This is a genomic window from Enterobacter sp. WCHEn090032, from assembly GCF_003986875.1.
GTDB classification, from domain to species: Bacteria; Pseudomonadota; Gammaproteobacteria; order Enterobacterales; family Enterobacteriaceae; genus Enterobacter; species Enterobacter sichuanensis.
On record NZ_RXRN01000018.1, the window covers coordinates 1 to 56,702 of the forward strand.

At 55.5% G+C, this 56,702-nt stretch carries 55 protein-coding genes, 1 tRNA gene, 1 other RNA gene and 1 pseudogene (1 of these 58 running past the window's edge); 22 read left to right on the forward strand and 36 right to left on the reverse strand.

Annotated elements, in window-relative coordinates:
• Positions 1-79: 79 nt before the first annotated feature.
• A complete protein-coding gene (gene lplT, locus EKN83_RS15555; RefSeq protein WP_126801250.1) occupies positions 80-1,273 on the reverse strand; it encodes a lysophospholipid transporter LplT in 1,194 nt (397 codons plus the stop codon).
• Positions 1,266-3,425, reverse strand: a complete 2,160-nt coding sequence (aas, locus tag EKN83_RS15560; RefSeq protein WP_126801251.1) for a bifunctional acyl-ACP--phospholipid O-acyltransferase/long-chain-fatty-acid--ACP ligase — start codon at positions 3,423-3,425, stop codon at positions 1,266-1,268. Before aas ends, lplT begins: the two co-directional genes overlap by 8 nt.
• A gap of 425 nt (positions 3,426-3,850) precedes the next feature.
• Between aas and galR the strand changes: the two genes are divergently transcribed.
• Positions 3,851-4,867, forward strand: a complete 1,017-nt coding sequence (gene galR, locus EKN83_RS15565; protein ID WP_025757800.1) for an HTH-type transcriptional regulator GalR — start codon at positions 3,851-3,853, stop codon at positions 4,865-4,867.
• Here the strand turns inward: galR and EKN83_RS15570 are convergent.
• Positions 4,828-5,313, reverse strand: a complete 486-nt coding sequence (locus EKN83_RS15570) for a GNAT family N-acetyltransferase (RefSeq protein WP_095450510.1) — start codon at positions 5,311-5,313, stop codon at positions 4,828-4,830. The two genes, galR and EKN83_RS15570, sit on opposite strands and share 40 nt — an antisense overlap.
• Before the next feature lie 222 nt (positions 5,314-5,535).
• Here EKN83_RS15570 and EKN83_RS15575 point away from each other — a divergent pair, with 222 nt between their 5' ends.
• On the forward strand, positions 5,536-6,573 hold the full coding sequence (locus tag EKN83_RS15575; RefSeq protein ID WP_126801252.1) for a LacI family DNA-binding transcriptional regulator: 1,038 nt from the start codon (positions 5,536-5,538) through the stop codon (positions 6,571-6,573).
• Here the strand turns inward: EKN83_RS15575 and lysA are convergent.
• Positions 6,543-7,805, reverse strand: coding sequence for a diaminopimelate decarboxylase (lysA, locus tag EKN83_RS15580; protein ID WP_126801253.1), 1,263 nt, complete (start codon positions 7,803-7,805; stop codon positions 6,543-6,545). The two genes, EKN83_RS15575 and lysA, sit on opposite strands and share 31 nt — an antisense overlap.
• Before the next feature lie 122 nt (positions 7,806-7,927).
• Here lysA and EKN83_RS15585 point away from each other — a divergent pair, with 122 nt between their 5' ends.
• Positions 7,928-8,854, forward strand: coding sequence for a LysR family transcriptional regulator (locus EKN83_RS15585; RefSeq protein WP_126801254.1), 927 nt, complete (start codon positions 7,928-7,930; stop codon positions 8,852-8,854).
• Here EKN83_RS15585 and EKN83_RS15590 read toward each other — a convergent pair.
• The 7 genes from EKN83_RS15590 to EKN83_RS15620 form a co-directional block, all read right to left on the reverse strand.
• Complete coding sequence (locus tag EKN83_RS15590; RefSeq protein ID WP_126801273.1) at positions 8,849-9,541, reverse strand: aspartate/glutamate racemase; 693 nt, start codon at positions 9,539-9,541, stop codon at positions 8,849-8,851. The genes EKN83_RS15585 and EKN83_RS15590 overlap by 6 nt on opposite strands.
• Before the next feature lie 90 nt (positions 9,542-9,631).
• Positions 9,632-10,756, reverse strand: a complete 1,125-nt coding sequence (wzz(fepE), locus tag EKN83_RS15595; protein ID WP_025757793.1) for an LPS O-antigen length regulator Wzz(fepE) — start codon at positions 10,754-10,756, stop codon at positions 9,632-9,634.
• Between the two features lie 210 nt (positions 10,757-10,966).
• Positions 10,967-12,382, reverse strand: coding sequence for a sugar porter family MFS transporter (locus EKN83_RS15600; protein ID WP_025757791.1), 1,416 nt, complete (start codon positions 12,380-12,382; stop codon positions 10,967-10,969).
• Between the two features lie 310 nt (positions 12,383-12,692).
• Positions 12,693-13,454 (reverse strand): 2-dehydro-3-deoxy-D-gluconate 5-dehydrogenase KduD, encoded by a 762-nt coding sequence (gene kduD, locus EKN83_RS15605; protein ID WP_045285832.1) that lies wholly within the window; start codon positions 13,452-13,454, stop codon positions 12,693-12,695.
• Positions 13,455-13,517: 63 nt separating this feature from the next.
• Positions 13,518-14,354 carry a 5-dehydro-4-deoxy-D-glucuronate isomerase gene (kduI, locus tag EKN83_RS15610; RefSeq protein WP_045285833.1) on the reverse strand — a complete coding sequence of 279 codons (837 nt, stop codon included), beginning with the start codon at positions 14,352-14,354 and terminating at the stop codon, positions 13,518-13,520.
• Positions 14,355-14,591: 237 nt separating this feature from the next.
• Positions 14,592-15,770, reverse strand: coding sequence for an acetyl-CoA C-acetyltransferase (locus EKN83_RS15615; RefSeq protein WP_025757788.1), 1,179 nt, complete (start codon positions 15,768-15,770; stop codon positions 14,592-14,594).
• A 93-nt stretch (positions 15,771-15,863) separates the two neighbouring features.
• A complete protein-coding gene (locus EKN83_RS15620) occupies positions 15,864-16,730 on the reverse strand; it encodes a LysR family transcriptional regulator (protein WP_047959407.1) in 867 nt (288 codons plus the stop codon).
• Positions 16,731-16,835: 105 nt separating this feature from the next.
• Between EKN83_RS15620 and EKN83_RS15625 the strand changes: the two genes are divergently transcribed.
• Positions 16,836-17,297 (forward strand): multidrug/biocide efflux PACE transporter, encoded by a 462-nt coding sequence (locus EKN83_RS15625; RefSeq protein ID WP_025757786.1) that lies wholly within the window; start codon positions 16,836-16,838, stop codon positions 17,295-17,297.
• Between the two features lie 119 nt (positions 17,298-17,416).
• Entirely contained in the window at positions 17,417-18,646 is a 1,230-nt protein-coding gene (locus EKN83_RS15630; protein WP_025757784.1) for an amino acid permease, read from the forward strand.
• Between the two features lie 55 nt (positions 18,647-18,701).
• On the opposite strand, the gene EKN83_RS15635 is transcribed toward EKN83_RS15630, so the two are convergent.
• Complete coding sequence (locus EKN83_RS15635; protein ID WP_021242030.1) at positions 18,702-19,154, reverse strand: Lrp/AsnC family transcriptional regulator; 453 nt, start codon at positions 19,152-19,154, stop codon at positions 18,702-18,704.
• Between the two features lie 116 nt (positions 19,155-19,270).
• Between EKN83_RS15635 and EKN83_RS15640 the strand changes: the two genes are divergently transcribed.
• A complete protein-coding gene (locus EKN83_RS15640; protein WP_126801255.1) occupies positions 19,271-19,882 on the forward strand; it encodes a LysE family translocator in 612 nt (203 codons plus the stop codon).
• A gap of 170 nt (positions 19,883-20,052) precedes the next feature.
• Here EKN83_RS15640 and EKN83_RS15645 read toward each other — a convergent pair whose 3' ends face one another.
• A complete protein-coding gene (locus tag EKN83_RS15645; RefSeq protein ID WP_008499687.1) occupies positions 20,053-20,325 on the reverse strand; it encodes a GNAT family N-acetyltransferase in 273 nt (90 codons plus the stop codon).
• A gap of 10 nt (positions 20,326-20,335) precedes the next feature.
• Positions 20,336-20,566, reverse strand: a complete 231-nt coding sequence (gene yjdI, locus EKN83_RS15650; protein WP_014071635.1) for a 4Fe-4S mono-cluster protein YjdI — start codon at positions 20,564-20,566, stop codon at positions 20,336-20,338.
• Between the two features lie 176 nt (positions 20,567-20,742).
• Between yjdI and EKN83_RS15655 the strand changes: the two genes are divergently transcribed.
• The 8 genes from EKN83_RS15655 (at position 20,743) to EKN83_RS15690 (ending at position 29,678) form a co-directional block, all read left to right on the forward strand.
• Positions 20,743-22,383, forward strand: a complete 1,641-nt coding sequence (locus EKN83_RS15655) for a sensor histidine kinase (RefSeq protein WP_126801256.1) — start codon at positions 20,743-20,745, stop codon at positions 22,381-22,383.
• Positions 22,367-23,062: a response regulator gene (locus EKN83_RS15660; protein WP_025757780.1), complete on the forward strand. Its 696-nt coding sequence runs from the start codon at positions 22,367-22,369 to the stop codon at positions 23,060-23,062. Before EKN83_RS15655 ends, EKN83_RS15660 begins: the two co-directional genes overlap by 17 nt.
• A 168-nt stretch (positions 23,063-23,230) precedes the next feature.
• On the forward strand, positions 23,231-24,319 hold the full coding sequence (locus tag EKN83_RS15665; protein ID WP_045285838.1) for an ABC transporter substrate-binding protein: 1,089 nt from the start codon (positions 23,231-23,233) through the stop codon (positions 24,317-24,319).
• 81 nt (positions 24,320-24,400) lie between these two features.
• Entirely contained in the window at positions 24,401-26,170 is a 1,770-nt protein-coding gene (locus tag EKN83_RS15670) for an ABC transporter permease (RefSeq protein ID WP_025757776.1), read from the forward strand.
• Positions 26,163-27,233 carry an ABC transporter ATP-binding protein gene (locus EKN83_RS15675; protein WP_126801257.1) on the forward strand — a complete coding sequence of 357 codons (1,071 nt, stop codon included), beginning with the start codon at positions 26,163-26,165 and terminating at the stop codon, positions 27,231-27,233. The genes EKN83_RS15670 and EKN83_RS15675 overlap by 8 nt, the downstream gene beginning before the upstream one ends.
• A gap of 357 nt (positions 27,234-27,590) precedes the next feature.
• Positions 27,591-28,403, forward strand: coding sequence for a LecA/PA-IL family lectin (locus tag EKN83_RS15680; protein ID WP_126801258.1), 813 nt, complete (start codon positions 27,591-27,593; stop codon positions 28,401-28,403).
• Positions 28,404-29,091: 688 nt separating this feature from the next.
• A complete protein-coding gene (locus EKN83_RS15685) occupies positions 29,092-29,418 on the forward strand; it encodes an NIPSNAP family protein (protein ID WP_126801274.1) in 327 nt (108 codons plus the stop codon).
• Positions 29,418-29,678, forward strand: a complete 261-nt coding sequence (locus tag EKN83_RS15690; RefSeq protein ID WP_333088523.1) for a DUF4225 domain-containing protein — start codon at positions 29,418-29,420, stop codon at positions 29,676-29,678. The genes EKN83_RS15685 and EKN83_RS15690 overlap by 1 nt, the downstream gene beginning before the upstream one ends.
• Here EKN83_RS15690 and EKN83_RS15695 read toward each other — a convergent pair.
• The 6 genes and pseudogenes from EKN83_RS15695 to actS form a co-directional block, all read right to left on the reverse strand.
• Positions 29,675-29,989 (reverse strand): hypothetical protein, encoded by a 315-nt coding sequence (locus tag EKN83_RS15695; protein WP_025757771.1) that lies wholly within the window; start codon positions 29,987-29,989, stop codon positions 29,675-29,677. The two genes, EKN83_RS15690 and EKN83_RS15695, sit on opposite strands and share 4 nt — an antisense overlap.
• 292 nt (positions 29,990-30,281) lie before the next feature.
• Positions 30,282-30,446, reverse strand: a pseudogene (locus EKN83_RS15700) (recombinase family protein); the annotation flags it as partial.
• A 116-nt stretch (positions 30,447-30,562) separates the two neighbouring features.
• On the reverse strand, positions 30,563-30,991 hold the full coding sequence (locus EKN83_RS15705) for a hypothetical protein (RefSeq protein ID WP_312845071.1): 429 nt from the start codon (positions 30,989-30,991) through the stop codon (positions 30,563-30,565).
• Positions 30,991-31,689 (reverse strand): hypothetical protein, encoded by a 699-nt coding sequence (locus EKN83_RS15710; RefSeq protein ID WP_126801259.1) that lies wholly within the window; start codon positions 31,687-31,689, stop codon positions 30,991-30,993. The genes EKN83_RS15705 and EKN83_RS15710 overlap by 1 nt, the downstream gene beginning before the upstream one ends.
• Before the next feature lie 506 nt (positions 31,690-32,195).
• Positions 32,196-32,269: transfer RNA gene (locus EKN83_RS15715), tRNA-Gly, on the reverse strand.
• 80 nt (positions 32,270-32,349) lie between these two features.
• Positions 32,350-33,093 carry an amidase activator ActS gene (actS, locus tag EKN83_RS15720; RefSeq protein ID WP_375166458.1) on the reverse strand — a complete coding sequence of 248 codons (744 nt, stop codon included), beginning with the start codon at positions 33,091-33,093 and terminating at the stop codon, positions 32,350-32,352.
• Positions 33,094-33,257: 164 nt separating this feature from the next.
• On the opposite strand from actS, the gene idi reads away from it, so the two are divergent.
• Positions 33,258-33,800 (forward strand): isopentenyl-diphosphate Delta-isomerase, encoded by a 543-nt coding sequence (idi, locus tag EKN83_RS15725; RefSeq protein ID WP_025757767.1) that lies wholly within the window; start codon positions 33,258-33,260, stop codon positions 33,798-33,800.
• 38 nt (positions 33,801-33,838) lie between these two features.
• Here the strand turns inward: idi and lysS are convergent, their stop codons facing one another.
• The 5 genes from lysS to xerD all read right to left on the reverse strand — a co-directional run bounded on the left by lysS (position 33,839) and on the right by xerD (position 39,932).
• Complete coding sequence (lysS, locus tag EKN83_RS15730; protein WP_126801260.1) at positions 33,839-35,356, reverse strand: lysine--tRNA ligase; 1,518 nt, start codon at positions 35,354-35,356, stop codon at positions 33,839-33,841.
• Positions 35,357-35,365: 9 nt separating this feature from the next.
• Positions 35,366-36,464, reverse strand: a protein-coding gene (gene prfB / locus EKN83_RS15735; RefSeq protein ID WP_095908218.1) for a peptide chain release factor 2 whose coding sequence is annotated in 2 segments (ribosomal slippage) — positions 35,366-36,388 and positions 36,390-36,464 — 1,098 coding nt in all. Because the reading frame shifts where the segments join, the coding sequence is not laid out codon by codon here.
• Positions 36,465-36,554: 90 nt separating this feature from the next.
• Positions 36,555-38,288 (reverse strand): single-stranded-DNA-specific exonuclease RecJ, encoded by a 1,734-nt coding sequence (gene recJ, locus EKN83_RS15740; protein WP_126801261.1) that lies wholly within the window; start codon positions 38,286-38,288, stop codon positions 36,555-36,557.
• A gap of 5 nt (positions 38,289-38,293) precedes the next feature.
• Positions 38,294-39,007, reverse strand: a complete 714-nt coding sequence (gene dsbC, locus EKN83_RS15745) for a bifunctional protein-disulfide isomerase/oxidoreductase DsbC (RefSeq protein WP_025757763.1) — start codon at positions 39,005-39,007, stop codon at positions 38,294-38,296.
• A 28-nt stretch (positions 39,008-39,035) separates the two neighbouring features.
• Positions 39,036-39,932 carry a site-specific tyrosine recombinase XerD gene (gene xerD / locus EKN83_RS15750; RefSeq protein WP_028016949.1) on the reverse strand — a complete coding sequence of 299 codons (897 nt, stop codon included), beginning with the start codon at positions 39,930-39,932 and terminating at the stop codon, positions 39,036-39,038.
• Positions 39,933-40,033: 101 nt separating this feature from the next.
• Between xerD and fldB the strand changes: the two genes are divergently transcribed.
• On the forward strand, positions 40,034-40,555 hold the full coding sequence (gene fldB, locus EKN83_RS15755) for a flavodoxin FldB (protein WP_025757760.1): 522 nt from the start codon (positions 40,034-40,036) through the stop codon (positions 40,553-40,555).
• Positions 40,556-40,561: 6 nt separating this feature from the next.
• On the opposite strand, the gene EKN83_RS15760 is transcribed toward fldB, so the two are convergent.
• Complete coding sequence (locus EKN83_RS15760) at positions 40,562-40,972, reverse strand: protein YgfX (protein WP_025757758.1); 411 nt, start codon at positions 40,970-40,972, stop codon at positions 40,562-40,564.
• Positions 40,953-41,219 (reverse strand): FAD assembly factor SdhE, encoded by a 267-nt coding sequence (sdhE, locus tag EKN83_RS15765; RefSeq protein WP_025757757.1) that lies wholly within the window; start codon positions 41,217-41,219, stop codon positions 40,953-40,955. The genes EKN83_RS15760 and sdhE overlap by 20 nt, the downstream gene beginning before the upstream one ends.
• 294 nt (positions 41,220-41,513) lie before the next feature.
• On the opposite strand from sdhE, the gene ygfZ reads away from it, so the two are divergent.
• Positions 41,514-42,494, forward strand: coding sequence for a tRNA-modifying protein YgfZ (gene ygfZ, locus EKN83_RS15770; protein WP_126801262.1), 981 nt, complete (start codon positions 41,514-41,516; stop codon positions 42,492-42,494).
• 84 nt (positions 42,495-42,578) lie between these two features.
• On the opposite strand, the gene trhA is transcribed toward ygfZ, so the two are convergent.
• Positions 42,579-43,238: a PAQR family membrane homeostasis protein TrhA gene (gene trhA, locus EKN83_RS15775; protein ID WP_126801263.1), complete on the reverse strand. Its 660-nt coding sequence runs from the start codon at positions 43,236-43,238 to the stop codon at positions 42,579-42,581.
• 265 nt (positions 43,239-43,503) lie between these two features.
• On the opposite strand from trhA, the gene EKN83_RS15780 reads away from it, so the two are divergent.
• A complete protein-coding gene (locus tag EKN83_RS15780; RefSeq protein WP_025757752.1) occupies positions 43,504-44,235 on the forward strand; it encodes a MurR/RpiR family transcriptional regulator in 732 nt (243 codons plus the stop codon).
• 116 nt (positions 44,236-44,351) lie between these two features.
• Entirely contained in the window at positions 44,352-45,785 is a 1,434-nt protein-coding gene (bglA, locus tag EKN83_RS15785; RefSeq protein ID WP_045285851.1) for a 6-phospho-beta-glucosidase BglA, read from the forward strand.
• A 68-nt stretch (positions 45,786-45,853) separates the two neighbouring features.
• Here the strand turns inward: bglA and EKN83_RS15790 are convergent, their stop codons facing one another.
• The 8 genes from EKN83_RS15790 to EKN83_RS15825 all read right to left on the reverse strand — a co-directional run bounded on the left by EKN83_RS15790 (position 45,854) and on the right by EKN83_RS15825 (position 55,885).
• Complete coding sequence (locus tag EKN83_RS15790) at positions 45,854-46,597, reverse strand: SDR family oxidoreductase (RefSeq protein WP_045285852.1); 744 nt, start codon at positions 46,595-46,597, stop codon at positions 45,854-45,856.
• A 70-nt stretch (positions 46,598-46,667) separates the two neighbouring features.
• Entirely contained in the window at positions 46,668-49,541 is a 2,874-nt protein-coding gene (gcvP, locus tag EKN83_RS15795; RefSeq protein ID WP_126801264.1) for an aminomethyl-transferring glycine dehydrogenase, read from the reverse strand.
• Between the two features lie 126 nt (positions 49,542-49,667).
• On the reverse strand, positions 49,668-50,057 hold the full coding sequence (gene gcvH, locus EKN83_RS15800) for a glycine cleavage system protein GcvH (RefSeq protein WP_126801265.1): 390 nt from the start codon (positions 50,055-50,057) through the stop codon (positions 49,668-49,670).
• 23 nt (positions 50,058-50,080) lie between these two features.
• The gene (gcvT, locus tag EKN83_RS15805; RefSeq protein ID WP_025757745.1) at positions 50,081-51,175 is read right to left on the reverse strand and encodes a glycine cleavage system aminomethyltransferase GcvT; all 1,095 of its coding nucleotides are present in this window, start codon (positions 51,173-51,175) and stop codon (positions 50,081-50,083) included.
• A gap of 396 nt (positions 51,176-51,571) precedes the next feature.
• The gene (gene ubiI / locus EKN83_RS15810) at positions 51,572-52,774 is read right to left on the reverse strand and encodes an FAD-dependent 2-octaprenylphenol hydroxylase (protein WP_126801266.1); all 1,203 of its coding nucleotides are present in this window, start codon (positions 52,772-52,774) and stop codon (positions 51,572-51,574) included.
• A gap of 12 nt (positions 52,775-52,786) precedes the next feature.
• Positions 52,787-53,965 carry a 2-octaprenyl-6-methoxyphenyl hydroxylase gene (ubiH, locus tag EKN83_RS15815; protein ID WP_047959426.1) on the reverse strand — a complete coding sequence of 393 codons (1,179 nt, stop codon included), beginning with the start codon at positions 53,963-53,965 and terminating at the stop codon, positions 52,787-52,789.
• Complete coding sequence (gene pepP, locus EKN83_RS15820; RefSeq protein WP_126801276.1) at positions 53,962-55,275, reverse strand: Xaa-Pro aminopeptidase; 1,314 nt, start codon at positions 55,273-55,275, stop codon at positions 53,962-53,964. The genes ubiH and pepP overlap by 4 nt, the downstream gene beginning before the upstream one ends.
• A 31-nt stretch (positions 55,276-55,306) precedes the next feature.
• Complete coding sequence (locus EKN83_RS15825) at positions 55,307-55,885, reverse strand: YecA family protein (RefSeq protein WP_024906571.1); 579 nt, start codon at positions 55,883-55,885, stop codon at positions 55,307-55,309.
• Between the two features lie 168 nt (positions 55,886-56,053).
• Here EKN83_RS15825 and zapA point away from each other — a divergent pair, with 168 nt between their 5' ends.
• The 3 genes from zapA to EKN83_RS15840 form a co-directional block, all read left to right on the forward strand.
• Entirely contained in the window at positions 56,054-56,383 is a 330-nt protein-coding gene (zapA, locus tag EKN83_RS15830; protein ID WP_006811891.1) for a cell division protein ZapA, read from the forward strand.
• A 41-nt stretch (positions 56,384-56,424) separates the two neighbouring features.
• Positions 56,425-56,608: non-coding RNA, 6S RNA (gene ssrS / locus EKN83_RS15835), on the forward strand.
• A 24-nt stretch (positions 56,609-56,632) separates the two neighbouring features.
• Positions 56,633-56,702, forward strand: partial view of a 5-formyltetrahydrofolate cyclo-ligase gene (locus tag EKN83_RS15840; RefSeq protein WP_095450496.1) — the 5' portion only. 527 nt of this gene lie beyond the right edge of the window; the window shows 70 of its 597 coding nt (coding positions 1-70); it begins with the start codon at positions 56,633-56,635; the stop codon falls past the right edge of the window.

Sequence of the window (56,702 nt, forward strand, 5' to 3'; positions counted from 1 at the left end):
TTCGCTTCAGGTAAAAAATTACTGGGGATTCCTCAGCCCTGTGGGAGAAGGCCGGGATGAGGGCATCAGGCCGCACTGATCAACGGCGACGCTGCCAAAGCCATAATGCGGCAATCGCAATCGCAAACAGCCCGCCAAACCCGACGCCAATCCCCACCACCGGCACGCCCACTTTTACTGCCAGTGAATAAAGCCCCAGCATCAACAGCATCGCCAGGTTTTCACCCAGGTTTTGTACCGCGATGGCATTTCCCGCCCCGACGGTCTGCTTGCCCCGTTCCTGCAGTAACGCATTGAGCGGCACCACGAAGACCCCCCCGAGAATACCAATCAGGATCAGGAGCGCATAAGCAGGCAATAACGCATGCTGCAGCGAGAAAATAAGCACCACCACGCCGATCAGGATCCCTGCCGGCATGCAGCGTGCTACCGTCTCAAGCGTGACCAGCTTCGCCGCCGCGCCTGCCCCAACCACAATCCCGATAGCCACCATCGCATTCAGATAGGTTGGCGTCGCGTTGTCGGTGATCCCCAGCGCCACCGGCACCCACAGTACCAGCAGGAAGCGCAGCGTAACGCCTGCGCCCCAGAACATACTGGTGCCCATCAGGGAGAAACGCGTTTCACCGTTACGCCACAGCACACGACAGGCAGTAAAGAAGCTGCCGGTCATTGGCTTAAAGCGCCAGGACTGGCCCGGGCGAGCCACCGGCAGCTTCGGAATAAACAGGTTAGCAACGACCGCCCCGCCATACACCACTGCACACACGCCCAGGGCCGCCAGAACATGCCAGTCGGCCAGGACGCCGCCCGCGACGGAGCCGAGCAGGATAGCGGCAATCGTTGAGGACTCCATCAGGCCATTGGCTTTGACCAGCTTATCTCCCGTGGTCAGCTCTCCGAGGATGCCATACTTCGCCGGGGAGTAGGCGGCAGCACCGATGCCAACCAGCGTATAGCCAACAAACGGATTGAAACCAAAACAGATACTGGCTGCGCCCAGCAGCTTGAGTCCGTTGGCAAACATCATCACCCGGCCTTTGGGGAAGCTGTCCGCCACCTGTCCGACGAAGGGAGCAAATATAATGTAAGCGCCCACAAACACCATCTGCAGGATCGGCTGGCTCCAGTCGGGGTAAAACTCGGCCTTCAGCAGCGCCAGCGTGGCAAACAACAGCGCGTTATCGCCAAACGCAGAGAGAAACTGCGCGGCAATGACCGCCAGCATGCCTTTCGATCTGAGCGAGGTGTTAGTGTGTACTGACTCACGCATTTTGCTGTTCCGCCTCTTCAACCATACCTTTCAGGGTCACGAAATCGGGCTTCCCGCTTCCCAGCACCGGAAGCTGCTTCAGGTAGCGAATATCGCGCGGTACCGCCAGCTCAGGAATACCATGTTCACGCGCATAGCTGAGCAACCTGTCGCGCTTGAGCTCACTGTCGGTTGTAAACAGCACCAGCGCCTCGCCTTTGCTGGCATCGCTCTTCACGACCGTGGCGTGCATCTTCTCGGCGGACACGGCGGTCGCCAGCTGCTCAACCATTTCCAGAGAGACCATTTCACCGGCAATTTTGGCGAAGCGTTTTGCACGTCCCTGGATTTGTACAAAGCCTTGTTCATCAAAGCGGACAATATCACCGGTATCGTACCAGCCGGTTTCTACCTCGCCGTTGACGTTCTCCGCCGTCGGCGCTTCCAGCACGCCTGGGTTTTCCACGCGCAGATACCCGTTCATCACGTTTGGCCCTTTGAGCTGCAGACGGCCGCCTTCCTCTATGCCCGGTACCGCCAGCAGACGCGCGTCCATCCCCGGCAGAATGCGGCCAACCGTTCCCGGTTTCGCCGCCATCGGCACGTTAATCGAGACCACGGGCGCACACTCGGTCACGCCATAGCCTTCGAGAATGCGCAGACCAAACTTGTCCTGCCAGATCTGACGCGTGCTCTCCTGCAGTTTTTCTGCGCCAGCCACCACATACCGCACGCGATAGAAGTCATACGGATTGGCAAAACGCGCATAGTTACCCAGGAAGGTTGAAGTCCCGAACAGCACGGTGCAGTTACGGTCATACACCAGCTCCGGCACAATGCGGTAATGCAGCGGGCTGGGATAGAGGAACACTTCAGCGCCGGTTAGCAGCGGCGTAAATAGCCCGACCGTCAGGCCAAAGGAGTGGAACAGCGGCAGCGCCGACATAAACCGGTCGTTCGCGGTAAAGTCGGCAATACTTTTGATCTGCTCAACGTTTGCCAGAATGCTCTTGTGGCTGTGGACAACGCCTTTTGGGTTGCCTTCAGAACCCGATGTGAAGAGGATAATCGCGTCATCTTCCGGCTGCTGTTTGACCTGGGCCAGACGCGGCATCAGCAGATGCGCAAAAATCCACAGCTTGTCGCCGGTGGTCACGTCCGCTTTCAGATCTTCCAGGAAGACCCAGCGCACCTGAGTGAGCTGCTCGGGAAGATGCCAGAGCTTGCCTTTGTCCAGGAACTGACGGGAGGTAAAGACGGTGTTAATCTGAGCGGCGGTGATGGCGCTGGTCAGCCCCTTCACACCCGCCGTGTAGTTCATCATCGCCGGAATACGGCCCCGTGAAACCGCGCCAAAAATCACCGCCGCGCTGATGCCCGCGTTAGGCAGCATCAGGCCAATCTTTTCGCCCTTTTTGCTGTACTTCTCCAGTATGCGGCCCACAAACAGGGTCTTGGTCAGCAGTTTGCGATAGGTATCCGGGGTAAAGTTGATGTCTTCGATACAGTTTTTCTTCGCGCCATAGCGGTACTGCGCAGAAAGCAGGGATTCGTACAGCGTTTCGCGCGGACGAACGGCCATACGCGCTTCCATCATGATCTGATGCAGCATCTCCCCGGCGATCTTACGGCGATCGCGGGCACGCGGCGCGTCGGGCATCGGGAGCGACGTTGGTGGCAGAATATGCAGCGTGATGGTGGGGAACAGACGCTGCTTCACCAGCCCTTTCAGACGACTGAAATGGGTTAGCTCCGCCCCTTCAATACGCAGCGGCACCACGGTCGCTTTCGACTTCGCCGCGACAAACCCCGCACCGTCGTAGATCTTCATCAGCGATCCGGTCACTGAGATACGCCCTTCCGGGAAAATGACCACCGGGCGCCCCTGCTCTACCAGACGGACCAGATGTTTAATCATCATCGGCTTTGTCGGGTCGAGCGGCACAAAATCAATCAACGGCGTGAGCCAGCGCATGTACCACTGCTGGCTAATGGATGTATAGACCGCAAACACCGGACGCACGGGCAAAAACAGTGCCAGCAGAATGCCATCGATAAAGGAAACGTGATTTGGTGTGATTAAAACGCGTTCACCGCGAAGCGCCTGGGCATCGCCCGTGACGCGGATGCGAAAGAGGATACGGAAAAGTGTACGGAAGAACCCAAATAGCATCTCAACTCCCTTTGCCAGCCAGTGTGGAGGGTTGATAGTAAATGGTGGCAGATTACACGAGAAGTGATACGGGAGCGACAGCAAAAATGGAGGCGAAAAAAAACCTGCGCATCCGCGCAGGTTGGTGCAAGAGATGAGTACGAAACCGTACTAAGAATTCTCACCAATCAATACCTCTGGGATCTCGACTTTAGCAATCTCTTTCACGTCCTCGCTATCTGACAATCGCAACAGCCTGAGGCAAAGTGTAACTAAAGGTTCAGAATGACATTCTTCAGACACGACTGGGCGTGTAACGATTACACCGCCAGGGTTGTTCTGCGTCACGTTTGTGGAGAGCGGGGATCCGCTCCCCTTGAATGCGCGGCGCTTTTCCGCAACACTATTTGGTGTGTAAACGCTTACCCCCTATAAGAAGGTATTGAATGGCGACAATAAAGGATGTGGCCCGTCTGGCAGGTGTCTCGGTAGCCACCGTCTCGCGTGTGATTAACGACTCCCCCAAAGCCAGTGACGCATCGCGCCAGGCGGTACAAAACGCCATGGAATCTCTGAACTATCATCCCAATGCCAATGCCCGCGCGCTCGCCCAGCAGGCCACAGAAACCATTGGTCTGGTAGTGGGAGATGTTTCTGACCCCTTTTTCGGTGCCATGGTAAAAGCGGTTGAACAGGTTTCTTATCAGACAGGCAATTTTTTACTGATCGGCAATGGCTATCATAATGAGCAAAAAGAACGCCAGGCCATCGAGCAGCTGATCCGCCACCGCTGTGCGGCGCTGGTGGTTCACGCCAAAATGATCCCGGATGCCGAACTGATTCATCTGATGAAGCAGATCCCCGGGATGGTGATCATCAACCGTATTATTCCCGGTTTTGAAAAACGCTGCGTGGCGCTCGACGACCGCTACGGTGCCTGGCTTGCTACCCGTCACCTGATCCAACAGGGCCACACCCGGATTGGCTATCTCTGCTCAAATCACCCGATTTCTGATGCTGAAGATCGTCTGCAGGGCTACTACGATGCCCTGCGCGAAAACGGTCTGCCGTGTAATGACCGGCTGGTAGCCTACGGTGAACCGGATGAGAGCGGCGGCGAACAGGCGATGACCGAACTGCTGGGTCGCGGCCGAAACTTTACGGCAGTGGCCAGCTATAACGACTCCATGGCCGCAGGGGCGATGGGGGTATTGAATGACAACGGGATTGAGGTGCCGGCAGAAATCTCACTGATTGGCTTTGATGATGTGCTGGTCTCCCGCTACGTCCGCCCGCGCCTGACTACCGTACGTTATCCGATCATCACGATGGCAACCCAGGCCGCGGAGCTGGCGTTAGCACTGGCCGAGCAACGCCAGCCGCCGGATATTACCCATCTCTTCAGCCCAACCTTAGTGCGCCGTCACTCCGTTGCGTCGCCTGCGGAAGCGCAGAGCGAATAACGGTAAAGGTGTACCGTCTTATCCGGGTACTCCAGCGCATCGCCCATGTACTGCCAGCCGTAACGTTCATAGAAGTCTCGGCAGGCAGACCACAGATGGAGCGTCTCATACCCCGCCTGCGCGGCGAAGGAAATAACATGCTGCTGAAGCTGCCCCGCCAGCCCTTTGCCGCGCGCCGCGTCGTCAACGTACAGCGCCGCCAGCCACGGAAAGAGATCCTGTCGGGTGATGAGATCGCAGCGCCAGAGCCCCACCGTGCCCACAAGCCGTTCGTCTTCCAGGGCAATAAAGGTCAGCGGTAATGCCCCCGGCGTCTGGCTATGCTCCACGATGCTGTGGAAAAATTCCCGTGGAAGCCCCTCGCCAAAGGCCTGCCAGATCCAGTCGGTCACCTGCTGCGCATACTGCGGCGCATGATAAAGCGGAAGGATGGCACTCTTTTTCACGTTTCACCTGAGTTTTTCAATGAATATGCAGGCCTGACGGCTCCCGCTCGGTTTGTCGATTATCTTATCAGAATCGTTTTACTGCCGGCAGGCAAGGATGTCGGCTGACGAATCGTTACCGAAAAGCGTGATCGTGGCGGAGTTTTTGCCCTTTCCGCATCGCTTATACGCCGTGAGGTCTGTGTTAAACTGCAGACCAATACGTGGAATCAGGAATGTAGAATGGCAACAATGCTGGATGTCTCACTGCGTGCGGGCGTGTCGAAGGCCACGGTATCGCGCGTGCTGAACGGCACAGGTCAGGTTAAAGAGAGTACGCGCCAGCAGGTGTTTGCGGCGATGGAAGAGCTGGGCTATCGCCCGAACTTTCTCGCGCGTTCCCTGGCAAACCAGACCAGCAACAGCATTGGTCTGGTGGTCTCGACCTTCGATGGCTTTTACTTTGGCCGCCTTCTGCAACAGGCGTCGCGGCAGACCGAAACCCACGGGAAACAGCTGATCGTCACCGATGGCCACGACGCGCCGGAACAGGAAGAACAGGCGGTGCAGATGCTGGCCGATCGCCAGTGTGATGCCATCGTGCTTTACACGCGCTATATGAGCGAAAAAGCGATCATCAAGCTGATGAATACCGTGCAAACGCCGCTGGTGGTCATTAACCGTGAAGTGAGCCAGGCACCGGATCGCTGCGTCTTCTTCGAACAGCAGGATGCCGCGTTTAAGGCCGTGGATTACCTGATCAATCAGGGCCACCGGGAGATCGCCTGTATCACCGTCCCAATCCACACCCCCACCGGGAAAGCGAGGCTGATGGGCTACCGCAAGGCGCTGGAAAAGCACGGTATTCGTCTGGACGAGCGTCGGATTAAATACGGCGATGCGGGCATGACGCGGGGATATGAGCTGTGCAAGGAGCTGATTGCCGAAGGTGTGTCGTTCAGCGCCCTGTTTGCCTGTAACGATGATATGGCGCTGGGTGCGTCCAAAGCGCTGCATCAGGCGGGACTGAAGATCCCGCAGGATATTTCCCTGTTCGGCTTTGACGATGCCCCCTGCGCGAAATGGCTGGAGCCTGCGCTGTCATCGGTCTATCTGCCCATCGACAGTATGATTATCACCGCCATCGATCAGGCGATCCGGCTGGCAAAAAACCAGCCGGTCGATGCGATCCCGCCGTTTACCGGCACGCTGGTCTTACGCGATTCGGTCACCACCGGGCCCTACTTTACTCAGATGAGCTCCAGCGCCAGCAGCTCCTGAATAGTCTGGCGGCGGCGGATCAGCCGCGCCTTGCCGTTATCAAACAGCACTTCCGGCAGCAGCGGGCGGCTGTTGTAGTTAGAGGACATCGACGCCCCGTAGGCACCGGTATCATGCAGCACCAGATAATCACCCGGTTTAACCTCTGGCAGCGCGCGGGTTTCCACTTTGCCTCCCTCCTGCTGAGTAAATACGTCACCCGATTCGCACAGCGGCCCCGCAACGACGGTCTCAACGCGCGGCGCCTGCGTTAAATCGCGGCCGTCGGCAGCCAGTGCGGTAATGTGATGATAGCTGCCGTACATGGACGGACGCATCAGATCGTTAAAGCCCGCGTCAATCAACACAAAGTGACGAGAGCCCATCTCTTTCACGCTGCGCACCTGCGACACCAGCACGCCAGCTTCCGCCACCAGGAAACGACCCGGCTCAATTTCCAGTTTCACCGCGTGGCCCAGATGCGCGGCGATTTGGTCACGCGCGGCGCTCCACAGGCCGTAATAGTGATCGGTATCGATCGCCTCTTCGCCTTCACGGTAAGGAATGGAGAGACCACCACCGGCGGAGATCGCCTCCAGATCCTGCCCGAAGTCCACCACCTGGCGCACCATTGCGCCGCACACCTGCTCCAGATGACCATAATCCACACCAGAGCCAATGTGCATATGAATGCCCACCAGCTTCAGGTTGTAACGCTGCAGCACCTCCAGCGCAGCAGGCATATCGGCGTACCAGATCCCGTGCTTGCTGTTTTCACCGCCGGTGTTGGTTTTTTGGCTGTGACCATGGCCAAAGCCCGGGTTCACGCGCAGCCAGACGCGATGGCCAGGAGAAACCTGACCCAGCTGCTCCAGCATATCCACAGACCCGGCATTCACCGGGATCTGCAGTTCGTGCACGCGCGCCAGGGTGGCATCGTCGATGACATCGGCGGTAAAGACGATCGCATCGCTGTCAGCTTTTGGATCAAAACCCGCCGCCAGCGCGCGCTCGATTTCCCCCAGTGACACGGAGTCAACTTTTACCCCCTGCTCGCGCATCAGACGCAGGATATGAATATTGGAACAGGCCTTCTGGGCAAAACGCACCACGTCAAACTGATGCAGGGCGGCGATCTTTTCGCGAACGATCTGTGCGTCATAAACCCACACCGGGCAGCCAAACTCGGCAGGCAGGCGCAGCAGGTTGTCAGCATTCAAATCGGTATCAGTCTGGTTGAGCGGGCGTGGCATGGTCTTCTCCGGGTCATCAAATTTTTTATGATTACGCCACAGCGCAAAGAGAATAAAAAATATCGTTTTATCCCGAGTCTATGCAAAAATGATATGGATGACTCTCAGCCTTCAGGTGCCCTATGCCCGCCGTCAACTTACGCCAGATTGAGATTTTTCACGCCGTGATGACCACCGGTAATCTCACCGAAGCCGCGCAGATGCTGCATACCTCACAGCCGACAGTCAGCCGCGAGCTGGCACGCTTCGAGAAAGTGCTGGGGCTAAAGCTGTTTGAACGCACCCGGGGAAGGCTGCACCCAACGGTGCAGGGGTTACGTTTGTTCGAAGAAGTGCAGCGTTCCTGGTACGGGCTGGACAGAATAGTGAGTGCGGCAGAAAGCCTGCGCGAGTTTCGTCAGGGCGAACTGTCGATTGTCTGCCTGCCGGTCTTTTCGCAATCCTTTTTGCCGATGCTGCTACAGCCTTTTCTGGCGCGCTATCCTGAAGTCAGCCTCACTATCGTGCCGCAGGAATCCCCGCTGCTGGAAGAGTGGCTTTCGGCGCAGCGCCATGATTTAGGACTCACCGAGACCCTCTCCACCCCCGCGGGAACGGAACGTATGGAATTACTCTCTTTAGATGAAGTGTGCGTTCTCCCGGCCGGACATCCGCTTGCCGGAAAGAGCGTGCTCACACCCGAGGATTTTCATGGGGAAAACTACATTAGTCTGTCGCAGACCGACAGTTACCGACAGCTCCTGGATACGCTGTTTGCCGAGCATCAGGTAAAACGGCGAATGGTCGTGGAGACGCACAGCGCAGCCTCAATCTGTGCAATGGTGCGGGCAGGCGTCGGCGTCGCGGTCGTTAACCCGCTAACGGCGCTGGACTATGCCGGAAGCGGGATCGTTATCCGCCGCTTCAGCGTTTCCGTTCCGTTCACCGTGAGCCTGATCCGTCCGCTGCACCGCCCGTCTTCCGCACTGGTAGACGCGTTCACCGAACACTTAGTGGCGCACGCGCGCCAGGTAGCGCTTCGCTTACCTGATCGACAAGCGCCATTATGAGAGTATAAAGGCTACGGCATCCGCTGCGTGAATGGCGGCGGTATCAAATACCGGAACAGGGCTTCGCTCAACCGGCACCAGCAGGCCGATCTCCGTGCAGCCGAAGATCACCCCTTCAGCCCCCTGATGCGCCAGCTTTTCAATCACGCTGACGTAATATGCCCGGGATGACTCGCTGAAGGTACCGAGGCAGAGTTCGTCAAAGATGATCTGGTTGATGCGCGCCCGGTCATGCTCATCAGGGATCAGGCTTTCGATGCCGAACTCACTGTGCAAACGCCCACGATAAAAATCCTGTTCCATGGTGTAGCGCGTCCCCAGCAGAGCCACGCGGCGTATACCGGATGCCGCAATCGCACGCCCGGTGGCATCAGCGATATGCAGGAACGGCAGCGGGCAGCGATCCTCAATGTGCGACGCCACTTTGTGCATGGTGTTGGTACAGAGCAAAATCCCTTCGGCGCCGGCACGCTCCAGCCCCAGCGCCGCCTGGGCCAGGATCTCCCCGGCTTTATCCCATTCTCCGCTCGACTGGCACGCTTCTATTTCATGAAAATCCACGCTGTGCAGCAGCAGACTCGCGGAATGCAGACCACCCAGACGTTGCTTTATTCCTTCGTTAATCAGGCGGTAATAAGGGATTGTCGATTCCCAGCTCATTCCACCTATCAGGCCGATCGTTTTCATCATCCCTCCTTATTATCCAGGATCTTTTTTAACACAACCGGCAGCCATAAAAAAAGGCGCTGAAATCAGCGCCTTTTTAATCTGCAGAGGTTATTCCGTCACCGGCTCTGGCAGAGGATTGCGGGTGAGCATCGCCTCACGCAGTAAAACGCTACCGCAGGCAAACAGCCCACCCAGGATCGCCGACAGAAGGACAATCAGGGCTTTACCCGGGCCATCTTTTTTCACCGGCATGGACGGTGAAAGCTGGTACCTGAAGGGCTCAAGTTTGACGTCGGCAAAGGAGAGTTTTTTCAGCTGTGCCAGGTAGTATTCCCGGTTCTGGAAATCCGCATTCAGCTCGGTCACGTCCTTCAGATTTTTTTCAATCTGCAGTTTTTGCGCAATGCCGTCAGCGCCGAGCGCAACGGAGTAATCCGGGTCATCTTTTACGGCCTGCCCGTTACTGTAGACCGGCTTCTTAATACCCGCGGCATTCGCCACGGCCAGCGAATAATTCAGTCGCTGCAGGTTGGTATTATGAATATTGGTCAGACGAACACGGTCCAGTTCCAGCTGCTGCTCAACGGCTTTCGTTTTGAGGGTTATCTGGCTACGGATATTCTGAATCGTCTCTTTTTCGACAATCGCGGTAATGTAATTGATATAGCCTTCCAGCACGGTTTGCGCATCGCCTGCTGTCGGTGCCGTAAAGCTCAATGTCCAGGAGACATACGGCATTTTATCCGCATCTTTAACCTGAGTGTCATTCACCGCTTTCATTCGTTCTGAGATATTGACTATTGCACGATGCAGCTCAAGCGCATCCACCTCAGTACCTTCCAGCTGCGACGTCACGTAAGGAGAAGTTTTCATGTACTCTTCGAGCAATGACTGCGACTGAAACTTTTTAATAAACAGATCAAAGACTTCCGGGCGGGAAATTTTCGCATCCACGTCAAGGACCTGTAACGTAACCAGCATCTGGCGCAACGGGTTCCACTGCGACTGTTCTGCCTGTGTGATCACGGCTTTACTGGTCCATTTCTGCGGCAGTAAAAATGAAACGGCCAGGCCAACCAGCGTGAAAGCAAGCGTCACGGCGATGATGCGTTTTTTCGCCGCCAGCAGCACTTCAACCAGGCCCAAAAGATCTATCTCTTTAGCGTGTACAACCGGGGTGGCATAACGGGGAAAATCAAGATCTGTGCTTTTTTTGATATCCATCTCAGACATAGGCATTTTTCTTTTTAGGATTCGGCTTAATTTGCGCAAATAATAGCGGTGGTCGGATGATACATTATCCTAAGAATTATCTTAAGCTCAAATCCCTTAATTTATCCCCCCCTGCCAGAGTTGGTAGTGAGTTTCATTACGTTATTATTGTCATAACGCAGAATCATTCCAACTCCGGCATCGTCTGAAGCGTTTATACAGGCAATACGATCACACCCCGATATTGCGCAATTTCTCTCCTGCCATCAGCTTGCGCTCGATATGTTCCAGCGTTACGCCTTTCGTTTCCGGGATCAGCCAGAACGTGACGCCGATAAACACCACGTTCAGCACGGTATAGAGCCAGAACGTTCCCGCGGCGCCAATGGCGTCCAGCAGCGTCAGGAACGTCGCGCCGATGATCATGTTGGACACCCAGTTGGTGGTCGTCGAGCAGGTGATGCCAAAGTCACGGCATTTGAGTGGCTGGATTTCGGAGCACAGGATCCAGACCACGGGCGCGGCGCTCATCGCGTATCCTGCAATACACATCATCGTCATGCCGACAGAAAGCCAGGAAAGGCCACTTGAGGCGGTACCGTTATCAAACTGCATCAGGCAGTAGCCGAGGATCAGCGTACCGAGCGCCATCACGCTGAAGCCAATTTTCAGCGCCGGTTTACGTCCGGCTTTATCCACGGTGAATACGGCAATAAAGGTGGCGAACATGAAGGTCAGCCCGACCACCAGGGTGGCGATCATCTGCTGTTCCGTGGTGGTGAACCCGGCCATTTTGAAAATGCGTGGCGCGTAGTACATGATGATGTTCATGCCGGTAAATTGCTGCATCGCCTGCAGCAGCATGCCGAGGAAGACCGCGCGGCGCACGTTGCGGTTGATCTTAAACAACGCCCAGCCTCCCTGCTTCAGCTTCAGGCTTTCGCGGATTTCATTGAGCTCTTCACGCGCTTTTTCTGAGGTGTCGCGCAGCATACGCAACACCTCTTCCGCCTCCACGTGGCGCCCTTTTTGCGCCAGCCAGCGCGGACTGTTTGGCAGGAAAATCACCAGCACGATCAGCACCAGCGCCGGTAACGCCAGCACGCCGAGCATTGCGCGCCAGTTGCCACTGTAGCTGAAGTAAGTGTCAGAGAGGAACGCCAGCACAATACCCAGGGTGACCATCAGCTGGTACATGCTGATCATCTTCCCGCGGACATTCTCACTCGCCATTTCGGAGAGATAAAGTGGGGCCGTGTAGGAGGCAATCCCCACCGCCACCCCCAGCAGCACGCGGGAGAGCAGCAACACCTCCACGTGCGTGGCAAATGCGGAGCCAATGGAACCCGCGACAAACAGAACCGCCCCGACCATCAGGCTGTATTTGCGCCCCAGACGAAACGAGAGCCAGCCGTTGAACAACGCGCCGATAGCCGCGCCAAGCATCATGCTGCTCACCACCCACTCCTGCAGACGGCTGCTCAGGGTAAAGTGATCGGTGATAAACGGTAAGGCGCCGGCAATCACGCCGATATCCAGCCCGAATAATAAGCCCGCCACGGCGGCGGCCACAGAGACAAACTGGTTCATGCGGCGTGTATCCCGCAGCGCAGCGGGCATAAGGGTAGAGTCATTTATTGATGTCATAGTTTCCTGCCTGAACAGTAAATGCGTTAAGTGAAATTACGAGATAGCGAGAAAAAGTGTCAGGTGGGAAAAGGTGAAGATATGGATTATTTCGCTACGACATAGCGATCTGTGATGGACATTACAATTTCAATTAATGCTGAATAATCGCATTGTTTTACTAATACCTTAATTTTCCAGCAATAAAAGTGTGATGATGGTCATTTATGACTTTTTAGTATGGATTTTTCGTGTTTATCGATATGGACGTTGACAATTTTTGAGCAAAAAAAACCTCCGCCCGAAGGCAGAGGTGTTTGCCAGAAGCCGCTTATCGCGCCAGCCAGCCGCCATCCACCGCCACGGTGTAGCCGTTGATATAGTCCGATGCCGACGAGGCCAGAAACACGACCGGCCCCATCAGATCGCCCGGAAGCCCCCAGCGCCCCGCCGGAATGCGGTCGAGAATTTCCGCGCTACGCTGCTCGTCGGCGCGCAACTGCTGCGTGTTGTTGGTTGCCATGTAACCCGGTGCAATCGCATTCACATTGATATTATGTTTCGCCCATTCGTTTGCCAGCAGGCGGGTCACGCCCATCACGGCACTTTTGGACGCGGTGTAAGACGGTACGCGAATACCGCCCTGGAACGAGAGCATAGAGGCGATATTAACGATCTTGCCGCCGTTCCCCTGCGCAATAAAGTGTTTTGCCGCCGCCTGGGACATGAAAAATACGCTCTTGATATTCAAATCCATCACGTCATCCCAGTCGCGCTCGCTGAAGTTAATCGCATCTTCGCGGCGAATCAGCCCGGCATTGTTCACCAGGATGTCGATATGACCGAATTCCGCCACCGCGCGCGCCAGCAGATCGGGAATGGCGTCAATTTTACGCAGGTCAGCGGTCAGGCTCAGGAAACGGCGGCCGAGGGCCGTCACGCGCTCGATGGTTTCCGTCGGCTCAACGAGATTAATCCCGACGATATCGCAGCCCGCTTCCGCCAGCCCTAACGCCATTCCCTGACCCAGACCGGTGTCACACCCGGAGACCACGGCCACTTTACCCTGCAGAGAGAATGCATCCAGAATCATGTTTGTTCCTTACTCGTTCAGAGCCTGTCACGCACAGGCAGGTTGATACTTCACTGCCCGCGACTAGCGCAGATCGCTGACCGCAACATGGTCCATATCGTCAAAGACCTGGTTTTCACCCACCATTCCCCAGATAAAGGTATAGGCTTTCGTCCCGACGCCGGAGTGAATGGACCAGCTCGGTGAAATGACCGCCTGCTCGTTGTGCATCACGATATGGCGCGTTTCCTGGGGTTGTCCCATCATATGGAACACGCAGGCGTCCTCCTCCATATTGAAATAGAAGTAGACCTCCATCCGTCGCTCGTGGGTATGGCACGGCATGGTGTTCCACAGGTTGCCCGGCGCCAGTTCGGTCAACCCCATGCTGAGCTGGCAGGTCTCCAGCACGTCCGGCACGAAGTATTTATTGATGGTGCGGCGGTTGCTGGTGAGGTTGTCGCCAAGCGTTACCGGGGCAACATCCGCCGGAGTCACTTTTTTGGTTGGACAGGTGTAATGTGCCGGCGCGCAGTTATAGTAAAACTTCGCCGGTTTGCTGCCGTCGATGCTGGCAAAGAGCACCTCTTTTGCCCCTTTCCCCACGTACAGCGCCTCGCGATGGCCAATCTCATAGCACTGGCCGTCGACGGTGATGGTGCCCGGCCCGCCGATGTTAATGACCCCCAGTTCGCGACGCTCCAGAAAATAGCTTACGCCCAGCTGTTTACCGACCTCACCGCCCACGGAGACGGTTTGCGTGACGGGCATAATCCCGCCCACAATAATGCGGTCGATATGGCTGTAAACCATGGTGTAGTTATCAGCCTCGAACACCTGCCCGACTAAAAACGCATTGCGCAGCCCCTCTGTATCCAGCGTTTTGGCGTGCGCACTGTGGATGCTTTCTCTGACGTCCACGGTAACCTCCAGATGTGGTCATGCCCGAAGGCGGAAAATAAACGAAACAACGTTTCGTTTTTCATCATGAGCACATACTATCGGCATAAAGTGGGCTTTTCAATTATAATTAAAACAGTGTTTCATTTTTTATTTTGTTTATAACGAAAATGACGCCCGGATCACAATACGCAGCCAGGCAACAAGCAGCAGGATAAAAAAAACCTCCCGCAGGAGGTTTTATTCGATGAACCAGGATTAGCGTTCGATGGCCAGCGCCACCCCTTGCCCACCGCCGATACAGAGGGTGGCAATCCCTTTACGGGCGTTGCGCTTTTTCATTTCGTGGACCAGCGAAACCAGGATCCGGCACCCGGAGGCGCCGATAGGATGCCCCAGCGCGATCGCCCCACCGTTAACGTTAACCCGCAGCGGATCCCACTCCAGCATTTTGCCAACCGAGATGGCCTGCGCGGCAAAAGCTTCGTTCACCTCAATCAGATCAACGTCAGAAAGCTGCCACCCTGCGCGATCGAGACAGCGACGGGTCGCATAGACCGGCGCGATCCCCATTAACGCAGGATCAACCCCCACGCTGGCGAAGGCTTTAATGCGGGCCAGCACGGGGAGATCGAGCTCAAGGGCTTTGCTTTCGCTCATCATCATAACGGCGGCAGCGCCGTCGTTAATGGAAGAGGCATTGCCCGCCGTGACGGAGCCCTGCGTTTCAAAAGCAGGATTCAGCCTCGCCAGGCCTTCAGCACTGGCGTCGGTGCGCGGCTGTTCATCGGTATCCACGACGATAACGTCGCCATTCTGGCGCCGGGTGCTGACCGGCACAATTTCGTCGCGAAAACGACCGGAGTCGATCGCCGCGCGCGCTTTTTGCTGCGAGCTGAGCGCATACGCATCCTGCAATTCACGGCTGATGCCGTACTCACGCGCCAGGTTTTCCGCCGTCACGCCCATATGGTAATCATTAAAGGCATCCCACAGCCCGTCATGCACCAGGCTGTCGAGCAGCTGGCTATTGCCCAACTGTGCGCCGGTACGGCTGTCGGTCAGTACATGCGGCGCGCGGCTCATGTTCTCTTGCCCGCCAGCAATAACCACATCCGCTTCACCACACTGAATGGCCTGCGTCGCGAGATGCAGCGCTTTTAATCCTGATCCACAGACGTCGTTGATGGTAATGGCAGAGACGGTATTGGGCAGCCCGCCTTTCAGCGCCGCCTGCCGTGCAGGGTTTTGGCCGGCGCCGGCCGTGAGCACCTGACCGAGGATCACCTCGTCCACTTCATGTGCTGCGATCCCGCTGCGTTCCACCAGCGCTTTCACCACCACGCTCCCCAGGTCAACCGCCGAATGACGCGCCAGCGCTCCCTGAAAACAGCCGATAGCTGTACGCAACGCACCCACTATTACGACATCTTTCATCACGACCTCTGTGTTAAATGACATGACGATAGTAGAGGATTGTTACTGGCAATTATCTTAATTGTTTAAAAATAGTGAGTTTAATCACAAGGATCAGCGCGCATCCTGCAGATACTGCCGCAGCCAGCGTCCGGCCACGCCGGGAGGGGATCGTTTATTCCACAGCAGATCGATGCCGATCGCCCGCGGCCAGCCTGGCACGTTGAGCTGTACCAGGGATTTCGCGGCGGCAAACTCATCCACCAGCGCGCAGGGCAACACGCACCAGCCAAATCCCTGTACCGCCATACTCAAGAGTAACAGGTAATTCGGTGCTGACCAGACGGGCCCGCGGGCGATCTCAGCCTCGCGCTCAAGATAGGTGCTCAGCCGCAGCTCCCGCCAGCCGTGCAGCTCGTCATGCTGAACGTCATCCTGCCCCGCCAGCGGGTGCGTGGTGGCAACATAGATCGCCATCCGGGTCTGCATCGGCAGGCGGGTGGCGCCGATATCGGTGGGGTAGCTGTCCCGGGCTTCCGTCAGTCCCACCTGGGCTCGCTCCTTTTGCAGCAGGTCGATCACATCCTCCTCCTCGCCAATCAGACATTCGAATTCCGTATGGGGAAAGCGGGCGTCAAACTGCTTCATCATCTCTTCCAGTACGTCCGGGTTGAGGGTATCGGAAAGGACAAACGTCAGACGCGCCTCGGTTTGCGCCGTTAGCGACACCGCCAGTTCGTCCAGCCGCGTGCTGGCGGCGAGAATGGCCTGCACATAGCCCAGCACTTGTTCCCCCTGGGCCGTTAACACCGGCTGGCGCGCCGAGCGGTCAAACAGCTCGAATCCCAGATCGGCTTCAAGATTGGCAATGGACGTGCTGATCGTCGACTGGCTTTTACGCAGCCGGCGAGCGGCCGCCGAAAAAGAGCCCGCCGCAACGGTCTCGACAAAGGCGGTAAGGGCTTCAGGTGAATAGCGCATAAACTATCTACTTTTACGATGGATACCATCTTTAATATATCAGCTTTAGCGATAAAAATAGGCAGCATCAACGCCCATACCGGCGAATTAATGAGGTCTATAACTATGCAACATCAGGATGCACTCCAACGTAAACTGCCGGAGCGGATCTTTCATGCTGTCTGTTTCGAAGGGATCGCGACGGCGATCCTCGCCCCCACCGCGGCCTGGCTTATGCAGCGTTCCGTGGTGGAGATGGGTGGGTTGACCATTATTCTGGCCACCACGGCTATGCTCTGGAACATTATCTATAACGTCGGCTTCGACCGTTTCTGGCCGGTTCAGCGCGTCACACGTACGGCAAAAGTGCGTACGCTGCATGCGCTGGGCTTCGAATGCGGGTTTATTGTGATTGGCGTATCGATTGTCGCCGCCGTGCTGGGGGTCACGCTGCTTCAGGCATTCACACTGGAAATAGGTTTCTTCCTGTTCTTCCTGCCGTACACCGTATTCTATAACTGGGCGTACGATGGCCTTCGCGAGAAATTTCTTAAGCGCCGCCAGCAGCGACGCGCTCTGGCAGGCTAAATCTCCTCTGGCCGGACGTCCGTTCCGGCCTGACCACTTCGAAGCAACTGCGCTCTCCAGGCATAACTATGGTAAATTGCACTCCATTCCGATGGTTTGATAGTTGATACGTTGCTCTAATGTCGAAAATTTGGTCAAAAGATGAGACTCTCTGGAGTTTCGCTCTCTACGGCACGGCCGTGGGCGCAGGAACGCTATTCCTGCCCATTCAGCTGGGCTCCGCAGGCGCTATTGTCCTGTTTATTACCGCCCTCGTGGCCTACCCCTTAACCTACTGGCCGCACCGGGCGCTGGCGCAATTTATCCTGTCGTCAAAAACAAAGGGCAATGAAGGGATCACCGGCGCCGTCTCGCACTACTACGGCAGGAAGATTGGCAATCTGATCACCACGCTCTATTTCATCGCCTTCTTTGTAGTGGTGCAGATTTATGCGGTGGCTATCACCAACTCGCTGACGGAACAGCTGGCGAAACACCTGACGGTAGACACCACCGTACGCGTGCTGGTCAGCCTGGGCGTGGTGCTGGTGCTTAATCTGATCTTCCTGATGGGACGGCATATCACGATAAAAGTGATGGGCTTCCTCGTGTTTCCGCTGATTGCCTATTTCCTGTTTGTCTCACTCTATCTGATCGGCAGCTGGCAGCCCTCGCTGCTCACCAGCCAGATGACCGTCGATCGCCATACGCTGCATCAGGTATGGATTTCGATTCCGGTGATGGTGTTTGCGTTCAGCCATACCCCGATTATCTCGACGTTTGCCGTTGACCGTCGCGAGAAGTTTGCCGATGGCGCGATGGATAAATGCAAGAAGATCATGAAGGTGGCATATCTGATTATCTGCCTGAGCGTGCTGTTCTTTGTCTTCAGCTGCCTGCTCTCTATCCCACCGTCGTACATTGTGACCGCCAAAGCGCAAGGGGTGACTATCCTGTCAGCGCTGTCGATGATGCCCTCGTCACCGGCATGGCTCGGTATTTCCGGGATTATTGTGGCGATTATTGCGATGTCGAAATCGTTCCTCGGCACCTATTTTGGGGTGATAGAAGGGGCGACGGAGATCGTGAGGTCGTCGCTCAACCAGGTGGGTGTGAAAAAGAGCCGCGCCTTTAACCGCGCAGTTTCTATTATGGGGGTGTCGTTCATCACCTTTGCCGTCTGCTGCATTAACCCGAACGCCATTTCGATGATTTACGCAATCAGCGGCCCGCTAATCGCCATGATCCTGTTTATCATGCCGACGCTGTCGACGTATCTGATCCCCTCCCTGAAACAGTACCGTTCCATGGGCAACCTGCTGACGCTTATCGTCGGCGTGCTGTGCGTGTCGGTGATGTTTGTAGGCTAATCCCCTTTCCTGCCCGGCGCGATGCCGGGCAGGCCATTCAGTCCCGGCCTGCTGCTTACAGCGGAAAAGGCCTGTCCTGCACCACCGTTTTCATAACAAGCGTTGAGCGAAGATGCTGCACACCGGGCATGGCGGAGAGCTTCTCGTCGTAGAGCTTCTGGAAAGCGGAAAGGTCGCGGGTCACGACGTGCATCAGATAATCAGGATCGCCAAACAGGCGCTGGGCCAGCACGATCTGCGGGATCTCCTCTACTGCCTCTTCAAACGCGCTAACCGCCTTGCGGTCACCCTCTTTCAGCGTCGCAAACACTATCGCCAGGAAGTTAAACCCCATTTTGGCGGGGTCAAGGCTGGCCCGGTATCCCGTTATGGCCCCGCTTTGCTCCAGCGCCCGCACGCGACGATGGCACGGCGAGAGGCTCAGATTCACCCGCTCAGCCAGCTCGGTAAGCGACAGGCGGCCGTCAGACTGCAGCTCAGCAAGAATTTTTCGATCAATGCTATCCATGTGGAAGATTTTCTCATTTTCACCGTGTTATGAGCATAACATTGAAAGCCTATTTCGCAGTGTTAGCGATATTCTTTTTCGCAACGTATAACGCACTGCGGGAGTATTTCAGGACGATGGAAATGAGTATTGTGGCCGGCTTTTGGGTGGTTTCTTTTCTGCTCATCATGACCCCGGGGGCCGACTGGGCCTACGCTATCAGCGCCGGGATCAACGGCCGCCGCGTGGTCCCGGCGGTGATGGGGCTAATGTCCGGGCATCTGCTAGCCACATTGGTTGTGGTGGCTGGCGTGGGGGTATTGATTGCTCAACATCCGCTGGCGTTAGCCGGGCTGACCGTGGCGGGAGCCCTGTATCTGCTGTGGCTTGGCATAACGTTATGGCGTCATCCTGCCGCACCGGAAAAGGCCACCCAACATGCGGGTAACTGGACGCAGTGGGCGGTGAAAGGACTCTGCATTAGCGGCCTAAACCCGAAGGTTTTTTTGCTGTTCCTGGCCCTGCTTCCGCAATTTACAGATCCAACCGGAAGCTGGTCGATAGCGATGCAGATGTCTGCGCTTGGGATGATGCATCTTATCACCTGTACCCTGGTCTACCTGCTGGTGGGGTATGGTTCGAAAGCGGTGCTGGCGGCCCGGCCACAGGCGGCGCGTCTGGTGAGCAGGGCATCGGGAGGGTTGATGGTGCTGATAGCGCTGGTATTGCTGTTTGAGCAGGTGAGATAACTGTCTTTTTTTGCCGGGTGGCGCTGCGCTTACCCGGCCTACATTTAACAACGATATCAATTAATTGCACAATTCATTGTAGGCCCGTGCAAGCGTAGCGCCGCCGGGCGAAACTCACGAATCGCACGTTGTCAGCAGTCTGAAATAACACCAGCCATCGCCGATGTTATTTACGCCCGAATATCGTCATATTCCCGCGTTTTATCAAACTCATGTTTCGCGAACGGGCACAGCGGAATAATTTTGCGGTTCTCACCGCGCATCTTCTCCACCACTTTCGCCACCAGCTGTTTACCGACGCCCTGCCCTTTCAGGCTCTCATCCACATCGGTATGCTCGATAATGCTCAGGTGCTCGCCGGTCGGCACGAAGACAATCTCTGCGACCTGATTGCCGTTCGCATCGTTCACGTAAAACTTGTTATGGCCTTCCAGAATATCCATGGTTCCTCGCTTATTTCTGGCGATACTTCAGCGCACCGCTCGGGCAGGTATCAATCACGCGTATAACCGTTTCAACGTCCACTTCATCGGGAATGATCCACGGCTTACGTTTCAGATTAAACAGCTTTGCGCTCCCACGCACGCAGTTACCGGAGTGTTTGCAGATCCCGGTGTTGAAGTAGACGTCAATTTTCTCGCCGGTATAGGCCCGGTAGCCCGCATCCAGTAGTTCTTTATCCATGACATTGCCTCTGTAATTATTATCGTGCTGAATGAAGAATAGCCTGACGGGATCCTTGTGGCTATAACGCCGAAAACGAAAAGCCAGGTCACAACTCTTTTCTCGCCAGATTGCGTCCGCTATTTGCACATGTCAGGCTCGGCAAATGTCACTTTTACAACACTGTCGCAGGTTGAATGAAACGCAGACTCTCATTTCAGGTAAAGCTGTTTTTAGCGCTGGTGTGCTTCTCCTGCCTGCTGTTAGTTCTGCTGGGAACCATCCTGTTTCATTTTATTGACCGGCAGCTTCATCACGATCTCGGCCAGCGCGCCCGGGTTCAGGCCAGCCAGATTGCGCTGATGCCGGGTCTGGCTGACAAGGTGGCCGCCAGAGATATTCCGGGCATCGCCCGGCTGATTCAGCCGCTGCGTGTCGAAAGCGATGCCAGCTATATTGTGATTGGCGATACCCGCGAGCAGCACCTCTACCATTCGGAATCTCCGGAGCGCATTAATTTACCGATGATCGGAGGGGATAACGCGGAGGTATTAAAGGGTAAAACCATCATTTCCGTGCGTCAGGGTGGGATTGGCGTGTCGCTGCGCAGCAAAGCGCCCATCTTCAACGCCCAGCATCAGGTCATCGGCATTGTCTCGGTCGGCTATCTGACGTCGTATATTGCCAACATTAACGCCCGCATTCTGTGGCAGTCCGGACTGTACGGCATTGCGCTTCTGCTGTTGCTGTTTATGTTCTCCTGGCTGTTTACCCGCAATTTAAAAAAACAGATGTTCCGGCTGGAGCCAAAAGATATCGCTCAGCTGGTTTTGCAGCAGCGGGCGCTATTAGAAGCCATGTATGAAGGGGTATTTGCCGTCAATGAAGAGAAGCAGCTGATTTTAATTAACCGCGCCGCCCGCGAAATGCTGGATATTCGTCAAAGTGAGAAAGAGCTTATCGGCAAACCGCTGGAAGACGTTCTGCAGACATCTCCGGGCTTTTTATCCCAGCGTTACGCCTCGGTGAGCAGCGGCAGCCATGACCAGATTGCCGTGCTGAACCAGCGGGAGGTGATCGTCAACCGCGTCGCCATTGAGGTCGAGCCCGGTGTTGAAAGCGGTTGGGTGTATAGCTTTCGCGACAAAAATGACATCAACACCCTCAGCAGCCAGCTTAGTCAGATCAAACGCTATGCGGATAACCTGCGCATTATGCGTCACGAACAGCTGAACTGGACCGCCACGCTGGTGGGCTTGCTGCAGATGAAACACTATGATGAGGCGATCCGTTACATCCAGGTGCAGTCAGAAGGCGCGCAGCGCGTACTGGACTTTGTCTCTGCCCGTTTTGTCTCCCCGGCGCTGTGCGGGCTGCTGCTGGGTAAATATGTCAGCGCGCGCGAAAAAGGCATCGAACTGCAGTTTGATCCCGCCTGCCAGCTCACCCGAATGCCTGCCGCGCTGAGTGAAACGGAGCTGATGTCCATTATTGGTAATCTGCTGGATAACGCCGTAGATGCGACCCTCAACGCCCAGGTCCACGCCCCGGTAGAACTCTACATCTCTGACCGTAACCAGGAGCTGCTGATCGAGGTGGCCGACAGAGGCTGCGGCGTGGAGGATGCGCTAAAGCCGCATATTTTCCGTCAGGGGTTCAGCAGCAAGCCGGAACGTGAAAACGACATTGTGGGCACCGAGCACGGTATTGGCCTGTTCCTGGTGGCAGGCTATATCGATAAGGCGGGCGGCAGTATTGAGATTGCCGATAACACGCCGCAGGGCACGATTTTTTCTGTGTTTATTCCGAATGGACAACAGCATGACCCGACCACTTGATGTTGTGATAGTTGAAGATGAGCCGCACCTGGCGGAGCTGCATCGCGAGTATATTGAGCAGAATTTTCATTTGCGCGTGGTGGGAATCGCCGCGTCGATTGAGCAGGCCTGCAGCCTGATTCGTCAGCATCAGCCGCGGCTTATCCTGCTGGATAACTATCTTCCGGACGGTAAAGGGGTGGAGTTAATCGATAACCCGCTGCTAAAAAGCTATGAATGCTCGGTGATCTTCATCACCGCCGCCAGCGATATGCAAACCTGCAGCCACGCCATGCGCAGCGGCGCGTTTGACTACCTGATAAAGCCCGTATTTTTCCAGCGTCTGCACGCTTCGCTGGAGCGGTTTATGCGCTTCATCCACACCGTGCAGCAGGTGAAGGTGGTCGACCAGCATGCGCTGGATCGCCTCTTTAACCTGCCGGCCGCGGAGTCCTCACCTGCGCCATCCACAAAGGGCATTGAACCCCAGACGCTGGAGCGGATTAAACGCCTGTTCGCCGACCATCCCGACAGTGCGATGTCGGTTGAAGAGGTGGTGGAAAACGTAGGGATCAGCAAAACCACGGGGCGTCGCTACCTTGAATACTGCGTGGAGAGCGGGTTGATTAATATCGAAATGCTGTATGGCAATATTGGCCATCCGCGCAGGTTATACCGCAAAGCCCCCGATAAACCGTAATCCGCAACCGTTCGTTGGCTAACGTTCGCGGATTTTATGGTGTTAATTGCTGAAACGACGGCGACAATCACACTTCGGAATCATTATCCGCTCCCCCCTATTGTGGGGAGAGCCCGATACGCTATGTTGACAATTAGTTCCTCAAATGTAACTAAAAGGTTAACTATAATGTCGAACACGTTCCGAATTTCTCTGCTTACCGCTACTGTACTGTTCTCTGCTTCTGCACTGTCCGCCTTGCCGCAGGGCTATCCTGCTGAGTACCAAAAAGTGGTCGATGCCGCCACGAAAGAGGGCAAGGTTGTCATTTATTCTACCACCGACATCAAAGCCGCCGGACCGCTGATCCAGGGCTTCGAACAAACCTACCCGGGCATCAAAGTCGAATACAACGACATGAACAGCACCGAGTTGTACAACCGTTTCATCAGCGAACAGGCCTCGGGCGGCGTGAGCGGCGACGTGGTCTGGAGCTCCTCGATGGACACCGGGCTGAAGCTCGCCACCGACTACGCCATGGAGTACAAATCCCCGGAACAGAGCCAGCTGCCGAAATGGGCGGTCTGGAAAGATAAGGCCTACGGCACCACCTATGAGCCGGTGGTCTTTATCTACAACAAGCGCCTGATCCCGGCGGGCGACGTGCCGGATTCGCACGCCGCGCTGGCGAAGCTTATCGCCAGCCAGACGGACAAATTCAAGAACAAAGTCACCACCTATGACATCGAAAAATCGGGTCTGGGCTTTATGCTCTCGGTGCAGGATCACAACGCCGATCCAAACTACTTTAAGACCCTGGCCGACGTCGCCAAAGGGGGCTTATCGGTGCAGTCGTCTACCGGCACCATGATGGAGCGTGTCTCCTCCGGTGAAAACCTGATCGGCTTTAATATCCTTGGATCCTATGCTGAAGCGCGTGCGAAGAACGATCCGTCACTCGGCATCGCCTATCCGAAGGATTACACCCTGGTGCTGTCGCGCGTGTCGTTCATCAGCCAGCAGTCGCAAAACAGCAATGCGGCCAAACTGTGGCTCGACTACGTGCTCTCTGAAAAAGGGCAAAGCATTCTGGCCAATCAGGCGGACATTCCGTCCATTCGTAACGATATCGAAGGGAAAAATGATATCGACGGCCTGACCAAAATCCTCGGCAACGCGCTGAAGCCGATCCCGGTTGATGAAACGCTGCTGGAATACCTGCAGCCGAAAAAACGCCTGGAGTACATCAAAGAGTGGCGTACCGCCGCCGGCAAATAAGCGTCTGAGCGCGGCGCAAGCCGCCGCGCTCCCTTATCGACCTGAGTTCGTTTTTCTGGGCTGCAATACCAGGGATACCCCATGAATACATTACGCAGAAAGTGGCAAAGCCTGCCGCGCGGCATCGTCGTGCTGATAACCGCTCTGGTTATCTATACGCCGCTGTCGTTTATCGTGATACAGAGCTTCCTGTCCGCCCCCTTCTTTTCGCCGTCAAAAGAGTGGAGCTTTGAATCATTTGATTTTATTTTCACCGACCCTGATTTTTATAAGGCCCTGAAGAGTGGCTTTATTCTGGCCTTCGGGCTGGTGTTTATCTCTATCCCGCTGGGCGGCGTGCTGGCCTTTTTGATGGTGCGTACCGACCTGCCCGGTCGCCGGTTGATTGAGCCGCTGATCCTGGTTCCGATTTTCGTTTCACCGATGGTTCTGGGCTTTGGCTACGTGGTGGCCGCCGGTCCGGTGGGCTTTCTCTCCCAGTGGGCTGAAGCGCTGATTGGCTTTGTGCCGTGGAACATCTACGACATGTCGAGCATTGTGGTCATTGCCGGCCTGACGCACGTCCCGCACGCTTATCTGTATATCTCGTCAGCGCTGCGCAGCGTGGGCTCCGATGTGGAAGAGGCCGCGCGCACCGCGGGCGCGTCTCCCTGGCAGGTAATGACCTCCGTCAGCCTGCCGATGGTGCGCCCGTCAGTGCTGTACGCCACCGTGCTGCTGTTCTTCCTCGGGCTGGAAGTGTTCGGCCTGATGCTGGTCCTCGGCGACCCGGAAGGCAACATGGTGCTGGCGACCTATCTCTACAAGCTGACGAACAAGATGGGTACCCCCTCCTATAACCTGATGGCAGCGGTTGCCGTGGTGCTGATCTGTATCACCATCCCGCTGGTGATGCTCCAGCGACGCCTGATGCGTACCGCCAACCGCTTCGTCACCATGAAGGGGAAGGCCTCGCAGGCCCGCGCGCTACCGCTGGGTAAATGGCGCTGGGTTGCTGGCGCGGTGATTGCCTTCTGGCTTACCGTGACCATCGGCGTTCCGCTGCTCGGCGTGGTATTGCGCGCGTTTATCTCCAACTGGGGCGTGGGCGTTTCGCTGTGGGATGAGCTTTCGCTGAACACCTTCCGCACCATCTGGGCGCAGCCCAACCTGCTGCGCGCCATTATCAACTCTATGGCGATCGGGGTGATTGGCGGTGCGCTGGCGGTAGTCTGCTATCTGTTTGTCGGTATTGCGATGCACCGTAAGCCGGACAACACCACGCGTTTCCTCGATTACAGCGTGCTGGTACCGCGCGCGGTGCCAGGCCTGCTGGCGGGCCTGGCCTTCCTGTGGGTGTTCCTGTTCCTGCCGATGTGGCTGGATAACTCGCTGAAATCCGGCTGGCTTTCCGGTTTTGCCTGGACTGACTGGATGCGCGAAAACGTCATCGTCTGGCTGCGTTCCCTTCGCAGTACCATTTTCAGCGTCTGGCTGGCCTATACCGTGGTGTGGATGGCCTACGGCCTGCGGCTTATCTCTTCCACGCTGCTGCAGGTGGGGCCGGAGCTTGAAGAGGCGGCGCGCAGCACCGGGGCGACGCGCGGACAGATCACCCGCCACGTCACCATTCCGCTCTCCCGCTACGGTCTTATCGGTTCGTGGCTGCTGATGTTCCTGATCTTTGAACGCGAATACTCAACGGGTGTGTACCTGCTGTCACCCGGCACGGAGACCATCGGCTCGATGCTGGTTTCCCTCTGGGCCGCAGGCGCCATTGATATCGTGGCGGCGCTCTCTTTCATTAACATCCTGCTTGTCGTGGTAGGTCTGGGCATTGCCCTTCGTTTCGGAGTGAAAATACATGATTGAATTAGCGGTTGACGATCTGCACTTAACCTACGGCGACAATCCTGTTTTAAAAGGTGTCTCCATGAACCTGAAGCGCGGCGAAGTGGTCTCTCTGCTGGGCCCATCCGGCAGCGGCAAAACCACCCTGCTGCGTGCCGTCGCGGGTCTGGAAAAGCCGACCCAGGGTTCGATTGTGATTGGTAAAAATAAAGTTTACGACGGCACGCCGCGCAGTGAGGTCCCGGCGGAAGAGCGTAACCTGGGGCTGGTGTTCCAGTCCTACGCCCTGTGGCCGCACAAAACCGTGTTTGAGAACGTGGCCTATCCGCTCAAGCTGCGCAAAGTTCCGGCCAAAGAGATCCAGCAGCGCGTGCAGGACGTGCTGGACCAGCTGGGTCTGGGCCATCTTGGCAAACGTCACCCGCACCAGCTCTCCGGTGGGCAGCAGCAGCGCGTGGCGATTGGCCGGGCGCTGGTCTACAACCCGCCGGTGATTTTGCTGGACGAGCCGCTTTCCAACCTCGACGCCAAGCTGCGCGAAGAGGCCCGCGTGTTCCTGCGCGAGCTGATTATCAAGCTCGGGCTATCGGCGCTGATGGTGACGCACGACCAGAATGAAGCGATGTCCATTTCCGATCGCATCCTTCTGCTGAACAACGGAAAGATCGAACAGCAAGGCACGCCACAGGAGATGTACGGCTCGCCGAAAACGCTGTTTACCGCCGAGTTTATGGGCAGCAACAATCGCCTGCACGGTAAGGTCACTGAAGTGCGCGACGGCAGAGCGCGCATCGAGGGCAAAGGCTGGGTGCTGTGGGGTCAGGCGGGCGAAGGGGTGCAGAGTGGTGATGACGCCACGGCGGTGATCCGCGTCGAGCGCGTCGCGGTGGTCGAGGGGCCTGGGGAAAACCAGCTTGAGCTGCCGCTGCTCACCAGCATGTATCTCGGCGACCGCTGGGAGTACCTGTTCCGTACGGCGGGGGATGACTTTGTGATCCGCGCGTACGGGCATGAGGTGCGGGATCCACAGCACTGCCATCTTTCGCTGCCGGAGAAGCATGTATGGGTGTTTCCTAAAAACTAATAAAAAGGCTGCGTAATGCAGCCTTTTTTATGTGCAGAAACAGGAATGGAAAAACAAAAGGGCAGCGTTCTTTTTTACTCTCTAAGTTCAGATTATTCTTAATATCATGGAAAATAGCTTTTACTTTTTAATGAATTATAAAAATGCAACCCGGCATAAATGATTCAGACTTTTGAAATATAGATCCCCCCTGACTATTCTCATTCGAGCCGATAAGAAGCAGGAAGTGAATACGATAATATCGTGAACTATTCACTCACCTTATCAGGCAAATAACCGAAGAGTTTTAAATTCACTCTTTTTGTATGGATATTTGAAAAGGTGTATTGACGCACCACGATGTCACAGGAGTAAGACATGAGCGAAAATTTAATCTGGTCAGGAAAAGTTGACGCTAAAAATGCCGAAGGAACAAACACAGGGATATTCCTCAAAGCGGGAGAGATAATTACCATTCTGGCCAGTGGTTGGGCCCGGAATGGGATTGAAACGTTTGCACTGACCGCCCCTCAGGGACGCATTCCCAGAGAGGGTGAAACGCTGACGGTACGTAATCCTTCGCTTCAGGCACGGATCGGTAAGGATGCCTGGCCAGTTGGCAACCATAAATATCGCTGGTCAGTTCCAGCTGAAGGCACTCTGACGCTGATTTTTGCCGACGGTAAAGACCAGTACAAAGATAATTCGGGTGAATTCAGCGTTGAAGTTTATCGCGAGGCGGATATTTCGGCCTCGACGGCAGCACCGTTTGAAGATTTAACCAACTTCGAACGTGATAACTGGAATAGCTGGCAGGCGGGACCGGCCGGGCACGATCTTTACCTGGTTGATGCCAGCACCCGCGCCGTCGAGTTCATTACCAATGCCAACAAAAACCACGCCGGCGTGATCCTCAAAAAGACGCTGGCAGGTCTTACTGCCGGGCATGAATATACCTGGACGGTGAAAGCTGCGCGCATTATTGGAAAATATGAAGCGCCAAAAATTTCTCTCCGTGCTGACGGCAAAGATATTTCCGCACCGTTAGAACTGAAGCAAGCGAACGAATGGATAACCCTGAGTGGTAAATTCAAAGCCACAGGCAGTAAAGCTGAACTCGAGGTAGTCAGCCATGTTGCAGCCAGTATGGGGAATGATTTCCGCATCAAGGAACTAAAAATTAAGGGTTAATCTCCTGAAATATCAGTTTTCTGTTCAGCGAGATGCTGGAGAGCCGTAAAAAATTGTGTAGCGCATATGATGAGATATGCGCTACACCAACAGGCAATAAACACACACGGCATTACTCTTTGTTATGTTGTCTATCTTCTCAGGATCGCCAGTGCGTTGAAACAAGACACGTCTCGATTAACGCCATCCGTAAGCAAGACGCTTACCGATTCCAGGTCAGGGTACCTGAGCGGAAGTAACATACTTCATGCCTAATAAACACCAATGGGGGATTCCGGGTTGCGAACCTGCGTTTGAAAAAGCGTATTCCTTTAATAAAAAGAGCATGGTGCCTGAAAAAGCACACCATGAAAGAGTCACTACCTGCATTGAGCAAAGCACTTCCCTGTTTAATTAAAAGGCAACGCAATAGTACTGCCGCACTATCAATAAATGATACAAGACCTGTCTGGTTAATTTACGGAACACTGAATCGCCGCGGATAAACGTGACTCTTTTGAACCGTGACTGGGCTGAACCTGCCCCATGCTAAAAACGCGGCATAGCGCTTTACTACGTGTTTGAATCACATATTGCTGCTTTGATTACGGAAAGCCCTTCGATTACTTGTGGTCTCGCGGATCAATTCCGTTTACTTTAATCTCTATTAATAAAGAACTGCCGGGTGGCAACCAACGGAGATGATAATTTGAGAACAGTTGAGATACTGCAATACACACTGCACAAAGGCACCGGAGCAGCTTTTCAAGCCATCATGCAGGAAATCAGTGTACCCCTTCACCAACGCCACAAGATCGATGTTGTTGCGTTTGGTAACTCGCTGCATGACCCGGATTGCTACTACCTTATCCGCGCCTTTGATAGTGCTGAAAGCATGGCTACGGTTCTTGAAACTTTTTACGCAAGTGCTGACTGGCGTAACGGTCCACGTGAAGACATTATTCGTAGCATCGAAACCAGCATTAAAACAGTGATGAATCTGCCATCAGAAAGTGTGGAAGGGCTGAGGGGATAATGGAAGCCGCACAATTTTTGGGGTTTAGCTCAAAAAATGGGTTAGCTTTTTATAATGCGGTGACTCTGGGGGCGAGTGTCTATAACATCTTCGGCTTAGCAAGGAAACCTGGGGCCTGGCAATTATTTCGTTGGTTGCCGCGTAATTACTACCGGAAAGTTGACACAATGAGCAAGCCCAGGCTAACGATGAAAATCGCTGGATATGGTGTCAAAGCGAAAGTGATTTTTGAGTTTCTGCAACTGATAACAGTTGATTAAGATTTATTCACCCTGCAGAATCGCCAGGATTTATAAGCAAGCACAGGCGGTTGTATAAAAATTGCAACCGCTGCTCCACAAGAAAGGCCAATAGCACCAGAGAAAACACTCTGCTCAGATGCGAATATCAACAGAAAAATGAATACAGCAAGGCAACCTGATACAACCCACACAGCGAGAATAAAACGCCTGGCCAAGTCCCTGATGGCATTCCCCAACGTTCCACTATAGCTTTCTACGTTGTTTTTTATCTTCTGCAAATCCGATGGAGAAAACCCTGAACGTAACAAAGCTTCATCAGTCACTTTCATATCGTCTTGTCCCTTATCCCCAGAAGTGTTTTCTCAATCGTTGATTGTGCAAGCAATCATAATGATGAACCTTACAGCAATCCAGCCGAAACTTTTCTGCAGACTCTATCTCCCCTTTCTTATCTTCTGGATGGTGCTAAGGAATTGCGTCGATTTAAAGTTAACGACCCATGATGTGACGTTTATGCTATTTATCAGATTCCAGACAATAGCAGCCGTAAAGCCCCATTAGTGGTACACACAGCAAGCGGAGCGTAGCACTGGCAGAGCCGAAGCTGTAGCTACCGGGGCATATTTCAGCAAACGCCTTACGCTGAATTGCTTGAACTTTCCCGCTAACAATATCGGCAAACCAAAAGTCAAACGTCCAACCAGCTTGCTCAAGCTCCAACCCCTGGTTCTCCGTATCTTGCTGAGTGGTAGAGACACGCCCGTAGCCGAAAATGGAGTTCGACATACTGGCGCTTCCCTGCGTCTTACTTTTTGTAGTAGCCCATGTCCGGCCTGATTTTAGTATTGGGATTAATCTCAGACTATCAATCATGCCGGGTCGGTTCAACCAATAGCGGACATTCAGTTATTCAGTTCCTTTGTTAGTTCTGCTTCACTAGTAGCAGCATCATAGCGCAGGTAAAAGAGATCACTATTCATCTGTTCAGCCTTCGTCCATATCTCCGCCTCCCTCGATCCGCCTCTCTGTCTGGTATAGCCCAACTTAGTCAAATAAGCCCTCAACGGCTCAATACCAGATACCCCCCTAAAAATGATCGTGTTTGAGGGGGCGTATCCATCGCCGGGGTACGATTCAAAGTAATAATCGTTCGATATACGCGGGGCCTTTTCAATATCTTTATCAGTCAGGGAGTGATAATTGAAAAAATCATTTTCAGTGTATGTGGTCGCTTCATTGATACCGGATGCAACAAAATAGACAAATAACCAGCAGAGGATAACAACCGTAATTAATACCAAGACGCTCCATTTAAATAATTTACGAATCATCACTTCACCTTTGTGTAACCAAGTGACATTCCATTGTCTGTAATAACTTTGACAATACCAGAGGTAAAATCATCCCACGGCCTCAGCCATGTCATAAAATGCGGCAGGTTCACCGTATACGGCTGGTGACGCACACACGGATCGTCAGGGTCAGGGAACAGAATCGGACGGAAACCATGATTTTTATGGGAACCAATAGCACCGTAATGATCCCAGCGACGAACAGCGGCATCATAACTGACGGGTTTAAGGCGGTAGCCGTACCGTCCCGGCATAATAGCTCGATGGAATCCGAACAGATCAGAAACCAAGTCTTCACCACTAAAGCCACTATCAGTGTACCAAGAGAAAGCTCGCAGGCTTTGCAAGCCTTCAAATCGAGCTGCTGTATTCATCATCATCGCCAGCATGATTCTGTTAATATCCTCGGTACTCCGGCCACGTTTAATCTCCCAGCGGGAGAGCTTGCCTACGCCGAATTGTGAATTGAATTTCACAAAGTGCATATCCTGCCGATACATCACTATGTAGGAAGGCTTACCGCTACGCTCCCCCGCGATAAACTGGCTTTTAAGCTCCATGATATCACTACCCCGAGCATGCCCCACGTCAACCCAGCCAAGCACCTCAGTATAAATGATCCCCCTGCGCAAAACGTCAAACTGCGCCCCATCCTTTATCTCCGCTCTGGTGCTCATCCTTCCATCTCCTTGAAAGATCTATGTTGCCAGTGTTATAGCCTATTTTTAAACCAGTCCAGACGGTAGGAAAAGCAAGCCTAATGCCCGATTGGTGATACAACATCAAGCGGAACGCAGCGACATCATCAGGGTTATGTCAGACAGCGGGGTTTATCAGGGCGCTCGTGTATCGCTAAGGAACCGTGAGCCAGACGGAGACAGAGCCTGCATATCGCTCGCAGGTACGAAAAAACTGTTTATTCCCTGCAACGTCATCTCGACGGGTGGCATAAGGGAGCATCGGGCAAAAAGTGCCTCGCTGTAAGTTTCAGGGAATCATGCCGGATGTGCGGCTTTCAGTTCATGTTGGGCTATCGCGGTATGACCAGTGGAACGACCGCCAGCGCTTTACTAAACTCCCTGTTCACCGTTCAACAAATCGCGACAACTTTCAGGGTAAATAGCGGTACTTTGGTCACATCGCCTTAGAGCTAACTCAATGAGTTACAAGGCTTTTAAAGGGCTGGAGCGGGCGAAGGGAATCGAACCCTCGTATAGAGCTTGGGAAGCTCTCGTTCTACCATTGAACTACGCCCGCTTTGAGGTGCGTAAGGCATTATAGACCTTACGCTTCTTCATACAAGCCTCTTCACCACTAACCGGCGATAAAATAATCACTTAGCACTTCGGTTTGCTGCCGGGCGCAGGAAGATAACGCTGCGGATCGATGGCCGTCGCCTTATAGCGGATCTGGAAATGCAGCTTCACCGTGTCCGTGCCTGTGCTGCCCATCGTGGCAATCTTCTGCCCTGCCTTCACGTTCTGTCCGTTGTTGACCAGCATGGTGTCATTGTGCGCATAGGCGGTGATGTAGTCCTCGCCGTGCTTAATCATGATCAGGTTACCGTAGCCGCGCAGCTGGTTACCGACATAAACCACCTTCCCGGCACCGGAGGCATAAACCGGCGTACCGCGTGCGGCAGCGATATCAATACCTTTGTTGCCACCTTCAGAAAGGGAGTACGGCAACACCACTTTACCGCTGGCCGGCCAGATCCAGCAGCGTTGACCAACCGGCGGCCAGGAAGACTGCGGCACCGCGTAAGACGGCGTCACTTTCGCGGTTTTGCCCTTCGAGGAGGATTTTTTGCCTGCGGACGAACCGCCGGAAACCTTCAGCTTCTGCCCCACCTCGATAGTGTAAGGCGGAGAGAGATTATTGAGCCGTGCCAGATCCTTCACGCTGGTCCCGGTCGCACGCGAAATGCGATACAGCGTATCCCCGCGCTTAACGGTATAGACCGAACCGGTATAGCTGCCCATATCCGATGATTTGCTTCCTGAACAGCCTGCCAGTAATAGCGTCAGCGTCAGACAAAAAATGGCGGTGATGGGTTTTCTCATCAGGCTTCCTGCAAACAAAACAGATCCTCGGTCAGCGTGAATGGCGCCCTATAATACCAGCCTGAAGAGTGAAGGGTCAGCCCTTTTCCGCTCCTGGAGACAAACCGTTCGTATAAGAATGCCGTATAATGCTGCTCTGCTGATGGTGCAGAACCATCCGCATCGTTGGCACTGGAGCAGGAATGAGTATTCAAGAACACGTTATTTTGGTAAACGACCAGGGAAAGGTGATCGGCACTCAGGAAAAGTACGCCGCGCACACGACCCAAACCCCTCTGCATCTGGCGTTCTCCTCCTGGTTGTTTAACGACAACGGTGAATGTCTGGTAACCCGGCGCGCGTTAAGCAAAAAAGCCTGGCCGGGCGTCTGGACGAACTCCGTCTGCGGGCATCCGCAATCGGGTGAAGAGACGCAAGAGGCCATTATCCGACGCTGCCGCTATGAGATCGGCGCTGAAATTACCGATATTACCCCCGTGGCGTCCGAGTTTCGTTACCGCGAAACCGATCCTTCCGGGATCGTTGAAAACGAGATTTGCCCGGTATTCGCAGCACGCATCACCAGCGAGCTGCGGATTAATCACGATGAAGTGATGGCGTTCGAATGGGTTACGCTGGAGTCGTTATTCCACGCCCTCGATGCCGCGCCCTGGAGCTTTAGCCCGTGGATGGTGCTGGAAGCGACGGCCGCGCGAGACGCCCTAAGAGCGTTCGCCGCGCAATAAAAAAGCCCCTTTCGGGGCTTTTTTTACGTCGGTTCGACTTATTTCACCGGGCGCATCGCCGGGAACAGGATCACGTCACGGATGGTGTGGCTGTTGGTAAACAGCATCACCATGCGGTCGATACCAATCCCCAGACCCGCCGTTGGTGGCAGACCGTGCTCCAGCGCGGTCACGTAGTCTTCGTCGAAGAACATCGCTTCGTCGTCGCCTGCCGCTTTCGCATCCACCTGGTCCTGGAAGCGCTGAGCCTGATCTTCCGCATCGTTCAGCTCGCTAAAGCCGTTGCCGATTTCACGGCCGCCGATGAAGAATTCAAAGCGGTCAGTGATCTCCGGGTTCTGGTCATTACGACGCGCCAGCGGAGAAACTTCAGCCGGGTACTCGGTGATGAAGGTCGGCTGAATCAGGTGCGCTTCGGCCACTTCTTCGAAGATCTCGGTCACGATACGACCCAGACCCCAGCTCTTCTCAACCTTGATGCCGATGCTTTCGGCGATCGCTTTTGCAGAATCGAAGTTATCCAGATCCGCCATGTTGGTTTCCGGACGGTATTTCTTGATACCTTCGCGCATGGTCAGTTTTTCGAACGGCTTGCCGAAATCGAAGACTTCTTCACCGTAAGGGACCTGGGTGGTGCCCAGAATATCCTGCGCCAGCGTACGGAACAGGGATTCGGTGAGTTCGATCAGGTCTTTATAATCTGCATACGCCATATAGAGTTCCATCATGGTGAACTCTGGGTTATGACGAACGGAGATACCTTCGTTACGGAAGTTACGGTTGATCTCGAACACGCGGTCAAAACCACCGACTACCAGACGCTTCAGGTACAGTTCCGGCGCGATACGCAGGTACATGTCCAGGTCCAGGGCATTGTGATGGGTGATGAACGGACGCGCAGACGCGCCGCCTGGGATCACCTGCATCATCGGGGTTTCCACTTCCATAAAGTCGCGGTTAACCATGAACTGGCGAATACCGGCCATGATCTGGGAGCGAATTTTGAAGGTCTTACGGGATTCATCGTTAGAGATGAGATCCAGGTAACGCTGACGATAGCGTGCTTCCTGATCCTGCAGGCCGTGGAATTTGTCCGGCAGCGGGCGCAGGGCTTTGGTCAACAGACGCAGCTCGGTGCAGTGGATAGACAGTTCACCGGTCTTGGTTTTGAACAGTTTACCTTTCGCGCCCAGGATATCGCCCAGGTCCCACTTCTTGAACTGCTCGTTGTAGATGCCTTCCGGCAGATCGTCACGGGACACGTACAGCTGAATGCGGCCACCGACGTCCTGCAAGGTCACGAAGGAGGCTTTACCCATGATACGGCGGGTCATCATGCGGCCTGCAACGGCCACTTCAACGTTCAGCGCTTCCAGCTCTTCGTTCTCTTTCGCGTCGAAGTCAGCGTGCAGTTGGTCTGAGGTATGGTCACGACGAAAATCGTTCGGGAACGGCACGCCCTGCTCACGCAGCGCTGCCAGCTTCTCGCGGCGGGTTTTCAGTTCGTTGTTAAGATCGACTACCGCGTCAGCGCCCTGTGCTTGTTGTTCAGACATGTTGGTTCCTCATAACCCTGCTTTCAAACTTGCTTCGATAAATTGGTCCAGGCTGCCGTCCAGCACCGCCTGCGTGTTGCGGGTTTCAACCCCGGTACGCAGGTCTTTGATGCGGGAGTCATCAAGGACGTAAGAACGGATCTGGCTGCCCCAGCCGATGTCAGACTTGTTATCTTCCATCGCCTGTTTCTCAGCATTTTTCTTCTGCATCTCCAGCTCATAAAGCTTCGCTTTCATCTGCTTCATGGCCTGGTCTTTGTTCTTATGCTGGGAACGGTCGTTCTGGCATTGCGTGACCAGCCCGGTTGGAATGTGGGTAATACGTACCGCAGATTCCGTACGGTTGACGTGCTGTCCGCCCGCGCCGGATGCGCGGTAAACGTCGATACGCAGGTCCGCCGGGTTGATTTCGATATCGATGTCTTCATCCACTTCCGGGTAAACAAAGGCGGAACTGAAGGAGGTATGACGACGGCCACCGGAGTCGAACGGGCTCTTACGCACCAGACGGTGTACGCCGGTTTCGGTACGCAGCCAGCCGTAGGCGTAGTCGCCAATGATCTTGATGGTGACGGACTTAATACCAGCCACTTCACCTTCAGACTCTTCGATAATTTCGGTTTTGAAACCGCGCGCTTCAGCCCAGCGCAGATACATACGCATCAGCATGCTGGCCCAGTCCTGCGCCTCGGTACCGCCTGAACCTGCCTGAATATCGAGATAGCAGTCAGCGCTGTCGTATTCGCCGGAGAACATACGACGGAATTCAAGCTGCGCCAGCTTCTCTTCCAGCACGTCGAGTTCTGCCACGGCTTCGTTAAAGGTTTCTTCGTCGTCGGCTTCTACAGCCAGCTCCAGCAAACCGGAAACATCTTCCAGCCCCTGAGCCATTTGATCCAGCGTATCTACGATAGCTTCGAGAGAGGAACGCTCTTTACCCAGCGCCTGTGCGCGTTCAGGTTCGTTCCAGACGTCCGGCTGTTCCAGCTCGGCGTTTACTTCTTCAAGACGCTCTTTCTTGGCATCGTAGTCAAAGATACCCCCTAAGAACGTCAGAGCGCTCCGTGAGGTCCTGAATACGGTTTTTTACCGGATTAATTTCAAACATGGTCTGTTTTCTTTTATGGACTAGTCAAAATGCGGTGATAAGAGCGGGATTGTACCGAATCCACGCCCTTTTTTATAGAGATTACTGCCGCTAAATTGGCCAGATATTGTCGATGATGATCTGAAGGGAGCGGTTACCACGAAACTCGTTGATATCCAGTTTGTACGCCAGTTCAACCTCGCGCACGCCGTTATCCGGCCATATCGACGTGTCCACGTTGAAGGCAATGCCGTCCAGCAGCGGCCCGCCGCCGACCGGCTCAACCATCACTTTAAGATGACGCTCGCCGACGATACGCTGCTGCAGCAGACGGAAACGACCGTCGAACAACGGTTCCGGGAACATCTGCCCCCAGGGCCCCGCATCGCGGAGCATTTGCGCCACCTCCATCGTCATCTCCAGCGGTGAGAGCTCGCCATCGGACACCACTTCTCCCTGCAACAGGGCCGGGTCAATCCAGTCGGTGACCAGCTCACCAAACAGACGCTGAAACTCGTCGAACTTCGCCTCTTCAAGGGACAAACCCGCCGCCATCGCATGGCCGCCGAACTTGATCATCAGACCCGGGTAGAGCGTATCGAGCCGCTCCAGCGCGTCGCGCATGTGCAGACCCTGAATCGAGCGGCCGGAGCCTTTCAGCGTGCCGTCGCCCGCAGGGGCAAAGGCAATCACCGGCCGGTGGAAACGCTCTTTAATGCGTGACGCCAGAATGCCGACCACGCCCTGATGCCACTCGGGATGATACATCGCCAGGCCGCCCGGCAAGGTATCGCCGCTGCGCTCGAGCTTTTCACACAGGGTCAGCGCTTCGGCCTGCATCCCCTGCTCTATCTCTTTACGGGTCTGGTTCAGGGCGTCCAGCTCGTTGGCCAGCACGCGCGCTTCACCGATGTTATCGCACAGCAGCAACGCAACCCCGACGGACATATCGTCCAGCCTTCCGGCAGCGTTCAGGCGCGGCCCGAGGGCAAAGCCGAGATCGCTTGCCGCCAGCTTGAGCGGGTCGCGGTTGGCAATCTCCAGCAGCGCCTTGATCCCCGGACGGCATTTACCTGCCCGGATACGGCTTAAGCCCTGCCAGGTCAGGATACGGTTATTGGTATCGAGCGGGACCACGTCCGCGACGGTACCCAGCGCCACCAGGTCGAGGTATTCGGCCAGGTTGGGTACGGCAATCCCGCGGGATTCAAACCAGCCTTTATCACGCAGCAGCGTGCGCAGCGCCAGCATCAGATAAAACGCCACGCCTACGCCCGCGAGAGATTTAGAGGGAAATTCACAGTCGCGCAGGTTTGGGTTAACGATCGCTTCCGCCGCAGGCAGCGTTTCGCCCGGCAGGTGGTGATCGGTGACCAGCACCGGGATCCCCAGCTGATGGGCATGATCGACCCCCGCATGGGAGGAGATGCCGTTATCCACGGTCATGATCATCTGCGCACCGCGGGCGTGGGCCTGATCGACCACTTCCGGGCTGAGGCCATAGCCGTCTTCAAAACGGTTCGGCACAAGATAGGTAACGTTATCGCAGCCCAGCGCGCGCAGGCTGAGTACGCTCAGCGCGGTGCTGGTTGCGCCGTCGGCATCGAAATCCCCTACCACCACAATGCGCGTGCCTTCGCGCAGCGCGTCGTAGAGCATCCCGGTCGCTTTTTCGATACCGTTCAGCTGCTGCCAGGGCAGCATCCCTTTCACGCTGCGTTCAAGATCCTCAGCACGGCGCACGCCGCGGCTGGCATAGAGGCGCTTCAGCAGCGGTGAGAGATCGTCTGGCAAATCAACCGGTTCAACCGCCTCGCGGCGGCGCAATTTTATGGGGGCTTTCACGCGGATTATTTACCACCAAACTGTTTCTGGTGGGCATCGAGGAATTCTTTCATCTCTTTCGGTCCCTGATAGCCCGGAACAACGTAACCGTTGCTCAGCACAATCGCAGGCGTACCGTTCACGCCAAACTGCACACCCAGCGCGTAGTGGTTAGCAATGTCGATGTCGCAGGACGCTGGCTTAATCTCTTTCCCGCTCATCGCATCATCAAACGCTTTGTTGCGGTCTTTCGCACACCAGATAGCCTTCATGTCCTTCTCCGGCTGGCTCTGCACGCCTGCACGCGGGAAAGCCAGGTAACGCACGGTAATGCCCAGCGCGTTGTAGTCTTTCATCTCTTCATGCAGCTTGTGGCAGTAGCCGCAGGTGATGTCGGTGAAGACGGTAATAACGTGTTTTTCCTGCGCCGCTTTATAGACGATCATCTCTTTTTCGAGCGCGTTCAGGTTTTTCATCAGCAGCTGGTTGGTGACGTTGACCGGCTGCGCGCCGCTCACATCGTACAGCGGGCCCTGAATCATATGTTTGCCGTCTTCGGTGACGTACAGCACACCGCTGTTGGTCAGCACCGTTTTCAGGCCGGCAACCGGGGCTGGCTGAATATCGCTACTGGTGACGCCAAGCTTCGCCAGCGACTGTTTAATGGCGGCGTCATCCGCATGGGCGAAACCGGTAAATGAGGCTGCCAGCAGGGTGAACAGCGCGAAAGACTTTTTCATAGTTGATCCTGTTACAATTCGTCGGCACTCACGCTCGAGGGTGGTGCTGTTGGTGTAGCTGCCGCAGGCGTTCCGTCGCGACATGGGTGTAAATTTGCGTCGTGGAAAGATCGCTGTGTCCCAGCAGCATCTGCACCACGCGCAGATCGGCGCCATGGTTCAGCAGATGCGTCGCAAAGGCGTGACGCAATACGTGCGGCGACAGCTTTTCACTGTCGATACCCGCCAGTGTGGCGTAATGCTTGATGCGATGCCAGAACGTTTGCCGCGTCATCTGCTGGGCGCGCTGGCTCGGGAACAGGACGTCGATAGACGCACCGTTGAGCAACCACGGACGGCCGTGCTCCAGGTACGTTTCCAGCCAGTACACCGCCTCTTCACCCAGCGGTACCAGCCGTTCCTTGTTACCTTTACCTATCACGCGCACCACGCCCTGACGCAGGCTGATATCGCTCATCGTCAGGCCAACCAGTTCCGAAACGCGCAAGCCGGTAGCATACAATAGCTCAAGCATGGCTTTATCGCGTAACTCCAGCGGCAGGTCAACTGCCGGTGACTGTAATAATCTCTCAACTTGTGCTTCGCTGAGATCTTTCGGCAGCCGCTGCGGGAGTTTCGGCGATGCCAGCAGCGCACTGGGATCGTCTTCGCGGATCTTCTCCCGGTAAAGGTGCTGGAACAGCCGACGCATAGCGCTGAGCAAACGTGCGGAACTGGTGGCTTTGTATCCCCCCGCGATACGTTCCCCGAGCAGCGCCTGCAGGTCGTCACTTTGCGCGCTCGCAAGGGATAACCCCCGGTGCGCCAGCCACTCCACCAGCATGGTGAGATCGCGACGGTAGGCACTGAGGGTATTCTCGGCCAGATTTTTCTCCAGCCACAGTGCATCGAGAAACTGTTCGATCAGTGCGAGATCCTTTTCCACGTCAGCCCCTTTGATTCTGCAGTCAGGCCATTATGCCTGATTGTGACCGGTTTCTGGTACACTACGCGCAAAGTCAACGCAAGAATTGAGATAGTTACGCGATGAATATTGGTCTGTTCTATGGTTCCAGCACCTGCTACACCGAAATGGCGGCAGAAAAAATTCGCGACATCATTGGCCCGGAACTGGTGACGTTGCATAACCTGAAAGATGACGCGGTCGCGCTGATGGAACAGTACGATGTGCTGATCCTCGGCATCCCAACCTGGGATTTCGGTGAAATACAGGAGGACTGGGAAGCCATCTGGGATCAGCTCGATTCAGTCAATCTTGACGGCAAAATCGTTGCCATGTACGGCATGGGGGATCAGCTGGGTTACGGGGAGTGGTTCCTGGATGCCCTGGGCATGCTGCATGATAAGCTGGCGCCGAAAGGGGTGTCGTTTATCGGCTACTGGCCAACCGAAGGTTATGAGTTCACCAGTAAAAAACCGATTATTGCCGACGGCGAACTGTTTGTCGGGCTCGCGCTGGATGAAACCAACCAGTACGATCTCAGCGATGAACGCCTGCAAACCTGGTGCGAGCAGATTCTGGGCGAAATGGCGGAAAAGTTTAGCTAACGCGCATTACCCCTGCGTCGTCTGTTGCAACAGCATACGGCGCAGGTCTCGCCACTCGGCCGCATCCATACTGTCAGCGGCCAGCCACAGATGCTGGCAACGTCCGCCTTCTACCTTGCGTAACCGTAACATCATGCCAGTATTGAGCATCCAGGGCATACCGAGGATATCCCACTCTGTTCCCTGCCAGCGCAGGCGGGAATCCATCAGTAATTTGATCTCTCCCTGACGGGCATTGATGCGGCGCTGGCTGCGTACGCTGTCAAATACGACAAACGACAGTAGCAGCAGCCACAGCGGCGTGTAGCTCAGCGGCCATGGCATCAGCAGCACAATGGCCGCAACCAGGCCGTGGAGCAATAACGACATCCACTGCGAGCGCCATGAGACGCGAAGATCAGATTGCCACAGGACCACGTTCCCGATTCCGTGTTTGAATTAATTGCACCATCCGTTGCAACTCGGTGTCGGCGGGTTTGCCGTGGTTCATCAGCCAGTTGAATAAATCCGGATCGTCAGACTCAAGCAGGCGAACAAACAGATGCTTATCCTCATCGCTTAAGCTGTCATACTCATATTCAAAGAAAGGCATGATGGAAATATCAAGCTCACGCATGCCGCGACGACACGCCCAGTGGATACGGGCCTTGTTGTTAATATCCATGTTCAGTTTCCTGCATTACGTTTGGCACAGTCGGCGCCCCGTTCAGTGTTCTTTATTTCTCTTCGGGGACACTCGTTAGTGTAACGTGTTTTTGACCGTTTCTTTACTGGAATATTGCGATCAACGAGTCAGCTTCCAGAATAAACCCTACGAAGACAGCGGATTACACTATTTTGCGTGGCGCTACGCATAAGCGGTTTAAGGCACAAATGGCCTGTTGAAAGCGCTTGCATTGCCTGCAGGCTCTTTTACCATTAGGCATTATCAAAGCGTTAAGCAATTCAGGATATCGTTATGGCATTTACACCATTTTCTCCTCGCCAGCCCGCCGCCTCTGCGCGTCTGCCGCTGACGCTTATTTCTCTTGATGACTGGGCGCTGGCAACCCTCACCGGTGCCGACGCCGAAAAATACCTGCAGGGCCAGGTGACAGCCGACGTCAGTCAGATGACCGAACACCAGCACCTGCTGGCCGCGCACTGCGACCCAAAAGGCAAGATGTGGAGCAACCTGCGTCTGTTCCGCCGTCATGACGGCTTTGCCTTTATTGAGCGTCGCAGCCTGCGTGACGCACAGCTCAAAGAGCTGAAAAAGTACGCCGTCTTTTCCAAAGTCACTATCGCCCCGGACGACGAACATGTCCTGCTGGGCGTGGCCGGCTTCCAGGCACGTGCGGCGCTGAAAAACCTGTTCAGTGAACTGCCGGATGCAGAAAAGCAGGTGGTCAGCGAAGGCGCGACGTCCATTCTGTGGTTTGAACACCCGGCGGAGCGTTTCCTGTTAGTCACGGATGCCGCAACGGCCGAGCGCGTAATCGAGGCGCTGCGCGGCGAAGCACAGCTCAACAACAGCCAGCAGTGGCTGGCGCTGAATATCGAAGCGGGCCTGCCGGTCATTGACGCGGCCAACAGCGCGCAGTTTATTCCTCAGGCCACCAACCTGCAGGCGCTGGGCGGCATCAGCTTTAAAAAAGGCTGTTACACCGGCCAGGAGATGGTCGCGCGGGCTAAATTCCGCGGGGCAAACAAACGTGCGCTGTGGACGCTGGCAGGTCACGCCAGCCGCGTACCGGAAGCCGGTGAAGATCTCGAGCTGAAGATGGGTGATAACTGGCGCCGTACCGGCACCGTGTTAGCCGCCGTACAGCTGGATGACGGACGTCTTCTGGTGCAGGCGGTGATGAATAACGACATGGAAGCCGACAGCGTGTTCCGCGTGCGTGACGACGCGAATACGCTGAGCATTGAGCCGCTGCCGTATTCTCTGGAAGAGTGATGCTGTATCGCCCGGTGGCGCTGCGCTTACCGGGCCTACAGATCCCGTAGGTCGGGTAAGGCGAAGCCGCCACCCGACAAAAAACTATACCTGCCCCACATACAAATAAATCGCCAGAAAATGGCACACGCTGCCCCCCAGCACAAAGCCGTGCCAGATGGCATGGTTGTAGGGGATACGCTTGCAGACGTAGAAAATCACACCGAGCGAGTACACCACGCCACCTAAGGCCAGCAGGGTCACGCCTCCTACCGCCAGTTTGACGGCCAGCTGATACACCACAATCAGCGACAGCCAGCCCATCGTCAGATAAGTCACCAGCGACAGCACCTTGAAGCGGTGCGCGATGGTCAGCTTAAACAGGATCCCCAGCAGCGCCAGGCTCCAGATAACAATCATCAGGCCGCGCGACAGCGGTGAGTTGAGCCCCACCAGCAGAAACGGCGTATAGGTACCTGCAATAAGAAGATAGATAGCGCAGTGGTCAAATTTCTTAAGCCACATCTTGGCCCGCTGATGCGGGATCGCGTGATACAGCGTCGAGGCCAGGAACAGCAGGATCATGCTCCCGCCATACAGGCTGTAGCTGGTAATGGCCATCGCGCTGGCGTTGGTATCCACCGCATGTACCAGTAATAACACTAAACCGACAATCCCAAACACCAGGCCAATGCCGTGGCTGATGCTGTTGGCTATCTCCTCAGCCAGCGAATATCCCTGTGCGATTAATGGTCTACTCACCATACAAAACTCCGGGAAAACAAAAGATGATTATTCATCGCATCACTATGCTAACTGAGAATGATTCCAGTGAACACCTGTTAGCTAAAATAATTTCATTTCAGAATTTATACCTAAAAATCATAGGCATAAATAAATTTTTCACCTAACATTTGTTCACATAAAAATTTAATGATTATGAATCAAAGGCATAAAAATGGAACCTGCCGTCTGGCTGCATGTTATGATGGGGAGATAAGGTCTGAATGAGAGTTATGCCATTGTGAGTATGTTCACCCACTCCGTCATTGCCAGTCTCAATAACCTTGAGATGATGGTCTATAACTATGTCATTAAAAACCGTGACAAAGTGATGTACATGACCATCCGCGAACTGGCGGATGCGGCGGGGGTCTCCACCACCACGATCCTGCGCTTTTGCCGCAAACTCAACTGCGAAGGCTATTCGGAGTTTCGCGTGCGCTTTAAGCTCTATTTAGAGCAAAATGAGCCCCAACAGGCGAATTTCGGTGCCAGCGAAATTATCAGCTTTTTTAAGAGCGTGAATAACGAAGAGTTCGATGCGTTACTGGATGATGCAGTCGATATTATTTTATCTTCAGAGCGAATTATATTTGTCGGCGCTGGTACATCTGGATCGCTGGCGAAATATGGTGCACGCTTCTTCTCAAATATTGGAAAATTCAGCAACCATATCGACGATCCGTATTTCCCTGTGACCAATGACATGGCGAAAAATGCACTTGCCATTGTCCTTTCCGTCTCAGGTGAGACCGAAGAGATCCTGCGCTTCGCCAGCCAGTTCAGCCTGCACCACTGTAAGGTGCTCTCCATTACCAGCCACGAGCACTCGCGTCTGGCAAAACTGGCGGACTTTAATCTCTCCTGGCATGTCCCCCAGACGCGTATTGCGGGCGTTTACGATATTACCACGCAAATTCCCGTCATCTATATTCTGGAATCTCTCGGCCGTAAACTGGCGAAGAAACTGACAGAATAAAACATCCTGTTTTTTTGATGTAACAAATCACATTGAGTGCAAATTGTTATATCGTGACATTTAATTCCGCTTTGCTAGACTCGATGCCAGTAAGCCATTTATTGAGAATAGCAGCGATGAAAAAATTAACCTTACCAAAAGATTTTTTATGGGGTGGTGCCGTTGCCGCTCACCAGGTGGAAGGCGGCTGGAATAAAGGCGGTAAAGGGCCGAGCATTTGTGATGTTCTGACCGGCGGCGCACACGGTGTGCCGCGTGAGATCACCCAGGAGGTGGTGCCGGGTAAATACTACCCCAATCATGAGGCCATCGACTTCCACGGCCACTATAAAGAAGACATCAAGCTGTTCGCCGAGATGGGCTTCAAATGTTTCCGCACCTCCATCGCCTGGACGCGTATCTTCCCGAAAGGTGATGAAACGCAGCCCAACGAAGAAGGGCTGAAGTTTTACGACGACATGTTCGATGAGCTGCTGAAATACAACATCGAACCGGTGATCACCCTCTCCCACTTCGAAATGCCGCTGCACCTGGTGCAGGAGTACGGCAGCTGGACCAACCGTAAAGTGGTCGATTTCTTTGTGCGTTTCGCGGAAGTGGTTTTTGAGCGCTACAAAAACAAGGTCAAATACTGGATGACCTTCAACGAAATCAACAACCAGCGTAACTGGCGTGCACCGCTGTTCGGCTATTGCTGCTCCGGTGTGGTTTATACCGATCACGACAACCCGGAAGAGACCATGTACCAGGTGCTGCATCACCAGTTTGTGGCCAGCGCCCTGGCGGTAAAAGCCGCGCGCCGTATCAACCCGGAGATGAAAGTCGGCTGCATGCTGGCCATGGTGGCGCTCTATCCCTTCTCCTGCAAACCGGAAGACGTGATGTTCGCCCAGGAATCGATGCGCGAGCGCTATGTCTTTACCGACGTCCAGCTTCGCGGTTACTACCCGTCTTACGTGCTGAATGAGTGGGAGCGTCGTGGCTTCTCCATCAGGATGGAGCCAGGTGACGAGCAGATCCTGCGTGAAGGTACCTGCGACTACTTAGGCTTCAGCTACTACATGACCAACGCGGTCAAAGCGGAAGGCGGCACCGGAGATGCGATTTCGGGCTTTGAAGGCAGCGTGCCAAACCCGCACGTCAAGGCCTCCGACTGGGGCTGGCAGATTGATCCGGTGGGCCTGCGCTATTCGCTGTGCGAACTGTACGAGCGTTACCAGAAGCCGCTGTTTATCGTGGAAAACGGCTTCGGCGCTTACGATAAAGTCGAAGAAGACGGCAGCATCAACGACGACTATCGCATCGACTACCTGCGCGCTCACGTGGAAGAGATGATCAAAGCCGTAACCCATGATGGCGTGGATCTGATGGGCTACACGCCGTGGGGCTGTATCGACTGCGTGTCGTTCACCACCGGCCAGTACAGCAAGCGCTACGGCTTTATCTATGTGAACAAACACGACGACGGTACGGGCGATATGTCGCGCTCCCGTAAGAAAAGCTTCGAGTGGTATAAAGGCGTGATTGCCAGCAACGGCGAGAAACTCTAACTCCGTAACGCCGGGCGGCGCTACGATTGATCCCCTCTCCCCTTTGGGGAGAGGGTTAGGGTGAGGGGTTATTTCCCGCCCGCCAACTCTATAAAACTCCCCGTCACGTACGACGCCTTCTCGCTCAGCAGCCAGACAATCGCCTGGGCCACCTCTTCCGGCTGCCCGCCGCGCTGCATCGGCAGTAACGATTTCACCCGGTCCACGCGGCCCGGTTCCCCGCCTGAGGCATGGATATCGGTATAAATCAGCCCCGGTCGTACACAGTTTACGCGAATACCCTGCGCCGCTACCTCCAGCGCTAAGCCGGTGGTCAGAGAGTCAACTGCTCCCTTGGACGCGGCATAATCCACATATTCGCCTGGCGCACCGAGTCGGGACGCCGCTGACGAGACATTCACTATCGCCCCGCCCTTGCCGCCATGTTTAAAAGACATGCGCTTGACCGCCTCCCGGCAGCAGAGGAAGTAACCCGTGACGTTAGTTGCCAGTACGCGGTTAATGCGCTCTGCGGACAAATTCTCGATAGTCGATTGTTCAAACAGGATCCCCGCATTATTGACCAGCGCGGTAAGCGGCTCGCCATCACGATCGAGGCTGTCAAACATCGCCAGCACCTGAGCTTCATCGCTGATGTCTGCGCGAACGGCAAAGGCTTTGCCTCCGGCATTGACAATCTGGTTGATAACATCCGTCGCGGCCTTGATGTTGTGATGATAATTTACCGCCACGGTATAGCCTTCACGTGCCAGCTGCAGCGCGGTGGCTTTCCCGATGCCGCGGCTCGCGCCGGTCACAAGTGCAATGCCCATTCTCTTCTCCCAATAAAAAAGCCGGGTGGCGGCTTCGCCTTACCCGGCTTACATGACTTCACACGCGCGATTACTGGTATTCGCTCATCGGTACGCAGGAGCAGAACAGGTTACGGTCGCCGTACACATCATCCAGACGCTTCACGGTCGGCCAGTATTTGTTTGCCACACCTGCCGGGAAGACCGCCAGCTCGCGGGAATAGCCGTGGTTCCACTCGGCCACCATTTCGTGCTGGGTGTGCGGGGCGTTAACCAGCGGGTTATCTTCCAGCGTCCACTCGCCGTCCTGCACGCGATCGATCTCCATGCGGATGGCCAGCATCGCGTCGATAAAGCGGTCCAGCTCGGCTTTGCTCTCGGACTCCGTTGGCTCCACCATCAGCGTACCCGCTACCGGGAACGACATGGTTGGCGCGTGGAAGCCGTAGTCAATCAGGCGCTTGGCGATATCCAGCTCACTGATGCCGGTCTGCTCTTTCAGCGGACGAATATCGAGGATGCACTCGTGCGCCACGCGACCGTCACGGCCGGTATAGAGCACCGGGAAGGCCGACTTCAGGCGAGTCGCGATGTAGTTGGCATTCAGGATCGCCACCTGGCTTGCTTTTTTCAGCCCTTCCGCGCCCATCATGCGAATGTACATCCAGCTGATTGGCAGGATAGAGGCGCTGCCGAACGGTGCCGCAGAGACCGCCCCCTGACGGGTCAGCATGCCTTCGATCTGCACGACGCTGTGGCCTGGGACAAACGGCGCCAGGTGCGCTTTCACACCGATTGGCCCCATGCCCGGACCGCCACCGCCGTGCGGGATGCAGAAGGTCTTGTGCAGGTTCAGGTGCGACACGTCCGCGCCGATAAAGCCCGGAGAAGTAATGCCTACCTGAGCATTCATGTTCGCGCCGTCGAGGTATACCTGACCGCCGAACTGATGCACCACTTCGCACACTTCGCGGATGGTCTCTTCGTACACGCCGTGGGTGGACGGATAGGTCACCATGATGCAGGAGAGCTTGTCGCCTGCCTGCTCGGCTTTCGCACGCAGGTCGGCCAAATCGATGTTGCCGTTCTTATCACACGCCACGACCACCACTTCCATGCCCGCCATCTGAGCGGAGGCCGGGTTGGTACCATGTGCGGAGCTTGGGATCAGGCAGATATCGCGGTGCCCTTCGTTGCGGCTTTCGTGATAATGACGGATGGCCAGCAGGCCCGCGTATTCACCCTGCGCACCGGAGTTCGGCTGCATGCAGAGCGCGTCGTAACCGGTCAGCTTCACCAGCCAGTCGGAAAGCTGATTGATCATCATATGATAGCCTTCCGCCTGCTCTGGCGGGCAGAACGGGTGCAGCTCGGCAAACTCAGGCCAGGTGATTGGGATCATCTCTGCCGCGGCGTTCAGCTTCATGGTGCACGAGCCCAGCGGGATCATCGCCTGATTCAGCGCCAGATCTTTGCGTTCCAGAGAGTGCATGTAACGCATCATCTCGGTTTCGCTGTGGTAGCGATTAAAGACCGGGTGCGTCAGGATCGCGTCGTTACGCAGCATGCTGTCCTGAATGGAGCGGCTGTCGAGCGCGACCTCTTTGTCGAGTGCGTCAATGTCCAGACCGTGCGCGTCACCCAGCAGCACGTTGAACAGGTTGAGAATATCGTCGCGGGTGGTGCTTTCATCCAGCGTAATGCCGACGGCGTTGTGGATGTCGCTGCGCAGGTTGATCTCTGCGGCATTCGCGCGAGCCAGCACTGCCGCTTTATCCGCCACGTCCACACACAGCGTGTCGAAGTAGTGGGCATGGCGCAGTTTGAGGCCTTTCTGCTGCAGGCCGCAGGCCAGAATATCGGCCAGACGGTGAATGCGGCTGGCAATGCGTTTCAGGCCAGCCGGGCCGTGGAACACGGCGTACAGGCTGGCGATGTTGGCCAGCAGCACCTGCGAAGTACAAATGTTGGAGTTCGCTTTCTCGCGGCGGATATGCTGCTCGCGAGTCTGCATCGCCATGCGCAGCGCGGTGTTACCGGCAGCGTCTTTTGAGACGCCGATGATACGGCCAGGCATGGAGCGTTTGAATTTATCTTTAGCGCCGAAGAACGCCGCATGCGGACCGCCGTAGCCCATCGGCACGCCGAAGCGCTGTGCAGAGCCGAAGACAATATCCGCGCCCTGTTTACCCGGGGCCGTCAGCAGCACCAGCGCCATAAAATCAGCAGCGACGCTGACCACCACTTTACGGGATTTCAGCTCGGCAATCAGTGCGCCGTAGTCGTGAACTTCACCGGTGGTCCCCACCTGCTGCAGCAGCACGCCGAAGACGTCCTGGTGATCCAGCACTTTATCAGCGTCGTCGACAATCACGTCAAAGCCGAAGGTTTCCGCTCGGGTACGCACCACGTCCAGCGTCTGCGGATGAACGTCCGCCGCCACGAAGAAACGGTTAGCATTTTTCAGCTTGCTGACGCGCTTCGCCATCGCCATGGCTTCGGCAGCCGCGGTAGCTTCATCCAGCAGAGACGCGGAAGCGATGTCCATTCCGGTCAGATCCAGCGTCACCTGCTGGAAGTTCAGCAGCGCTTCCAGGCGCCCCTGAGAGACTTCTGGCTGATACGGGGTATAGGCGGTGTACCAGCCCGGGTTTTCCAGCATGTTGCGCAGGATGACCGGCGGCAACTGCACGTTGGTGTAGCCCATGCCAATGTAAGACTTAAAGCGCTTGTTGAGGCCGGCGATAGCCTTCAGCTCCGCCAGTGCGGCAAATTCCGTGGTGGCTTCACCCACCTGAGGCGGTGTGGCAAGCTGGATGTCTTTTGGCACAATCTGGCCGATCAGTGCGTCTAATGAATCCGCGCCAACCGTCTTCAGCATCTCCTGCTGTTGCTGAGCATCCGGCCCAATGTGACGTTCAATGAAGGCGCCACGGTTTTCAAGCTGGCTTAAAGTCTGTGTCATGAGCGATGGTTCCTGAAACGTGCAGTGAATGTGTTTTCTCCCTCTCCCTGAGGGAGAGGGCTGGGGTGAGGGTGTCGTCTGTTCCCCTCACCCTACCCTCTCCCCAAAGGGGAGAGGGATAATGGCTTACTCGTCTTCTAACAGGGCTTCGTACGCGGTCGCATCCAGCAGCGCGGCAACCTGCGATTCGTCGCTGGCTTTGATCTTGAAGATCCAGCCTTCGCCATAAGGCTCGCTGTTGACCAGCTCCGGGGAGTCGTTCAGCGCGTCGTTGACGGCGACAATTTCACCGCTTACCGGTGCGTAGATGTCTGATGCCGCTTTGACGGACTCTGCCACGGCGCAGTCGTCGCCCGCGCTCACGGTTGCGCCGACTTCAGGCAGGTCAACAAACACCATGTCGCCCAGCAGCTCTTGCGCATGCTTGGTGATCCCGACGGTGTAAGTGCCGTCCGCCTCTTTGCGCAGCCACTCGTGTTCTTTGCTGTATTTCAGTTCTGCTGGCACATTGCTCATTGAAGTTCTCCTGATAAAAATAGTTAGGCGACCGGCTTACCGGCGCGAACAAAAATCGGTTTGGTCACGTTGACCGGCATTTCGCGGTTGCGGATTTGCACCACCGCCGTTTCGCCAATGCCTGCCGGCACGCGTGCCAGTGCAATACTGTAGCCCAGCGTCGGGGAGAAGGTTCCGCTGGTGATCACGCCTTCGCGAGGATTGCCATCAGCATCGGTAAAACGCACCGGCAGCTCGCCGCGCAGTACGCCTTTTTCCTTCATCACCAGGCCAACCAGCTGTTCAGTGCCCTTCTCGCGCTGCATCTCCAGCGCTTCACGGCCAATAAAGTCACGGTCAGCCGGTTCCCATGCGATGGTCCAGCCCATGTTAGCGGCCAGCGGAGAGACGCCTTCATCCATCTCCTGACCGTAGAGGTTCATGCCTGCCTCCAGGCGCAGCGTATCGCGCGCGCCAAGGCCAGCCGGCTTCACGCCCGCTTCCACCAGCGCACGCCAGAAATCAGCTGCCTTCTCATTCGGCATCGCAATTTCGTAGCCCGCTTCGCCGGTGTAGCCGGTGGTGGCGATAAACAGATCGCCCGCCTGCACGCCGAAGAACGGTTTCATGCCTTCAGTGGCTTTACGCTGCTCATCGTTGAACAGAGACGCGGCTTTCGCCTGCGCGTTCGGCCCCTGCACGGCAATCAGTGACAGATCGTCACGGACGGTGATGTCGATGGCATACGGTTCGGCGTGTTGGGTGATCCAGGAGAGGTCTTTTTCGCGGGTGGCAGAGTTTACAACGAGGCGGAAGAAATCTTCGGTGAAGTAATAGACGATAAGGTCATCAATCACGCCGCCAGAGGCATTCAGCATGCCGGTATAGAGCGCTTTACCCGGCGTTTTTAGTTTGGCGACGTCGTTTGCCAGCAGATAACGCAAAAACTCCCGGGTGCGGCTACCGTGCAGATCGACAATCGTCATGTGGGACACGTCGAACATACCGGCATCGGTGCGCACCGCGTGGTGCTCATCAATCTGCGAGCCGTAGTGCAGCGGCATCATCCAGCCGTGGAAGTCCACCATGCGGGCGCCGCATAACACGTGCTGTTCGTACAAAGGAGTCTGTTGAGCCATCTTGTCCTCGTTGAAAAATTCACCGTGAAACCCGGTATCGGCCCCGATATCAGGCCCGACGCAAACGTTCTCTTTTACCTGAACTTACCACCGAAACCGGCGGTTAACCATAAGGTAAAACGGGTCATCACATTAGCTTATGACCAAAAAACGCTGAAAAGCCTACAGAGTTATTCACTGGAAAAATGCGATTACCCCCGCACAAAATTAACATCACGCTAACAGGATTTAGCACATGGTGATATTTCATGCGGAAAAACGGGCTGAATTTCCGTAACCAGAAAAACGCGGCATTAGAATATCTAATGCGAAAAATGGCGTGAAATTAGAATATTTCAAACGAGGAAATTTCCCCGGCGCAGAGGCCGGGAAAACAAAGTGTGACGGGGGTCTAAGTTAGCGTAGCCAGTCCGGCAGGTCGTTCAGACCCATCGCCTGACGAAGGAGTTGGGGTTTAACACCCGGAAGGGTATCGGCAAGCTTGAGGCCAATGTCGCGCAGCAGTTTTTTCGCCGGATTGGCACCGGCAAACAGTTCGCGGAAGCCCTGCATACCCGCCAGCATCACCGCCGCGCTGTGCTTGCGGCTGCGTTCGTAGCGACGCAGATAGAGATGCTGACCGATATCTTTCCCTTCGCGATGCAAACGACGCAGCTCTTCTACCAGCTCCGCCGCGTCCATAAAGCCAAGGTTAACCCCCTGCCCGGCCAGCGGATGAATGGTATGCGCTGCATCCCCCACCAGCGCCAGACGGTGCGCCGCAAACTGGCGCGCGTAACGGCCAGTTAGCGGGAACACCTGCCGCTCGCTCTCAAGCGAGCACAGGCCAAGGCGGTTATCAAACGCCACGCACAGCGCCTGGTTAAAGGCATCCGGCGTCGCCTCATGCATCTGCCGGGCTTTCTCCGGCACCAGCGACCAGACAATCGAGCACAGGTGCGGATCGGCAAGCGGCAGGAACGCCAGTATGCCGTCGTTGTGGAAAATCTGCCGCGCCACGCCGCCGTGCGGCTCTTCGGTGCGGATCGTCGCGACCAGCGCGTGATGACGGTAATCCCAGAAGGTCAGCGGGATATCGGCTTTATTACGCAGCCAGGAGTTCGCCCCGTCAGCCCCCACCACCAGACGCGCGGTCAGCATGTCGCCGCTTTGCAGGGTGATAAACGCCTCGTTTTCCCCCCACGCCACCTGCTGGATTTGCGCGGGTGCCATCAGGGTCACATCGCTACAGGACTGCGCTTTTTGCCACAGCGCATGATGAATAACGGCATTCTCAATAATGTGGCCAAGGTGGCTGTAGCCCATGCTTTCATCATCAAAAGCAATATGGCCAAAGCTGTCTTTGTCCCACACTTCCATACCGTGATAGCAGCTGGCGCGCTGCGCCACGATATCCGACCAGACGCCAAGGTGCGTCAGCAGCTTTTCGCTGGCCGCATTGATTGCCGAGACGCGCAGTTCCGGCTGCGCATCCTGGGCTACCGGCTGGGGCTGCTTTTGTTCCAGCACCGCCACGCGCAGGCCGCTGCCCTGTAAGCCACAGGCCAGCGCCAGTCCAACCATACCGCCGCCAACGATAGCGACATCAACATTTTGCACGGTGATAACTCCTTAACGCGCGACCCAACCAAGAGTCCGCTGCGCCAGCACGTCACGTGCCGGTATGAATAGTTCCATCGCCATCAGCCCGAGGTTGCGGCCCGCAACCAGCGGCGCCCAGCGATTGGCAAACAGATGAACCAGGCCATCGGTGACACCGATTGTCGCCTCTTTATCCGCCTGGCGTCGCTTCTGGTAATGACTGAGCACCTGATATGCGCCACAGTCTTTTTGCTCGCCCCACGCCTGCGAAAGCGTTTCTGCCAGACTCATCACGTCGCGTAACCCAAGGTTGAAGCCTTGCCCCGCAATGGGGTGCAGCGTCTGCGCGGCATTACCGACCAGCGCCAGACGATGGGAGATGGACTGCGACGCGGTGGTTAATGAAAGAGGATATACCGTCCGCTTGCCGGCATGGGTAATGCGCCCCAGCCGCCAGCCAAACGCCTTTTGAAGCTCGGTACAAAAACGTTCGTCTGACCAGGCCTTAACCTCTTCCGCCTTATCCTGCGGGTGACACCAGACCAGAGAACAGCGACCGTTCGACATCGGCAGCATCGCCAGCGGACCATGCTGCGTAAAGCGTTCAAACGCCCTGCCGTTGTGTTCTGCAGCAGTAGAGACGTTGGCGATAACCGCCACCTGCCCGTAAGGCTGCTGACGCCACTCCACGCCACACTGGGTGCCGAGCGCCGAGCGCGAACCGTCTGCGGCAACCAGCAGTTGGCCATCCAGCACGGTGCCGTTTTCCAGCGTCACGCTGACCGACGCTTCACTGCGGCTTACGCTTGCCACGCGTGCCGGACAATGCAGCGTCACGCCCGGCGCATCCTGAAGCAGGCGGAACAGACGTAAACCCACATCGTGTAGCTCAACGACCTGACCCAGGGCATCAATACGGTAATCCTGCGCCTCCAGCGTGACAAAGCCAGCATGGCCGCGATCGCTGACGTGAACAGTACCGATCGCCGTGGCACGGTCGGCTATCGCCTGCCAGATACCAATACGCGCAAGCTGCTGACAGGTTCCCTGCGCCAGCGCAATGGCGCGGGCATCAAAACCAGGGTGATTCGACGCCTCTGGCGCAACGGCTTCCACCAGGTGCACCGGAAGCTGGCCCTGCGTCAAATGCGAAATGGCCAGCGCCAGCGTGGCCCCGGTCATGCCGCCGCCCACGATAATCACGCTCATGCGCGCGCCGCTGCCATCAGCGCCTCGATATCGTCAGCGTTTTTCACGACACTCGCGGTCAGGTTTTCATTACCGGTTTCGGTAATGACAATGTCGTCTTCAATACGAATGCCAATCCCGCGGTATTCTTCAGGCACGTCGGCATCCGGCGCGATATATAACCCCGGCTCCACGGTTAATACCATGCCCGGCTCCAGCACGCGCGAACGGTCGGCGCCATACGCACCAACGTCATGGACATCCAGCCCCAGCCAGTGGCTCAGGCCGTGCATGAAGTACGGTCGATGCGCATTTTCAGCAATCAGGGTCTCCACATCCCCTTTCAGGATCCCGAGCCTGACCAGACCGGTAATCATGATGCGTACCACTTCGCCGGTCACTTCCTGCATGGAGGTCCCCGGGCGATACAGGTTGAGCGCCGTCTCAAGGGATTCCAGCACGATGTCGTAAATAGTGCGCTGTGCCGGTGAAAATTTACCGTTCACCGGGAAGGTGCGGGTGATATCCCCCGCGTAGCCCTGATATTCGCAACCAGCATCGATAAGCACCAGATCGCCATCGCGCAGCGCGCTTTCGTTTTCGGTGTAGTGCAGAATGCAGCCGTTTTCCCCGCCGCCAACAATGGTGTTGTAAGAGGGATAACGCGCGCCGTGACGGTTAAATTCGTGGTGAATTTCGCCTTCCAGCTGATATTCGAACATCCCGGGACGGCACTTCTCCATGGCGCGGGTGTGTGCCAGGGCGCTGATTTCGCCCGCACGGCGCATCACGTTCAGCTCTTCTTCAGATTTGAACAGACGCATCTCATGCACCACCGGACGCCAGTCCGTTAGGGTAGCGGGCGCGGAGAGGTTCTGCCGCGAGCCTTTGCGCAGCTTATCCAGCGCGGTGAAAACAATCTCATCGGCGTACGCATATTCGCCCTGTGCGTGATAGAGCACGTCGAGGCCGTTAAGCAACTGGTAGAGCTGCTGGTTGATTTCGCTAAACGCCAGCGCACGATCAACGCCCAGTTTTTCCGGTGCGGCCTCCTGCCCTAAGCGGCGACCAAACCAGATTTCGGCCGTCAGATCGCGCACGCGGTTAAAAATCACGCTGTGGTTGTGAGTGTCATTGCTCTTAATCAGCACCAGTACTGCTTCCGGCTCGTTAAAGCCGGTGAAGTACCAGAAATCGCTGCTCTGGCGATAGGGATATTCGCTGTCGGCGCTGCGCGTCACTTCGGGCGCAGCGAAAATCAGCGCGGCGCTGCCCGGCTGCATTTTTGCCAGCAGCGCCTGACGGCGGCGCGAATACTCTTGACTCGAGATAACCATGACACCCTCCTGTGCGTTATTTTTCTTAATGTAAGGTTGGCTTGCGGACTTCCGGCGCGGTCGGCTGTGAGCGCGTAAAGTTGTCATGGCACAGCAGTGCCGCCACGCGCACGTACTCAATGATCTCTTCGAGAGACATTTCCAGCTCTTCCTGGTCTTCGTCCTCATCGTAGCCAAGCTGGGCAATGTTGCGCAGATCGTCGATCGCTTCACCCGCTTCGCCGGTTACTTTATCCAGTTTAGGCTGCGTGACGCCCAGACCCAGCAGATAATGATTTACCCAACCCGCCAGCGCATCGGCGCGATCGAACACGCTGACGTCGTCGCCTTCAGGCAGATAAAGCTGAAAAAGGAAGCCATCGTCTTCCAGCGAATCGCTGATGGCGGCATGCATTTTACGCAGCGCTTCCGCCAGCTCGTGACCAAACGCCAGCCCTTCATTCGTGAGGTCGTGGATCAGCGGCTGCCATGAGCTGTCGCTGTTTCCGCCGCACAGCATGCCACTGATCAGACCGTGCATTTCGGCAGGGGTTAAACCGACTCCCTGCTGGTTCAGTAACTGGTTTAAATCCTTGTAACCAGGCATTTCGTTCTGTATAGACATGCGCATTCGTCATCATTGGGGGGAAGTTTCATGATATGCTACCACTTTGGACCCTGGTGATACCAGAAAAGGGCTTGTATCTTCACATCAGGGTAGCTATAGTGTCGCCCCTTCGCAGCCCCCGGGGCATCAGGCGAAGGCAGCGCAGTCAATCAGCAGGAAGGTGGCATGTCTGCACAACCCGTCGATCTCCAGATTTTTGGCCGTTCACTGCGAGTGAATTGTCCGCCTGAACAAAGGGATGCTTTGAATCAGGCCGCGGACGATTTGAATCAGCGGTTGCAAGATCTAAAAGAACGCACTAGAGTCACAAATACTGAGCAGCTGGTTTTCATCGCCGCGTTGAACATCAGCTATGAACTGACTCAGGAAAAAGCGAAAACCCGCGACTACGCGGCAAGCATGGAGCAGCGCATTAAAATGCTCCAGCAGACCATTGAACAGGCATTGCTTGATCAGGGTCGCAATCCCGAAAGACCGGGACCAAAGTTTGAATAACACTTCTCAGTTGACTATGGTAGAGTAACTGTGAAGACAAAATTTCTCTGAGATGTTCGCAAGCGGGCCAGTCCCCTGAGCCGATATTTCATACCACAAGAATGTGGCGCTCCATGGTTGGTGAGCATGCTCGGTCCGTCCGAGAAGCCTTAAAACTATGACGACACATTCACCTTGAACCAAGGGTTCAAGGGTTACAGCCTGCGGCGGCATCTCGGAGATTCCCTTCCTTTTCTTCTACCGACTACCATGACTCAATTCCCTGAAGTTTCTGCCTCACGCCAGGATATTCGTCAGCTTATTCGTCAACGCCGTCGTG

Bases quoted from the DNA above. Each gene is read 5' to 3' on its own strand.
- lplT (WP_126801250.1), bottom strand. From the start codon at position 1,273: ATGCGTGAGTCAGTACACACTAACACCTCGCTCAGATCGAAAGGCATG.
- aas (WP_126801251.1), bottom strand. From the start codon at position 3,425: ATGCTATTTGGGTTCTTCCGTACACTTTTCCGTATCCTCTTTCGCATC.
- galR (WP_025757800.1), top strand. From the start codon at position 3,851: ATGGCGACAATAAAGGATGTGGCCCGTCTGGCAGGTGTCTCGGTAGCC.
- EKN83_RS15575 (WP_126801252.1), top strand. From the start codon at position 5,536: ATGGCAACAATGCTGGATGTCTCACTGCGTGCGGGCGTGTCGAAGGCC.
- lysA (WP_126801253.1), bottom strand. From the start codon at position 7,805: ATGCCACGCCCGCTCAACCAGACTGATACCGATTTGAATGCTGACAAC.
- EKN83_RS15585 (WP_126801254.1), top strand. From the start codon at position 7,928: ATGCCCGCCGTCAACTTACGCCAGATTGAGATTTTTCACGCCGTGATG.
- EKN83_RS15590 (WP_126801273.1), bottom strand. From the start codon at position 9,541: ATGAAAACGATCGGCCTGATAGGTGGAATGAGCTGGGAATCGACAATC.
- EKN83_RS15600 (WP_025757791.1), bottom strand. From the start codon at position 12,382: ATGACATCAATAAATGACTCTACCCTTATGCCCGCTGCGCTGCGGGAT.
- kduD (WP_045285832.1), bottom strand. From the start codon at position 13,454: ATGATTCTGGATGCATTCTCTCTGCAGGGTAAAGTGGCCGTGGTCTCC.
- EKN83_RS15615 (WP_025757788.1), bottom strand. From the start codon at position 15,770: ATGAAAGATGTCGTAATAGTGGGTGCGTTGCGTACAGCTATCGGCTGT.
- EKN83_RS15620 (WP_047959407.1), bottom strand. From the start codon at position 16,730: ATGCGCTATTCACCTGAAGCCCTTACCGCCTTTGTCGAGACCGTTGCG.
- EKN83_RS15625 (WP_025757786.1), top strand. From the start codon at position 16,836: ATGCAACATCAGGATGCACTCCAACGTAAACTGCCGGAGCGGATCTTT.
- EKN83_RS15630 (WP_025757784.1), top strand. From the start codon at position 17,417: ATGTCGAAAATTTGGTCAAAAGATGAGACTCTCTGGAGTTTCGCTCTC.
- EKN83_RS15635 (WP_021242030.1), bottom strand. From the start codon at position 19,154: ATGGATAGCATTGATCGAAAAATTCTTGCTGAGCTGCAGTCTGACGGC.
- EKN83_RS15640 (WP_126801255.1), top strand. From the start codon at position 19,271: ATGGAAATGAGTATTGTGGCCGGCTTTTGGGTGGTTTCTTTTCTGCTC.
- EKN83_RS15645 (WP_008499687.1), bottom strand. From the start codon at position 20,325: ATGGATATTCTGGAAGGCCATAACAAGTTTTACGTGAACGATGCGAAC.
- yjdI (WP_014071635.1), bottom strand. From the start codon at position 20,566: ATGGATAAAGAACTACTGGATGCGGGCTACCGGGCCTATACCGGCGAG.
- EKN83_RS15655 (WP_126801256.1), top strand. From the start codon at position 20,743: ATGAAACGCAGACTCTCATTTCAGGTAAAGCTGTTTTTAGCGCTGGTG.
- EKN83_RS15660 (WP_025757780.1), top strand. From the start codon at position 22,367: ATGACCCGACCACTTGATGTTGTGATAGTTGAAGATGAGCCGCACCTG.
- EKN83_RS15665 (WP_045285838.1), top strand. From the start codon at position 23,231: ATGTCGAACACGTTCCGAATTTCTCTGCTTACCGCTACTGTACTGTTC.
- EKN83_RS15670 (WP_025757776.1), top strand. From the start codon at position 24,401: ATGAATACATTACGCAGAAAGTGGCAAAGCCTGCCGCGCGGCATCGTC.
- EKN83_RS15675 (WP_126801257.1), top strand. From the start codon at position 26,163: ATGATTGAATTAGCGGTTGACGATCTGCACTTAACCTACGGCGACAAT.
- EKN83_RS15680 (WP_126801258.1), top strand. From the start codon at position 27,591: ATGAGCGAAAATTTAATCTGGTCAGGAAAAGTTGACGCTAAAAATGCC.
- EKN83_RS15690 (WP_333088523.1), top strand. From the start codon at position 29,418: ATGGAAGCCGCACAATTTTTGGGGTTTAGCTCAAAAAATGGGTTAGCT.
- EKN83_RS15695 (WP_025757771.1), bottom strand. From the start codon at position 29,989: ATGAAAGTGACTGATGAAGCTTTGTTACGTTCAGGGTTTTCTCCATCG.
- EKN83_RS15705 (WP_312845071.1), bottom strand. From the start codon at position 30,991: ATGATTCGTAAATTATTTAAATGGAGCGTCTTGGTATTAATTACGGTT.
- EKN83_RS15710 (WP_126801259.1), bottom strand. From the start codon at position 31,689: ATGAGCACCAGAGCGGAGATAAAGGATGGGGCGCAGTTTGACGTTTTG.
- idi (WP_025757767.1), top strand. From the start codon at position 33,258: ATGAGTATTCAAGAACACGTTATTTTGGTAAACGACCAGGGAAAGGTG.
- lysS (WP_126801260.1), bottom strand. From the start codon at position 35,356: ATGTCTGAACAACAAGCACAGGGCGCTGACGCGGTAGTCGATCTTAAC.
- dsbC (WP_025757763.1), bottom strand. From the start codon at position 39,007: ATGAAAAAGTCTTTCGCGCTGTTCACCCTGCTGGCAGCCTCATTTACC.
- fldB (WP_025757760.1), top strand. From the start codon at position 40,034: ATGAATATTGGTCTGTTCTATGGTTCCAGCACCTGCTACACCGAAATG.
- sdhE (WP_025757757.1), bottom strand. From the start codon at position 41,219: ATGGATATTAACAACAAGGCCCGTATCCACTGGGCGTGTCGTCGCGGC.
- ygfZ (WP_126801262.1), top strand. From the start codon at position 41,514: ATGGCATTTACACCATTTTCTCCTCGCCAGCCCGCCGCCTCTGCGCGT.
- trhA (WP_126801263.1), bottom strand. From the start codon at position 43,238: ATGGTGAGTAGACCATTAATCGCACAGGGATATTCGCTGGCTGAGGAG.
- EKN83_RS15780 (WP_025757752.1), top strand. From the start codon at position 43,504: ATGTTCACCCACTCCGTCATTGCCAGTCTCAATAACCTTGAGATGATG.
- bglA (WP_045285851.1), top strand. From the start codon at position 44,352: ATGAAAAAATTAACCTTACCAAAAGATTTTTTATGGGGTGGTGCCGTT.
- EKN83_RS15790 (WP_045285852.1), bottom strand. From the start codon at position 46,597: ATGGGCATTGCACTTGTGACCGGCGCGAGCCGCGGCATCGGGAAAGCC.
- gcvP (WP_126801264.1), bottom strand. From the start codon at position 49,541: ATGACACAGACTTTAAGCCAGCTTGAAAACCGTGGCGCCTTCATTGAA.
- gcvH (WP_126801265.1), bottom strand. From the start codon at position 50,057: ATGAGCAATGTGCCAGCAGAACTGAAATACAGCAAAGAACACGAGTGG.
- gcvT (WP_025757745.1), bottom strand. From the start codon at position 51,175: ATGGCTCAACAGACTCCTTTGTACGAACAGCACGTGTTATGCGGCGCC.
- ubiH (WP_047959426.1), bottom strand. From the start codon at position 53,965: ATGAGCGTGATTATCGTGGGCGGCGGCATGACCGGGGCCACGCTGGCG.
- EKN83_RS15825 (WP_024906571.1), bottom strand. From the start codon at position 55,885: ATGTCTATACAGAACGAAATGCCTGGTTACAAGGATTTAAACCAGTTA.
- zapA (WP_006811891.1), top strand. From the start codon at position 56,054: ATGTCTGCACAACCCGTCGATCTCCAGATTTTTGGCCGTTCACTGCGA.